46 protein-coding genes and 1 pseudogene (2 of these 47 only partly in view) are annotated in these 57671 nt (G+C 69.3%); 18 read left to right on the forward strand and 29 right to left on the reverse strand.

What is annotated here, in order from left to right; all coding sequences use genetic code 11:
- A protein-coding gene (locus AB0D18_RS08060; protein WP_362414179.1) for a multicopper oxidase domain-containing protein crosses the window boundary here: on the forward strand, nt 1-816 show its 3' portion. It extends 195 nt beyond the left edge of the window; 816 of the gene's 1011 nt are visible here — the last part of the coding sequence; its start codon lies beyond the left edge, outside the window; it ends in the stop codon at nt 814-816.
- Between the two features lie 63 nt (nt 817-879).
- On the opposite strand, the gene AB0D18_RS08065 is transcribed toward AB0D18_RS08060, so the two are convergent.
- Nucleotides 880-1668, reverse strand: a complete 789-nt coding sequence (locus AB0D18_RS08065; RefSeq protein WP_362414181.1) for a class I SAM-dependent methyltransferase — start codon at nt 1666-1668, stop codon at nt 880-882.
- Between the two features lie 92 nt (nt 1669-1760).
- Between AB0D18_RS08065 and AB0D18_RS08070 the strand changes: the two genes are divergently transcribed.
- Nucleotides 1761-2270, forward strand: a complete 510-nt coding sequence (locus AB0D18_RS08070; protein WP_362414183.1) for a helix-turn-helix domain-containing protein — start codon at nt 1761-1763, stop codon at nt 2268-2270.
- Nucleotides 2271-2403: 133 nt separating this feature from the next.
- Here the strand turns inward: AB0D18_RS08070 and AB0D18_RS08075 are convergent, their stop codons facing one another.
- From AB0D18_RS08075 to AB0D18_RS08090, 4 genes are all read right to left on the reverse strand, one after another.
- The gene (locus AB0D18_RS08075) at nt 2404-4503 is read right to left on the reverse strand and encodes a glycoside hydrolase family 3 N-terminal domain-containing protein (protein WP_362414689.1); all 2100 of its coding nucleotides are present in this window, start codon (nt 4501-4503) and stop codon (nt 2404-2406) included.
- A gap of 219 nt (nt 4504-4722) precedes the next feature.
- A complete protein-coding gene (locus AB0D18_RS08080) occupies nt 4723-5382 on the reverse strand; it encodes an ATP-dependent endonuclease (protein ID WP_362414691.1) in 660 nt (219 codons plus the stop codon).
- Nucleotides 5383-5468: 86 nt separating this feature from the next.
- On the reverse strand, nt 5469-6134 hold the full coding sequence (locus tag AB0D18_RS08085) for a response regulator transcription factor (protein WP_362414185.1): 666 nt from the start codon (nt 6132-6134) through the stop codon (nt 5469-5471).
- Entirely contained in the window at nt 6131-7426 is a 1296-nt protein-coding gene (locus AB0D18_RS08090; protein ID WP_362414187.1) for a sensor histidine kinase, read from the reverse strand. Before AB0D18_RS08090 ends, AB0D18_RS08085 begins: the two co-directional genes overlap by 4 nt.
- A 132-nt stretch (nt 7427-7558) precedes the next feature.
- Between AB0D18_RS08090 and AB0D18_RS08095 the strand changes: the two genes are divergently transcribed.
- Nucleotides 7559-8488 (forward strand): ATP-binding cassette domain-containing protein, encoded by a 930-nt coding sequence (locus tag AB0D18_RS08095; protein ID WP_362414189.1) that lies wholly within the window; start codon nt 7559-7561, stop codon nt 8486-8488.
- Nucleotides 8485-9351 (forward strand): ABC transporter permease, encoded by an 867-nt coding sequence (locus AB0D18_RS08100; protein ID WP_362414191.1) that lies wholly within the window; start codon nt 8485-8487, stop codon nt 9349-9351. The genes AB0D18_RS08095 and AB0D18_RS08100 overlap by 4 nt, the downstream gene beginning before the upstream one ends.
- Before the next feature lie 21 nt (nt 9352-9372).
- Here the strand turns inward: AB0D18_RS08100 and AB0D18_RS08105 are convergent.
- Nucleotides 9373-11176, reverse strand: a pseudogene (locus AB0D18_RS08105) (AMP-dependent synthetase/ligase).
- Between the two features lie 135 nt (nt 11177-11311).
- On the opposite strand from AB0D18_RS08105, the gene AB0D18_RS08110 reads away from it, so the two are divergent.
- Entirely contained in the window at nt 11312-13441 is a 2130-nt protein-coding gene (locus tag AB0D18_RS08110) for an MDR family MFS transporter (RefSeq protein WP_362414193.1), read from the forward strand.
- Nucleotides 13442-13501: 60 nt separating this feature from the next.
- Here the strand turns inward: AB0D18_RS08110 and AB0D18_RS08115 are convergent, their stop codons facing one another.
- Nucleotides 13502-13717, reverse strand: a complete 216-nt coding sequence (locus tag AB0D18_RS08115) for a DUF397 domain-containing protein (protein WP_362414195.1) — start codon at nt 13715-13717, stop codon at nt 13502-13504.
- Nucleotides 13699-14541 carry a helix-turn-helix transcriptional regulator gene (locus AB0D18_RS08120; protein WP_362414693.1) on the reverse strand — a complete coding sequence of 281 codons (843 nt, stop codon included), beginning with the start codon at nt 14539-14541 and terminating at the stop codon, nt 13699-13701. The genes AB0D18_RS08115 and AB0D18_RS08120 overlap by 19 nt, the downstream gene beginning before the upstream one ends.
- Before the next feature lie 189 nt (nt 14542-14730).
- On the opposite strand from AB0D18_RS08120, the gene AB0D18_RS08125 reads away from it, so the two are divergent.
- Both AB0D18_RS08125 and AB0D18_RS08130 read left to right on the forward strand, forming a co-directional pair.
- Nucleotides 14731-15198 (forward strand): ATP-binding protein, encoded by a 468-nt coding sequence (locus AB0D18_RS08125; RefSeq protein WP_362414196.1) that lies wholly within the window; start codon nt 14731-14733, stop codon nt 15196-15198.
- A 32-nt stretch (nt 15199-15230) separates the two neighbouring features.
- A complete protein-coding gene (locus AB0D18_RS08130) occupies nt 15231-15449 on the forward strand; it encodes a hypothetical protein (RefSeq protein WP_362414695.1) in 219 nt (72 codons plus the stop codon).
- A gap of 145 nt (nt 15450-15594) precedes the next feature.
- On the opposite strand, the gene AB0D18_RS08135 is transcribed toward AB0D18_RS08130, so the two are convergent.
- From AB0D18_RS08135 to AB0D18_RS08160, 6 genes are all read right to left on the reverse strand, one after another.
- The gene (locus tag AB0D18_RS08135) at nt 15595-16170 is read right to left on the reverse strand and encodes an RNA polymerase sigma factor (protein WP_362414198.1); all 576 of its coding nucleotides are present in this window, start codon (nt 16168-16170) and stop codon (nt 15595-15597) included.
- Nucleotides 16171-16423: 253 nt separating this feature from the next.
- Entirely contained in the window at nt 16424-17215 is a 792-nt protein-coding gene (locus AB0D18_RS08140) for a methyltransferase domain-containing protein (RefSeq protein ID WP_362414200.1), read from the reverse strand.
- A 13-nt stretch (nt 17216-17228) separates the two neighbouring features.
- A complete protein-coding gene (locus AB0D18_RS08145) occupies nt 17229-17717 on the reverse strand; it encodes a hypothetical protein (RefSeq protein WP_362414202.1) in 489 nt (162 codons plus the stop codon).
- 684 nt (nt 17718-18401) lie between these two features.
- Nucleotides 18402-18689 carry a hypothetical protein gene (locus tag AB0D18_RS08150; protein ID WP_362414204.1) on the reverse strand — a complete coding sequence of 96 codons (288 nt, stop codon included), beginning with the start codon at nt 18687-18689 and terminating at the stop codon, nt 18402-18404.
- Between the two features lie 511 nt (nt 18690-19200).
- On the reverse strand, nt 19201-19572 hold the full coding sequence (locus AB0D18_RS08155) for a hypothetical protein (protein WP_362414206.1): 372 nt from the start codon (nt 19570-19572) through the stop codon (nt 19201-19203).
- On the reverse strand, nt 19569-28163 hold the full coding sequence (locus AB0D18_RS08160) for a DNRLRE domain-containing protein (RefSeq protein ID WP_362414208.1): 8595 nt from the start codon (nt 28161-28163) through the stop codon (nt 19569-19571). Before AB0D18_RS08160 ends, AB0D18_RS08155 begins: the two co-directional genes overlap by 4 nt.
- 307 nt (nt 28164-28470) lie before the next feature.
- On the opposite strand from AB0D18_RS08160, the gene AB0D18_RS08165 reads away from it, so the two are divergent.
- Complete coding sequence (locus AB0D18_RS08165; protein WP_362414210.1) at nt 28471-28935, forward strand: hypothetical protein; 465 nt, start codon at nt 28471-28473, stop codon at nt 28933-28935.
- A gap of 9 nt (nt 28936-28944) precedes the next feature.
- On the opposite strand, the gene AB0D18_RS08170 is transcribed toward AB0D18_RS08165, so the two are convergent.
- Complete coding sequence (locus AB0D18_RS08170; protein WP_362414212.1) at nt 28945-30174, reverse strand: cytochrome P450; 1230 nt, start codon at nt 30172-30174, stop codon at nt 28945-28947.
- A gap of 168 nt (nt 30175-30342) precedes the next feature.
- Between AB0D18_RS08170 and AB0D18_RS08175 the strand changes: the two genes are divergently transcribed.
- Nucleotides 30343-31458, forward strand: coding sequence for a TetR/AcrR family transcriptional regulator (locus AB0D18_RS08175; RefSeq protein WP_362414214.1), 1116 nt, complete (start codon nt 30343-30345; stop codon nt 31456-31458).
- Between the two features lie 3 nt (nt 31459-31461).
- Here the strand turns inward: AB0D18_RS08175 and AB0D18_RS08180 are convergent, their stop codons facing one another.
- The 4 genes from AB0D18_RS08180 to AB0D18_RS08195 form a co-directional block, all read right to left on the reverse strand.
- Nucleotides 31462-32598, reverse strand: a complete 1137-nt coding sequence (locus AB0D18_RS08180) for an HTTM domain-containing protein (protein WP_362414216.1) — start codon at nt 32596-32598, stop codon at nt 31462-31464.
- The gene (locus AB0D18_RS08185) at nt 32595-33287 is read right to left on the reverse strand and encodes a DUF5819 family protein (RefSeq protein WP_362414218.1); all 693 of its coding nucleotides are present in this window, start codon (nt 33285-33287) and stop codon (nt 32595-32597) included. The genes AB0D18_RS08180 and AB0D18_RS08185 overlap by 4 nt, the downstream gene beginning before the upstream one ends.
- A 124-nt stretch (nt 33288-33411) precedes the next feature.
- Nucleotides 33412-34482, reverse strand: a complete 1071-nt coding sequence (locus AB0D18_RS08190; RefSeq protein WP_362414697.1) for a helix-turn-helix domain-containing protein — start codon at nt 34480-34482, stop codon at nt 33412-33414.
- Between the two features lie 111 nt (nt 34483-34593).
- Nucleotides 34594-37053, reverse strand: a complete 2460-nt coding sequence (locus AB0D18_RS08195) for a glycoside hydrolase family 95 protein (protein WP_362414220.1) — start codon at nt 37051-37053, stop codon at nt 34594-34596.
- 180 nt (nt 37054-37233) lie between these two features.
- On the opposite strand from AB0D18_RS08195, the gene AB0D18_RS08200 reads away from it, so the two are divergent.
- A complete protein-coding gene (locus AB0D18_RS08200) occupies nt 37234-37728 on the forward strand; it encodes an NUDIX domain-containing protein (RefSeq protein WP_362414222.1) in 495 nt (164 codons plus the stop codon).
- Between the two features lie 140 nt (nt 37729-37868).
- Nucleotides 37869-39695: an FAD-dependent oxidoreductase gene (locus AB0D18_RS08205; RefSeq protein ID WP_362414224.1), complete on the forward strand. Its 1827-nt coding sequence runs from the start codon at nt 37869-37871 to the stop codon at nt 39693-39695.
- 106 nt (nt 39696-39801) lie between these two features.
- Here the strand turns inward: AB0D18_RS08205 and AB0D18_RS08210 are convergent, their stop codons facing one another.
- The 4 genes from AB0D18_RS08210 to AB0D18_RS08225 are packed head-to-tail and all read right to left on the reverse strand — an operon-like array spanning nt 39802 to nt 45653.
- Nucleotides 39802-43110 carry a hypothetical protein gene (locus tag AB0D18_RS08210; protein ID WP_362414226.1) on the reverse strand — a complete coding sequence of 1103 codons (3309 nt, stop codon included), beginning with the start codon at nt 43108-43110 and terminating at the stop codon, nt 39802-39804.
- A gap of 25 nt (nt 43111-43135) precedes the next feature.
- Complete coding sequence (locus tag AB0D18_RS08215) at nt 43136-43903, reverse strand: amino acid ABC transporter ATP-binding protein (protein WP_362414228.1); 768 nt, start codon at nt 43901-43903, stop codon at nt 43136-43138.
- Complete coding sequence (locus AB0D18_RS08220) at nt 43900-44778, reverse strand: amino acid ABC transporter permease (RefSeq protein WP_362414230.1); 879 nt, start codon at nt 44776-44778, stop codon at nt 43900-43902. The genes AB0D18_RS08215 and AB0D18_RS08220 overlap by 4 nt, the downstream gene beginning before the upstream one ends.
- Complete coding sequence (locus tag AB0D18_RS08225; protein ID WP_362414232.1) at nt 44775-45653, reverse strand: ABC transporter substrate-binding protein; 879 nt, start codon at nt 45651-45653, stop codon at nt 44775-44777. Before AB0D18_RS08225 ends, AB0D18_RS08220 begins: the two co-directional genes overlap by 4 nt.
- A 173-nt stretch (nt 45654-45826) precedes the next feature.
- Here AB0D18_RS08225 and AB0D18_RS08230 point away from each other — a divergent pair, with 173 nt between their 5' ends.
- From AB0D18_RS08230 to AB0D18_RS08245, 4 genes are all read left to right on the forward strand, one after another.
- On the forward strand, nt 45827-47773 hold the full coding sequence (locus AB0D18_RS08230) for a M64 family metallopeptidase (protein ID WP_362414234.1): 1947 nt from the start codon (nt 45827-45829) through the stop codon (nt 47771-47773).
- 61 nt (nt 47774-47834) lie between these two features.
- Nucleotides 47835-49127 (forward strand): VWA domain-containing protein, encoded by a 1293-nt coding sequence (locus AB0D18_RS08235; RefSeq protein WP_362414236.1) that lies wholly within the window; start codon nt 47835-47837, stop codon nt 49125-49127.
- On the forward strand, nt 49127-49972 hold the full coding sequence (locus AB0D18_RS08240) for a hypothetical protein (protein ID WP_362414238.1): 846 nt from the start codon (nt 49127-49129) through the stop codon (nt 49970-49972). Before AB0D18_RS08235 ends, AB0D18_RS08240 begins: the two co-directional genes overlap by 1 nt.
- Before the next feature lie 200 nt (nt 49973-50172).
- Entirely contained in the window at nt 50173-51324 is a 1152-nt protein-coding gene (locus AB0D18_RS08245) for a hypothetical protein (protein ID WP_362414240.1), read from the forward strand.
- A 53-nt stretch (nt 51325-51377) separates the two neighbouring features.
- Here the strand turns inward: AB0D18_RS08245 and AB0D18_RS08250 are convergent, their stop codons facing one another.
- From AB0D18_RS08250 to AB0D18_RS08260, 3 genes are all read right to left on the reverse strand, one after another.
- Nucleotides 51378-52202: an SAM-dependent methyltransferase gene (locus AB0D18_RS08250; RefSeq protein WP_362414241.1), complete on the reverse strand. Its 825-nt coding sequence runs from the start codon at nt 52200-52202 to the stop codon at nt 51378-51380.
- Between the two features lie 67 nt (nt 52203-52269).
- A complete protein-coding gene (locus tag AB0D18_RS08255; protein ID WP_362414699.1) occupies nt 52270-52485 on the reverse strand; it encodes a DUF397 domain-containing protein in 216 nt (71 codons plus the stop codon).
- A gap of 94 nt (nt 52486-52579) precedes the next feature.
- A complete protein-coding gene (locus tag AB0D18_RS08260) occupies nt 52580-53440 on the reverse strand; it encodes a helix-turn-helix transcriptional regulator (RefSeq protein ID WP_362414243.1) in 861 nt (286 codons plus the stop codon).
- Between the two features lie 274 nt (nt 53441-53714).
- Here AB0D18_RS08260 and AB0D18_RS08265 point away from each other — a divergent pair, with 274 nt between their 5' ends.
- From AB0D18_RS08265 to AB0D18_RS08275, 3 genes are read left to right on the forward strand one after another with little or no spacing between them, the layout of a single operon-like run.
- Nucleotides 53715-54248 (forward strand): ATP-binding protein, encoded by a 534-nt coding sequence (locus AB0D18_RS08265; protein ID WP_362414245.1) that lies wholly within the window; start codon nt 53715-53717, stop codon nt 54246-54248.
- Nucleotides 54245-54658 carry a hypothetical protein gene (locus AB0D18_RS08270; protein WP_362414246.1) on the forward strand — a complete coding sequence of 138 codons (414 nt, stop codon included), beginning with the start codon at nt 54245-54247 and terminating at the stop codon, nt 54656-54658. The genes AB0D18_RS08265 and AB0D18_RS08270 overlap by 4 nt, the downstream gene beginning before the upstream one ends.
- Nucleotides 54659-54695: 37 nt before the next feature.
- A complete protein-coding gene (locus AB0D18_RS08275) occupies nt 54696-55091 on the forward strand; it encodes a hypothetical protein (protein WP_362414248.1) in 396 nt (131 codons plus the stop codon).
- 61 nt (nt 55092-55152) lie between these two features.
- Here AB0D18_RS08275 and AB0D18_RS08280 read toward each other — a convergent pair whose 3' ends face one another.
- The 3 genes from AB0D18_RS08280 to AB0D18_RS08290 all read right to left on the reverse strand — a co-directional run.
- A complete protein-coding gene (locus AB0D18_RS08280; RefSeq protein ID WP_362414701.1) occupies nt 55153-55671 on the reverse strand; it encodes a thioesterase family protein in 519 nt (172 codons plus the stop codon).
- A gap of 56 nt (nt 55672-55727) precedes the next feature.
- A complete protein-coding gene (locus AB0D18_RS08285) occupies nt 55728-56720 on the reverse strand; it encodes a 3-hydroxyacyl-CoA dehydrogenase NAD-binding domain-containing protein (RefSeq protein WP_362414250.1) in 993 nt (330 codons plus the stop codon).
- Between the two features lie 186 nt (nt 56721-56906).
- Nucleotides 56907-57671: the 3' portion of a 3-keto-5-aminohexanoate cleavage protein gene (locus AB0D18_RS08290; RefSeq protein WP_362414252.1), read on the reverse strand. It continues 135 nt past the right edge of the window; only the last 765 of its 900 coding nucleotides appear in the window; its start codon lies off the right edge, out of view; the stop codon is at nt 56907-56909.

The raw sequence follows: 57671 nt of genomic DNA on the forward strand, positions 1-57671 counted from the left end.
GTCCGCCATCTGAAGATGTACGCGGAGAGACTGCCCGGCGGTCAGATGGGCTACGGCTTCGAGAAGGGCAAGGCGTCGGTTCCCGGCCCGTTGATCGACATCAACGAGGGCGACACCCTGCACATCGAGTTCGAGAACACCATGGACGTGGCCGCCAGCCTCCATGTCCACGGCCTCGACTACGACATCGCCAGCGACGGTACGAGGATGAACCGCAGCCACGTCGAACCCGGCGGCACCCGCACCTACACCTGGCGCACCCACGTTCCCGGCAGCCGCAAGGACGGCACCTGGCGGGCGGGCAGCGCGGGCTACTGGCACTACCACGACCACGTGGTCGGTACGGAGCACGGAACGGGCGGCATCCGAGGCGGCCTCTATGGCGGGGTGATCGTGCGCCGCAAGGGCGACCTGCTGCCGGACAAGACCTTCACGATCGTCTTCAACGACATGACGATCAACAACCGGCCGGGACACCAGAGTCCCGACTTCGAGGCGACGGTGGGCGATCGGATCGAGATCGTGATGATCACGCACGGCGAGTACTACCACACGTTCCACCTCCACGGTCATCGCTGGGCGGACAACCGGACGGGGCTGCTGGAGGGCCCGACGGACCCGAGCCGCGTCGTCGACAACAAGATCACCGGCCCTGCGGACTCCTTCGGGCTTCAGATCGTGGCCGGGGAGGGTGTCGGCGCGGGGGCGTGGATGTATCACTGCCACGTCCAGAGCCATTCGGACATGGGGATGGCGGGGCTGCTGCTGATCGCCAAGCCGGACGGGACGATTCCGGGGTACGACCCGCACCACTGAGGGTGGGTGGGGCACGCCCGTCCGCCCGTCCGGAATTGGGGGGGGCGGGGCCGGTAGCGCAGCTCAGGCCCGGCGGCCCTCGTGTCCCCCGCCCCGTACCCCGTACCCCAGATACGTCACCACCGGGCTCCCGTCCGGCTCCAGCACCATGTCGACCAGGTCCGGCAGTTGCTCGTCGGTCAGCGTGCCGCGCCTGCGCCCGCGTGTCGCGCGCACCAGGCTGCGTACGTCGCGCGGCTTGAACGCCGAGACGTCCTTCGCGATCAGCCCCGCCCGGCCGAGGGCGTCCGCGAGCTCCGCCGGGCGGCGCAGCCGCTGTGCGGCGTAGCGGCCGCGGGGCATGATCCGGGTGCCGGGGAAGGTCTGGAAGGCGCCGAGGTAGATGAGGCGGGACACGAGCGTGCGGTCCACCGTGTCGTAGACGAAGGCCCCGCCGGGGCACAGCACGCGCGCCGCCTCCGCGAGGACCGCGGCGGGCCGGTCGGTGATTTCGAGGGTGTCGGCGCAGTACACGAGGTCGAAGGAGCCGTCCGGCAGGTCGAGTTCCTCCGCGGGCGCCGTCAGATACGTGACGCCCTGCCCGTCGTCCGCGTCCACGGCGAGAGCCGTCGCGGCGGGGGACGGATCGGCGGCGACGACCTCGAAACCGAGCCGGGCGAGGCCGCGGGCCAGCAGGCCGCGCCCACTGCCGACGACGAGCGCCCGGCTGCCGGCCGCCCCGAGATCCAGCTCCCCGAACGTACGGCGCAGGTACTCCATCCGTACGGACTGGAAGGTCAGGGCCCGGATGTGGCGGCCGTCGACGGCCATGGGCCCGGCGGAGTCGAGTACGAGGTGCGGGGTGCGGGTCATGGCAGACTCCCTCGGCGTCCCGGTCAGGTTCCTTGAAGGAACCTAGCATCGACGAGTTCCCTGAGGGAACCCGAGGGCGATACGGTGGAGCCGTGACCCGTACCCCCCTCTCCGCCGTCGCGTGCTCGATCGCCCGCGCGACCGACCTGTTCGGTGACGCCTGGACGGCCCTGATCATGCGCGACGTCCTCGTCGGCATCCGTCGCTTCGACGAACTGGCCAAGGACCTCGGTCTGTCCCGCAAGGTCCTCGCCGCGCGGCTGGCCCGGCTGGTCGACGAGGGCGTACTGACGCGCGAGAGGTACCAGGTCAGCCCGCCGCGCGAGGAGTACGTGGCCACGGAGAAGGGCCGGGAGCTCTACCCCGTCCTGCTGGCGCTGATGGCCTGGGGCGACAAGTGGTACGCGGCGCCTGCGGGGCCGCCCGCCCTGATCCGCCACGAAGCCTGCGGGCACGTCGCCACGCCGGTCGTGGTCTGTGATGCGTGCCGGGAGCCGGTCACGGTGGGCGATACGACCCAACTGCCGGGACCCGGCGGACGGGTGGGGCCGGGGACACGGGTGTTGGGGCCGATGATTGCTGCGCGGGGGGAAGGGGCCTGAGGCTGGGTGCGGGCGGCGGGCTGCCTGCGCCGCTTTCCCCCACCCCACCCCGCCCCTTCCCGAAACCGCTGCGCGGGCTGGTGGGGGTGCTGTTCGGGGCTGCGCCCCGTACCCGGACTTCGTCCGCGTGTCCTCAAACGCCGGACCGGCTGGAGTTGTCCACCACCACCCCGCACCTCCCCCGCGCCCCCGAGTCAGACCCCACATATACCTCGATCTCGCCCGGTTCCACCACGAACCGGCCGTCCAGCGCGTTCGTCCAGAAGCCGAGGTCTTCCGCGCCGAGCGTGAAGCGGACCGTCCGGGTCTCCCCCGCACCGAGCGTCACCCGCTCGAAGCCCCGCAGCCGTCGCACCGGCTGGACCAGAGTCGCCACCGGGTCGTGGACGTACAGCTGGACTACCTCGTCGCCCTCCCGGTCGCCCGTGTTCCGTACCGGTACCTCCACCTCGAAGGTCTCGCCGCGCCTGAGCTCCGCCGCCGTGATCCGGGGGACGCTCGCCTTCGGCTCGCCGATCTCAAAGGTCGTGTAGCTCAGCCCGTAGCCGAAGGGGAACTGCGGGGTCCGGTCCACGTCCAGGTAGCCGGTGATGTACGTGTTGTCGGGGGACTTGGGGTCGTAGGGCCGCCCCGTGTTCTCGTGGTTGTAGTGGACGGGGATCTGCCCGACGTTGCGCGGGAAGGACGCCGGGAGCTTGCCGCCCGGGTTGACCTTTCCGTAGAGGACGTCGGCGACCGCGTTGCCGCCCTCGATGCCGGGGTGCCATGCCTCCAGCACCGCCGGTGCGGACTTCAGCCAGTTGCCGATCGTCAGCGGGCGGCCATTGAGCAGGACCACGACGAACGGCTTGCCGGTGGCCGCGACCGCGGCGATCAGGTCCTCCTGGCCGCCGGGGAGGCCCAGGTCGCTTCGGGACGCCGCCTCGCCGCTCAGCTTCGCGCCCTCGCCGGCCACCACCACGATCAGGTCCGCACGCGCCGTGGCTCCCACGCCGTACGTCACCTTGGCGCCGCGGCCCGCGGCGTCCCGGATCCCGGCCAGCACGCTCACCGGCGGGAACTTCTCCCCGCCGGGGCCCGCCCAAGTCCCTTGCAGATCACGGGAGTCGGCGAAGGGGCCGACCACCGCCACCGACGTCCCGGCCTCGATCGGCAGCACCCCGCCCTCGTTCTTCAGCAGCACCATCGACCGTGCGGCGACCTCGCGGGCGGCCTTGCGCGCGGCGGCCGTCGGCACGTCCACGACGGCGGACTCGTCCGCGTACGGCTGCGCGAAGAGACCGAGGGCGTACTTGACGCGCAGGACACGGGCCACCGCGTCGTCGAGGCGGTCCTCCTTGATGCGACCGGCGGCGAGCAACTCCTCGCCGTGGTCGGCGAGATGGGTGCTGACCATCTCCATGTCGACACCGGCGTTCAGTGCGATGCGGCCGGCCTCGGCGCCGTCGGCGGCGAAGCCGTGCGGGAGGAGTTCGCCGACACCGTTCCAGTCGCTGACGACAAGTCCCTCGAACTCCCAGTCCTCCTTGAGGATTTCGGTGAGGGTGTGCCCGTTCGCGTGGGCGGGAATGCCGCTGAGGGTGTTGAAGGAGGCCATGACCGTGGCGCAGCCCGCGTCGAGGGCCGCCTTGAAGGGCGGGAGGTAGAGGTTGCGCAGACGGGATTCCGAGACGTCGACCGTGTTGTAGTCGCGGCCGCCCTCCGCACCCCCGTACGCCACGAAGTGCTTCGCGCACGCCGCGACGCGGTCCGGTGCGCTCAGGTCGTCGCCCTGGTATCCGCGCGTCTTGGCGGCCGCGAATTTCGCCGTCAGGTACGGATCCTCGCCGCAGCTCTCGGCGATGCGGCCCCAGCGGGGCTCGTGCGTGACGTCCATCATCGGGGCGAACGTCCAGTGGATGCCGTGGGAGCGGGCCTCCTTCGCCGACACCTCGCCGTCGACGCGCGCGACCTCGGGGTCGAAGCTGGCGGCCTGGGCGAGCGGGATCGGGAAGGTGGTCCAGAAGCCGTGGATGACGTCGAGGCCGAAGACCAGCGGGATGCCGAGACGGGACTCCTCTACGGCGATCCGCTGCAGCGCGTTGCTGTGCTTGGCGCCGATGATGTTGAGGACCGACCCCAACTTCCCTTTCCTGGCGGCCTCTTCGGCCGCGGCGGTCTGGCTGCCGCCGGGGCCCGTCGCACCGGTCCAGGCGAGCTGCTGGAGCTGGCCGAGCTTCTCCGCGACGGTCATACGGGCGATCAGCGCCCGGATCTCGCCCTCGTCACCCTCACCCACACCGGCAGTCGCGGCCGTCGCCCCGTCCGCTCCCGCCACGGCCGCCGCCGCTCCACCGCCGGTCATCGCCGTGAGGAAGGTCCGCCGTCCCACGCCACCGTCACCCATGTCTTCACCTTTTGGATCGTTGAGCCGCCCGGTCGCCGCCCGGCCGGCCGATTGCCATGGAGGCTCTCACAGGTGGGCGAGCAGATCGTCCAGCGGGCGCGGCACGCGCTCCAGGTCGAGGGCGTCGACCATGGCCCGCGCGTACTGCTCCTTGCGGCCGCCGGTGGTGCCCATGAAGCGGCGCAGCTGCTGGCGGACGGTTCTGGTGCGCTGGGCGGGCTGGTTGCGGAAGGTGCGCAGGGACCTCAAGTCGCCCTCGGTGTCGACGACTTGTTCCACTCCGGCGGGGCCGAGGGCGCGGATCAGTTCGTCTTCCAGGTCGGCGTCGCACACGTAGAAGCCGAGCTGTTCCAGTTCTTCGTGCGTACGGGGGCTGCCGAGGCCCGCGCGTTCCAGGGCGCGCCGGAAGAAGCCGACCTCGGCCGCGTCGCACAGTCCGGCGAGGGCGACATCGAGCCCCTGCGGGCCGAGCAGGGCGAGGAACCTGCCGATGCTGGTCGCCCCGCCGAGCGGAACGACGCACACGCCTTCCGCTTCGAGGTCGCGCCCCCGGCGCACGGCCAGGGCCTCCAGCGCGGCCCGGTCGCTGACGCCCTCGACGAGGACCACCGTGCGCAGGCCGGACCCTGTCGCCAGTTCGCGGGCGGCTTCGGCGGCCGCGGGGGCATCCGCGCCCCCGGCCGCCCAGGTGACGGCCGCCGCCCGGAAGCGGCCCGACTCGTGCAACTGCTGCTTCTCGTCCACCGGGCCAGTGTCGCAGCCACGTCAAAGGGATAACCGGCCGCAGCTCCGGCGGTGTCAGCCCGGCGGTGTCACCCCGGCGGGGCCACCAGCCCGGTGTCGTACGCGATGATGACGAGCTGCACCCGGTCGCGTGCGTCGAGTTTGGTGAACAGCCGTGCCACATGGGCCTTCACGGTGGCGACGCTGATGAAGAGCGCGGCGGCGATCTCACTGTTGGAGAGCCCGCGCCCGACGTGTACGAGCACCTCGCGCTCCCGGTCGGTGATCGCCCCGAGGGCCTTCAGCGCCGCGGGCGGCGGTCCGGGTACGGGGCGGGCGGCGAACTCGGCGAGCAGGCGGCGGGTGATGCCCGGTGCGATCAGGGCGTCCCCGGCGGCGACCACGCGGATCGCGGCGAGGATCTCCTCCAGCGCCATGTCCTTGACGACGAAGCCGCTCGCGCCCGCCCGCAGCGAGCCGTGGACGTACGCGTCGTCGTCGAAGGTGGTGAGCATCAGGACGCGCACCGAGGGGTGGGCGGCGGTGATCTGCCGGGTGGCTTCGATGCCGTCGGTGCCGGGCATCCGGATGTCCATGACGACGACGTCCGGGCGGTCGGTGGCCGTCCTGGCGACCGCCTCCGCACCGTTGGCGGCCTCGCCGACCACCACGAGGTCGGGGGTGTCGGTCATCAGAACGCGCAGCCCGGCCCGTACCAGCGGCTGGTCGTCGGCGAGAAGTACGCGCACGGTCATCGCGGCACCACTTCCTGCGCCACTGCGGTCGCGTCGGCCGGCAGCGGCAGCCTGGCCGTGACACGGAAGCCGCCGCCGGGGCGCGGTCCCGCGGTGAACTCGCCGTGCAGGAGCGCCGCCCTCTCCCGCATCCCGACCAGCCCGTAGCCGATCCCCTGCGGCCGGCTGCCGCCGCGCCCCTCGTCGACGATCTCGATGCCGATCTCCTCCTGCTGCTGCAGGAGGGTCACCCGGCAGCTCGGTGCACCGGAGTGCCGTACGACATTGGTGACCGCCTCCTGCACGATGCGGTACGCGGAAAGGTCCAGGTCGGCGGGGAGCAGTCGCCGCTCCCCCACCCACTCCACGTCGACCCGCACCCCTGCGGCGGTCGTCGTCGCTGCCAGCCGGTCGAGGTCGGCGAGTCCTGGCACGGGGTCGAGCGGGGCGCCTTCTGGTAGGTGTCCCGGTTCGGCCTGCCGGAGTGCGCCGAGCATGCGGCGCAGCCCGGAGAGGGTGTCGCGGCTGGTGGTCTCGATGGCGGTCAGCGCGTTGCGGGCCTCCTGCGGCTGGGTTTCGATGACCCGGCTGCCGACACCCGCCTGGATGGCGATGATGCCGATGCTGTGCGCGACCATGTCGTGCAACTCCCTTGCGATGCGCAGGCGTTCGGCGGTGACGGCCTGGGTGGACGCCTGGGCGCTGAGGGCTGCGGCGTGCTGACGGCGCTCGCGCACCGAGTACCCGGTCACCCATGCGACGGCGAGCACGAGAAAGAACAGGACGAGGGTGCTGGTGTAGTCGTTCGACCCCGAGGTGAAGTACGGGGCCACCGACGCCTGCACCGCGAGCACCGCGACCGCCGCACCGATCGACAGCCGCAGCGAACGCGTGGCCGCGATGATGCCCACCGCGAGGACCCCGGACAGTATGAGCGCGTACCCGGCCCACCCCGACTCCATCTGCACCGGCATCACGGGGTAGCCGCGCGGCAATTCCCCCCGCTGGGCGTGCACCGTCGTCCCGGCCGCGAACATCCCCACCAGGACCGACAGCAGCGCGGGCAGTGGCCGGCGGCGCAGCAGGCCCACCGGCAGCACGGACAGGAGGGCGGGGAGGAGGACCTGGAGAGCGGTGATGGAGTAGTTGCGGATCTCGAACACCGTGAAGTAGAGGGCCACGGGGAAGACGGCGGCCCCGGCCCAGGCCAGGGCATTCAGGACCTCCGGTGTCGGGCGGCGCACGAACGGTGCGGAGCGGAGCGCGGGCCGGAGGGGGCGGGGCGCGGGCGGGACGGCGACTTCCTCGTACATATGGCCGATCGTAAGGGGCGGCCGACGGCTGGTCATTGGCCCGTGGACGTACGCCCACGGGCTGCCCGCACCGCCGGAAGGTGGCCGCCGGTCCGATGCCGGGCCGGGGGCGGTCCCGGCACTGTGGAGCACATGATCGAAGTCAACGAACTGACGAAGAGTTACGGGAGGACCACCGCCGTGCGCGGTCTGTCCTTCACCGTGCACCCGGGACACGTCACCGGGTTCCTGGGCCCCAACGGCTCGGGGAAGTCCACCACGCTGCGGATGATCCTCGGCCTGAACGACCCGACCTCCGGTACGGCACTGGTCGACGGCCGCCCGTTCCGGGACCGGCCGCGCGGGCTGCGGCACGTCGGGGCGCTGCTCGACGCCCAGGACGTCTACAAGGGGTACACGGCGCGCGCCCATCTGTCCGTACTGGCCCGCAGCAACGGCATTCCCTTGCGGCGGGTGGCCGAGGTGCTGGAGGAGGTGGGTCTCGCACAGGCGGCGGAACGGCGGATCGGCGGGTTCTCGCTCGGCATGAAGCAGCGGCTCGGCATCGCCGGCGCACTGCTCGGTGACCCGCCCGTGCTGCTCTTCGACGAACCGGTCAACGGGCTCGACCCGGAAGGGGTGTTGTGGCTGCGCCACCTGTTGCGGCGGCTGGCGGGCGAGGGACGGACGGTGTTCGTGTCGAGCCACATGATGTCGGAGATGGAGAGCACCGCCGAACAGCTGATCGTCATCGGGAGGGGTGAACTGATCGCCGCCGAGAGCCTGGTGGAGTTCGCGGCGCGCGGCACGAGGCTGAGCGTGTCGGTGCGCACTCCGGACGCGGTGTCGCTCACTCCCGTACTGACCGGCGAGGGAGCAGCCGTGGAGGCAGGCACGGACGGACTGCTGACAGTGACCGGGCTGCCCGCGTCCCGGATCGGGGAGCTGGCCGCCCGGCACGGGGTCGTCATGCACGAACTGACCACCCGTACCTCTTCGTTGGAAGAGGCCTTCATGGAACTGACCGCCAGCAGCGTCGAGTACACGGCCACAGAGACCGGCACGACAGGAGCAACCCGATGACCGCCCCCCTGACCGCTTCCCCGCCGACCGCCACCGCCGGGACCGCGGTCCCCGATGCCCGTCCCCGCTTCCTCGACCTCCTCGCCGCCGAGTGGACCAAGCTGTGGTCACTGCGCTCGATGCGCTGGGCCTTCCCGGTGACCGCGCTGATCGTCATCGGGATCAGTGCGAACGGCGCCCTGGCCGACTACCGGAACTGGCCGAACTATTCGGAGGACATCCGCGAGCAGTTCGTCCCCACCTGGGCCATCCGGGACGCCTTCCCGATCACCTCCGCCACGGTCCTGATGATGATCATCGCCACGCTGGGCGCGCTGACCGTGACCAACGAGTACTCCAGCGGCATGATCCGTACGACACTCGCGGCCGTCCCCGCCCGTCGCTCGATGCTCGCCGCCAAGATGATGGTCCTCGCCGGGGTCACGACCGCCTTCGGGGTGCTGGTGGTGGCGGTGTCGTTCACGTTGTCACAGGCGATCCTGTCGGGGCGCGGGGTGAGTGTGGGCCTCGGCGATCCGGAGGTGCTGCGTTCGCTGGCCTCGTCGGCGGTGCTGGCGCCGGTGAGCGCTCTGATCGGTCTGGGCGTCGGGGTGCTGCTGCGGCACGGTGCCGCCACCGTGGCGGTGACGGCACTGGCCCTGATCCTGCTTCCGTCGTTCCTCACCGAGAACGAGCAGTGGACTGCCGCGCTCAAGTACGCCATGCCGCTCAACGCCTGGACGAATCTGTGCGCCATCGCACCGTCCTGGATGCAGCCCGCCCCTTACGTCCCCTCCCTGACCCACTCGTGGATCGTGCTGGCGGTGTGGCCAGTGGTCGCGGTGGCGCTCGCGCTCGGCCTCGTACACCGCCGGGATCTGTGACGGTTCGTCACCTCCCCACCGTCACCGGTACATCGCCTCTATCTCGCTCTCGTACGCCGTCTCCACGGCCCGCCGCTTCACCTTCAGCGACGGTGTCAGCATCCCGTTCTCTTCGGTGAACTCACCCTCCACCAGCCGGAATCGGCGAATCGACTCGGCCCGTGACACCGCCTCGTTGGCGTAGTCCACCGCCTTCTGTACGTCGGCGCGCAGTTCGGGGTCGTCGAGGAGTGTCACGAGCGGGATGTCGCGCGGCCGCTTCCGTACGGCAAGCCAGTGCTGGAGCGCGTCGGGCTCCAGGGTGACGAGGGCGGTCCTTCTTGCGGCCGGTGATGGTGAGGTAGCCGTCGTCGTCGAGGGCGCCGAGGTCGCCGGTGGCGAGCCAGCCGTCGCGCAGGACCTCGCCGCTCGCGACCGGGTTGTTCTCGTACGAGCCGAACACGATGGGCCCCTTGACCAGGACTTCTCCGTCGTCGGCGATACGTATCGAGGTGCCGGGCACGGGCTGGCCGACGGTGCCGGGGCGGGGCGCGAGCGGCGGCACGATGGTGGCTGCGGCGGTCGTCTCGGTGAGGCCGTAGCCCTCGTGGACGGTGATTCCTGCGGCGTAGAAGAAGAGGTTGAGGCGGCGGTCGAGCGGGGAGCCGCCGCTGATCGCGTACCGCAGCCGGCCGCCGAGCTCCTTGCGGATGCGCCGGTAGACCAGCAGTTCGTACAGCGCCCACCCGGCGTACAGCCCGAGTCCCGGCCCCTTCCCCCTGCCGAGGAACTTCGCGAGGGATGCCTCCCCGAACCGCACTGCGATCCGGTCGGCGCGCTCGAAGGACGCACCGCGTCCGATCTTCTCGGCGGTGGCCCGCCCGGTGTCGTGGATCTTCTCGAAGAGGTACGGCACTCCGACGATGAAGGTCGGCTTGAACTCCTGTAATTCCGGGCGTAGTTCGTTGGGTTTGATGCTGGGGCAGTGGCCGATCTCGATACGGGCCTGGAGGCAGGCGACCTGGATCGCCCGGCCGAGTATGTGGGCGAGCGGCAGGAAGAGCAGGGTGGAGGCCTTCTGCCCGGTGACGGCCTCGAAGACCGGGTGCAGCAGCCCGACCGTGTTGCCCGCCTCGGCGAGGAGGTTGGCGTGAGTGAGGGCGCAGCCCTTGGGGCGGCCGGTGGTGCCGGAGGTGTAGCAGAGGGTGGCGACGGTGTCGGGGGTGAGTGCCGAGCGGCGCTTGGTGACTTCCTCCTCGCTCACTTCCCTTCCCTGGTCGGCGAGTTGGGACATGGCGTCCGCGTCCAGGGTCCAGACGCGCGGGGGGATTTCCGGTTCGGGCGCCGCCCCGGCGACGAGCGACGCGTTCTCCAGGGTCTCCACGACCGCGAACCGGGCGCCGGAGTCGCGCAGGATCCACTCGATCTGTCCGGCCGACGAGGTCGCGTAAACGGGTACGCTCTGGCCGCCCGCCGCCCAGATCGCGAAGTCGAGGACGGCCCACTCGTAGCGGGTGCGGCTCATCACGGCGACCCGGCCGCCCGGTTCGAGCCCGGCGGCGATCAACCCCTTTGCCGTGGCGGTGACTTCGGCCGCGAAAGCGGCGGCGGTGACCGGCCGCCAGAGCCCGGTGCGCGGGTCCTTCCGGCGCAGCACGACCTGGTCGGGCACCTCGGCGGCGTTGAGGTGGGGGATGTCGGCGGTGCTTCCGGTGGCGGCGCCGGTGACGAGCGCGGACGCGCGCGCCTCGCGCACCACGCCGCCCTCGCGGGTCAGTTCCACGGTGACGCGGTCGGCGAGACCGCTGTGCTTGCGCGCCTTCTGCAGATCCTTGCGTACGCCCATCACGGCTCCTTGGATCCAGCTGAATTTCCGCCGACAACCTACCGCCGCGTAGGACCGTGGAGAAGTGCTCCGCACGGTCACTGGACCGGTCCCCTCCCGCGTGCACCAACGGCCCACCGGTGTGATCGTGCGAAGGTGACCACTGCCAGCGAGAACGCCAGCGCATCAGCACCTGCGGCGGAGACCGCCGCACAGCCCGTGCCGCCCGTCCTCGACGGCCGCAGGCGCAACATCGTCTTCGGCACGATCATGCTGGGCGTGCTGCTCGCGGCCCTCGACCAGACGATCGTCGGCACGGCCCTGCCGACGATCGTCTCGGATCTCGGCGGGGCGGCCCACATGTCGTGGGTGGTCACGGCCTATCTGCTGGCGGAGACGGTCGCGACGGTCCTGGTCGGCAAATTCGGCGACCTCTTCGGCCGGAAGATCGTCTTCCAGGTCTCGGCGATCGTCTTCATCACGGGCTCGTTCCTGTGCGGTCTGGCGACCGACATGACGCTGTTGATCGCCTGGCGCGGGGTGCAGGGCATCGGCGCCGGCGGTCTGATGGTCACGGCCATGGCGCTGATCGCGGACGTGATCCCGCTGCGCGAGCGCGGCAAGTACCAGGGTGCGATCGGCGCCGTCTTCGGCGTCTCGACGGTGATCGGCCCGCTGCTCGGCGGCCTCTTCACGGACCACATGTCGTGGCGCTGGGCGTTCTACGTCAACGTCCCGATCGCGATCCTGGTGGTGATCGCGGCAGCCCGTACGATCCCCTCCGTCAAGTCGGCGCACAAGCCGCGCATCGACTACCTCGGCATCGCCCTGGTGGCGCTCGGCTCCAGCGCCCTGGTCCTGGCGACGAGCTGGGGCGGCAACGAGTACGCGTGGGGCTCGGTGACCATCATCGGCCTGTTCGTCGGCGGCATCGTCGCCCTCGCGCTCTTCTGCGTGGTGGAGACGCGGGCGGCGGAGCCCATGCTCCCCATGAAGCTGTTCGCCAACCCGGTCTTCACGGTCTGCTCGATCCTCAGCTTCATCGTGGGCTTCGCGATGCTCGGCGCGATGACGTTCCTGCCGACGTACCTGCAGTACGTGGACGGGGACTCGGCCACGGTCTCGGGGGTCCGCACGCTCCCCATGGTCGTCGGACTGCTCATCGCGTCGATCTTCAGCGGCAACGTGGTCAGCAAGACGGGCACGTACCGTATCTTCCCGATCATCGGCTCTGCAGTGATGGGCCTCGGCCTCTATCTCCTCTCCCTGATGGGCCCGGCCAGCAACACCTGGCTCGAATCCCTGTACATGTTCGTCCTGGGCGTCGGCATCGGCCTCTGCATGCAGGTGCTGACGATCGCGGTACAGAACACGGTCGACTACGCGGACCTGGGCACGGCCACCTCCGGCGTCACCTTCTTCCGTACGCTCGGCAGCTCGTTCGGCGCGGCCGTCTTCGGCACGATCTACGCGAACTCGCTGAAGCCGAACCTGGAGGCGGGGGTGACCGCCGCGGTACGCCTGGCACCTCCCGGAACGGACCCGGCCTCGGTCGCCCAGGCCGCGCAGAACCCGCAGGCACTGCACAGACTCCCGGCGGCGCAGGTGGCACCGATCGTCGACGCGTACGCGGAATCCCTGTCCACGGTGTTCCTCTGGACGGTGCCGGTGGCGGTGCTGGGCTTCATCGTGTCGCTGTTCCTGAAGCAGGTGGAGCTGCGGGACACGGCCCGGGTGGGCTCCACCGACCTCGGCGACGGCTTCGCACAGCCTTCGCAGAGCGGGGCGGGCGGCTCGTCGCAGGCACTGGAGCTGGCGGTCGCACGGATCCTCCGGGCCAAGGGCGCGCTGACGGCCCGCCAGATCGTGAAGGATTCCAACACCCGGCTGGACATCGCGGGGGCGTGGGCGGTCATGCAGGTGCACCTGTTCACGCGCATGGTCGGGCACGCGACGCTCGGGCTGATCGCGGGACGGCAGAACGTACCGCCGGAGGTGCTGCTGCCGGTCTTCGACCGGATGGTCGACGAGGGCTATCTGACCCGCGACGGCAACTTCCTCTCCCACACGGCGGCGGGCGCGCGCGAGGCGGAGGTCATCGCCGGGGCGTGGTCGGACTGGCTCGGCGCACAACTGGAGAAGGACGCGGGCCGGCCCCGCAGCGCGGAACTGAGGGCGGCGGCGGACCGGATCGCGAAGAGGCTGCTGGCGGAGGACCTGGCGGCGAATCTGCCGGTGCCGGTCCAGGTGCAGGTGAGGAGTGGGGCAGGGGCTTCGGTCGGATAGGCGGCGCGTGCGGCACTGCCCCGGCCGGAAGCCGGGCCGGGGCACCTTCGTACGAAACGGTCAGCCGGTGACGCGCAACGCATCACCCTTCACACCGGCCACGAACGACGACCACGACGCAGCTCCGAAGACGAGCGCGGGCCCTTCGGGGGCCTTGCTGTCGCGTACGGGTACGAGGCCGGGGAAGCGGTCGGCGACCTCGACGCACTGGCCACCGTCGGTGTTGCTGTACGAGCTCTTACGCCAGACAGCGGTACTCAGGTCGATGGATCGCACGGTAGGTCCTCCAACATGTCCGAAATGAACTTCCGCGACTCTGTCGGGCTCAGGGCCAGGTCGCGCACCACATCATAGGCACGCTGCATGCGCTCAACCTGCCTGGATTCCGGCACCAGTTCACCTCGGAAGTTGCTTTCGGTGTACGCGAAGGGCTGGCCGTCCGCCATCCGTAGAAACATCACGTCCGTGCTCATCAGATGATGCAGCCCGGCGTCGAACGGCAGCACATGCAGCGCGATGTGGGGACGGTCGGCGGCCTCCACCAGATGCTCAAGCTGTTCCCGCCACACGCGCGGGTCACTCAACGGAATCCGCAGGACCGTCTCCGACAGGATGGTGCGGAACTGCGGCGCACCGTCGCCCTTCAACAACTCGGCCCGCCCCACACGAGCGGCGACCTGCTGGTTCAACTCCTCTCCCCGCAGCCCACCCGCCGCGAGGGCCTCGCGGGCGTACCCCTCGGTCTGGAGCAGTCCGGGTGGCGCACTCACCGCGTAGTGCCACAGGCTGACGGCCTCGGCCTCCAACGTCATGTACCGCCGGTACTGCTCCCGGAACTGCGTCGGATCCCCCACCGCGAGCTCCCACAGCGTCAGCAGCAGCCCAGGCGTCCCGTAGTGCTGGTCCAGCGCCTGGACGACCTCGGGCCCGCCGATTGTCTCCCCGCTCTCCATCTTCCCGAACAACGGCCAGTCCCAGCCCAGCACTTCACCCAGCTTGCGCAGACTGTCACCGCGCTCGGTACGCAACCGGTGCAACTCCTCGGCGAACCGCACCCGCGGTTCCTGGCTCCGACCGGTAATGACCCGCCTCGTCGGCATCGCATCGACCTCCATGGCTCACTTCACTCGTGGAAGGTGTGGAACTAGCTCCAGGGAGAGGGGAAGCTCATCCCAAAACGGGCATTCGGACTGCAACTCGGGGTCACTCTCGTAGTGCCCAGCAAATACGCAGAGTAGTCCAAGTGCCGTACGCCTCTCAGGTGTTGGCCGGACGGAGCGGAACGGAACATGACGGCGGAACGACGGCCATCGACGACGAGCGACGAGGACCCGGTGGTGCTGAGCTGGGGTTACGGGCCACGGGCGGTGGGGTTGGCACGGGAGGAACTGCGGAAGTCGCTGGCGGGGTGGGGCCTGACGGCGGCGGAGGACCCGGCGGTCCTGGTCCTCTCGGAACTGCTCACGAACGCACAGCGGTACGGACGGGTGCCGGGCCGGGAGATCCAGACGAGATTCATCCGCCTGGGCGGGGGCGCCGGGGGCGGCGTACGAGTAGAGGTACACGACGCGTCACCCCGCGTCCCCCACCGCCGGGAGGCGGCTCCGGACGAGTGCGAGGGCCGCGGCTTGTCCCTCGTGAACCTGGTTGCGGACCGCTGGGGAGTATCGGACCGGAACGGCCCCGGCAAGCTGGTGTGGGCAGAGTGCACACCAGAACAACAGACGCCGACCATGACGAAGGCGGCCAATCGATGACGACGGCGAACCCCAACTCACCTCGCACGACAATGCGTTGGGTGCACTGGATCGTGGAGCCGGACCGGCTGCCGGACGCGGAGCCGACGACGTACGCGATGCAGTGCGCGGTCTGCGAGCAGAGCTCGGACCCCCACGTGGACTTCCAGGAACCGAAGACGTGGGTCCTGCGCCACGCGGCCCGCAACCCCTGCCACCACACCTACCGCGAAATCATCGTCCGGCCGTGGCACGCCTGGATGACCGACTGACGAGGCTGTGCACAGCCACAAGCGGCAGAGGCCGACCAGGGGCAGACGGCAGCGCCTGGCCCTCGAAGGGGCGGCGAGGCCGGCGCTCCCCGCCCGGCAGCACCGCCCAGTTATCCACCCCGTATCCACCCACCTATCCGGCCCGCTATCCGGCCAGTTGACCGGCCAACCCCCGCAGCCCTCGCCGCGCGGCCATCCGTACAGCCCCCGCCTGCTTCCCGAGAACCCGCCCCGCCTCGGGACTCCCCAGCCCCACGAGCACCCCGAGCAGCACGGCCTCGCCCTGATCCGGCGGCAGCTCCCTGACCATCCTCATCACGCATGCGGTCGAGAGGGCCTCCAGCACCACGTCCGCCGCATCCCGGGCGACGGGTCCGGCGTCGACGTAGGACACCTCCCACGACACGGGCTGCAGCCGGCTCCGTACCCACCGCAGATGATCGACGGCCCGGTTGCGCGCAACGGCCCGCACCCACCCCCGAAAGGCGTCCCCGTCGCCACGGAACTCCCGCACATCCCGGCTCACCTGCAACCAGGCCTCAGAGGCGACGTCCTCAGCCTCCTCACCGACGAGCGTCCTCACAAACCGCAGCAGCCCCGGCTGCACCAGCCGGTACGCAGTGGCGAAGCAGCTCTCGTCCCCCTGCCGCGCCCCCTCGACGGCCCGCGTCAGCTCCGCACGCGCCGCTTCTGTGTCCAGGTATCCCCCACTGGCAGACACACGTTCCTCTTCACGTCGCTGACACGGTGCATCGTGCCCATGTGCGCTGTACCGGGACACGTCACACACCAGTCACAGCCCGACAGCGAACACACCCCTACCACAGGACACACCGGCACTGCATGACACCTCAGATTCCCGACAAGTAACGGAAAGGCCGCATAAAACGAAGCTAGATATGACAGCCGGACGTCGAACCCGTCCCACTGGCACTTGGTTGCTCACGACCGCCTCGGCCGACGCCGAGGCCGGGTCACCCCGGCTTTACCGCGAGCGTCGCGAAATAGTTCGACATGTATGGGGCGGATGCGTTGGACTGGTGCGGTGCTTCCGTGAAGCCGGTGAGGGCGAACCCCGCGGCGAGTTGCCCGCCGATCTGGTCGGTGAGGGTGTGGCTGTATTCAAGAGCGGCATCCGCACCGAACTTCTCGGCGCGTTCCTCGGCGGAGTAGTGCGTGACATCGCTGTAGGGCAGCTTGTGGACGACTACCAGCTCGCCGCGCTCATCGAGGGCCTCGTGGTCGAACAAGTACGCATCAGGGTTGAGGAAGCCCGCGAGCAGAGTTCCGCCCGGTCGCAGGACGCGGAAGCACTCGCGCCACACCGGTGCCAGTTCGGGTACGAAGAGGTTCGAGACCGGGTGGAACACCACATCGAATGCCGCGTCGCCGAAGGCGCCGAGGTCGCGCATGTCTCCCAGGACGGTGCGGAGTTCAAGTCCGTCGCGCGCCGCCACCATCTGGTCCTGGTCGAGCTGGCGGGGCGAGTTGTCGAACACGGTGACCCGCGCCCCTGCGGCGGCGAGGATCGGACCCTGCTGACCACCGCCGGAGGCCAGGCACAGCACGTCCTTGCCGGTCAGATCCTTCGGCAGCCAGGAGCGGTCGACCGGCTCATGCCCGATGAGAACAATCGACCAGTCGCCCGTGCGGGCGCGCTCGACATCCTCAGTACTCACCGGCCTCGACCACTCGTTGCCCTCCTGGACGTACTTGTCCCAGGCTGCCCGATTATGGGCACCGGGGTCGCCGACAAGGTCATCCACGTGTAACTCCCTGCTACAGCCAAGCGGACACCACCGTTACCGAAAGTTCGGCGCCGCCAGCCAACACGATCGCGGGTGCGGGCTCAACGAAATTAGCGGGGGACGAGGCGCCAACGGGCTCGCGCCGGGTGATTGCGCAGCGGGTACGTATGGACTGGTTGACGGGGTCGCGGAAGCCGTAGGCGTCGCGGGCGACGGTCTTGATGACCCGGTTGGCCCCTTCGGAGCCGACATCGGTGGTCCCGGTGGTAAGCAAGTCGGAGGTCACAGCCTCGCCAGGATTCTGACGAATTAACCGCATGTGATCAAGGAGTTCCAGGGAAATTCCTTCGTGAGTCGAGAAAATCCCCAAGTACCCGTTGAATTCACCTCTGCCGAACACCTCGCAGATTTCCTTGAAGTCACTCGGGAAGAGAGTTTCGAGATCCCTCTCGATTTCAGACCAAGAGATTTGAAATTCTCGCGAATCCCAATTGCTGCTTCGGCAAGCATTCCGAGCCACGACATAAAGATCCTTATCGGGACTTCGAGTTCAGGATCTTCGGATCCTGGACCCCTGGAACCCTCGGTCGACTCAAATAGGCAGCCAGTCCGGCCACCACGGGGGCGCATTGTCCGGAGCGCAGGCACTGACGCTGACTGGGTAATCGGTTGGAGCATTCCAGATCGCCATGAGAACCCAGTAGGCACACAGCGTGGCGAGTACAGCCACTGAGGAGGCGAGAAGAAGACTTCTCCCCCCGAGCACCCCGAACGCGAGGGACCAGATCAACGCGACTGCAACCCATATGGCGAAGAATATAGGGATCAAAGACCAGAAGTTTGCTGCTGCATTGATTCCAATTTCACACTCGCCCCATACTCTCGCAAGCATTGCAGTTCCACTAAAGGCGACGATAACCCCCATAAGGGGGCCCAGCAAGCAACCGGCGAGGCGGCGCGCAGCCGACAAGTCCTCAGACATTCCCTTCTTCTCCTTCTGGGCAGAGTACTGGGTGCCCTACCGCAGCAGGGCACCCGGCTCACTTTCTACCCTCTACCGACCGCCGGAATTGGACTCCGGTACTGTGCCGAGGGATACGAATATGCACTGAGTTGACGGCGGATGCCAAGAATACCTGTCTGGAATTCCTTAAACGTCATATCGGCGCCGCATTTGTCGTACATTTCGATTCCGGCTCTACCGTTATGACATCGCCAGGGTCAGTCTCTCCGACCGCACTGCAAAAGTCCGCCCCCGCGCCGCCATGCAAAGCCTTCCCAGTGAGAGTCGCTGGCCCCAGGGGCTGCCTTGGTAGGAGGCCGTGAGTTTGTCCGCGACTTCCTCGGTGAGGAATTCGCTGGACATGCCCAGGTAGTTGTACTCGGTGGCCTTTCCGGCCTCGGTCTTCGAGGTCGTCCGGTCCAGCGGGTCGAAGGCGTACGTCGTGGACTTCAAAGTCCCGGTCGCATCGGCCTTGTCGTGCTTGACCACGTGGTCGAGGCCGTCGTACGTGTTCTTCTCGATGACCTTTCCGCCCGGCCTTGACCGAGTCCTGGCGGCCGAACGGATCGTAGACGTAGTCCGCGACAGCCGTGCCGACTGTGGACTTCAGGAGCCGGTTGCGGTCGTAGCCGAACGTCGTCGTCTTGCCCTTGACCGTCTGCGAGATGACGTTCGCGTTGTCGTCGTGGACGTACGTCTCGACGCCCGCGCCGTTGGGCCCGGCAAGCTGGTGCAGGCGGAGTCCGAGAGGATCTGATCGAGGGTGGGTGATTCCGTTACAGCGAGCGGCGCAGCAAGGCGCTCGACTGGGAAGCCCAGCCGAGCGCCTGCCTAAACCGCTCAGGGCCTCGAAGCACAACAGGATAGAAGGGCTTCGCTATGCCGCCACTCCGAAAGGTCCTTTTGTGGCTCAGGTTCGAGGCTGAACTGACGGATTCACTTCTGGTGAACCTCAGAGTGGACTAATCCACTCCGGTGAGTTTCAGTGACTGGATTCATCCTACTCACTCACCAGACGATCGCCGATTTCGTCCACTGTGGCGCTCTCCAGTTCTCCGACTGTCCAACCCTTGGATTCCATACGACTGAGAAATTCGGCCGGCAGGTCTACGTGATATTTCCTCACGTAGTACGTCAGACTACTCGGCCACACCCACACACCATCTGTCTGGATTGCGAACTGGCAGATGCTCCCGATGTCCGCGTCCAGAAGGTCACCGACCCACTGACTGGCGGCAATGACGACTTCCCCCTGCTCCAGGTAGCGCGACGCGTCTTTCTCCCACGAAGATTCAGAAGTTGTTGCAACAGCAAGGACGTCCGCTGCAGATTCGTAGAACCCTGCGCGCCGAATGCTCGATTTTCCCGTCATCTTCCGCCTCCAGGTTGGAAACTCTTCCAGGCTCCGCCGAATTGGGACATATTTACTGCAGCACCCTCGCGGCCGATACTGAGTCTACCGTTGGGGCGCACGTACAGGTAGCCGGTGGGTGCCAAGACTTCCGTGCCGAGCCTATTGGAAAGATCTTGTGCGAAGGTTCCTGCGGACGAGCCAGTCTGGCAAGAGCAGAGCCTAATTGGCCCACCAGCGTAATTTGGATCGCTCTTTATCAGACCTGCGAGTACACGGTGGTTCATCACACCAGATCCGCTCTCCGCAGCATTGAAACCAGGGGCAACACCATACGGGGACCCGTGGATCCAGACGTCGTTGTACCCTTCGGCGGGCTTGACCTTTGGAATGTACTTTTTGAGGATATCGTCCTCAGCGAAGAAATTTTTGGGTTGCTTTGCAGCAGGTGCAGTTTTAACTGTCGGCGTCTTCGACGTCTTTACTGCGTCGCCTGCGCTTGCGATACGTTCGGCGGACTTGGGAGCTTTCGCGATATCGCCGAATGGAAGGAATCCGATGATTCCTGCGGCAATACCCCACCCATCACCTTCATTCCATGACCTCTGGAGGTCGTAGGCGTCGCATCCCAAGCCAACTATAGGGACCCAGCCGCACCCGGCGATGCTGATTTCCTTGGCCGCTGCTGCGTTCTCGGCTGTCTTCTCCGGGGTGTCTTCCGAGTCCGTGCAATAGGTGGCGAGGCCAGTGCCCTTGCACTTGAGTTGATGGCCGTCGAGTTCTATCCCTCCGATCGGGTTGCCACCAGCGAAGGCATACCGGTTTCCAGTCATGGGATCGCTGCCGAGGCGCATGTCGTCGAGGGCGCCGTTGTACATGTCCCGGCTGGTGAACCGGTTCAGACCCGGGTTGTAGTCCCGGAAGCCCATGTCGTACGTGCCCGAAGAAGCGTCCCATCGCTTCGAGTTGAATCGGTAGGGGTTGTACGCCTCTTTCGTCGGGTCCGCCGCCGAGGGCTTGTCGATGCCCGTGAAGTCGGACGCGTCGTCGGTGCCGTATGCGGTGTACCCGTACGTCGCCTTCGCGTTGCCGTCCTTGTCCGTCAGGTTTTCGACGTCCGTGTGGCTGTTGTAGCCGTAGTACGCCTCGTCGGTCTTGCCGTCGGCCGCGTGCTTGACCTGGGAGAGGCGTTCGCCCCACGGGCTGTACTGGTACGACGCCGTGAGCTTGGTCGCGACTTCCTCGGTGAGGACTTCGCTGGACATGCCCAGGTAGTTGAACTCCGTGGTCTTTCCGGCCTCGGTCTTCGAGGTCGTCCGGTCCAGCGGGTCGAAGGCGTACGTCGTGGACTTCAAAGTCCCGGTCGCATCGGCCTTGTCGTGTTTCACGACGTGGTCGAAGCCGTCGTACGTGTTCTTCTCGATGACCTTTCCGCCGGCCTTGACCGAGTCCTGGCGGCCGAAAGGATCGTAGACGTAGTCCGCGACAGCCGTTCCGACCGTCGACTTCAGGAGCCGGTTGCGGTCGTAGCCGAAGGTGGTCGTCTTGCCCTTGACCGTCTGCGAGATGACGTTCGCGTTGTCGTCGTGGACGTATGTCTCGACGCCCGCGCCGTTTCCGGTCTTGTCGGCCTTGGCGAGCCGGTCCGCCGGGTCGTAGGTGTAGTCGGTCGTGGAAGAGAGAGTCGCCGTCGGTGTGTCGGCGTTCATCTTCTTCGCGACGTCCTGCGCCTTGTTGCCGTTCGCGTCGTACGCGTACGCGTGGTCGGAGATCAGGGTCCCGTCGGGCTTCTTCTCCGTCTGGGTCTTGAGGGCTCCGTCGAGGTAGTACGTGTAGCCGACGACGTTCTTGTTGCCCTTGATCTCCTGCTTCTTCTGGCCCCGGTCGGTGTAGTCGTACGTGGAGACCTTCGCCGCCGCGTCGTCGGCCGACTTGCCGACCGTCACCGTCCTGACCAACTCACGCAGGTCGTAGGTGTACTTGGAGAACTGGTCCCGGTGGGTCTGCGTCTCCGGCTGGCCGTTCGCGTCGTAGGTGTAGGCGGTCTTCTTGACCTCCTGGCCGGCGAGGGCCTCGGTCACCGTCTGGACCTGGTTCTGGCCGTTGTAAGAGACCGTGTACGCGTCGATACGGCGGCCCGACGACGTGTCGTCGACCGAGGTCATGTTGCCGTTGACGTCGTAGGAGTACGCGAAGGACTTCTTTTCCACGTCCACGTCGGCCGAGTTGTCCCGGACCAGCTTCACGCTGTCCGCGGCCACCGTCCCCGCACCGGATTCACCGAGCTTCAGGCGGGCTTCCGTGCCCTCCTTGAAGTCGTAGTCACCGATCTTGACCCAGCTGCCGGCGTTCGCCCGCTGGTCGACCTTGACGGCCGACGATCCCTTGGCGTGGGTGAGGGAGTACGTCGCGGACGGGGAAGCCCCCGCCACCTTCGGGTACTTGACGTACGCCGCGTACCGGCCGTCCTTCGGGATGTTCAGCGTCCACTGGAAGGAATCCGTACCCGTGCCCGGCGCGTGCACGTGGTCACGGCCGAGAGTGCTCTTCCACTCCGGAGCGCCCGTCGCCGCCACGTTCTGCTTGTCCGTGTTGTTGACGAGCACCACCGACTGGCCGACGGGGATGCCGCCGTCCTGGAGGGTCTTGAGCTTGCCGTCCGGGTAGTGGTCCCACGTCATCGTGCGCTTGGAGGAGCCGCCCGCCGAGGTGAGCGTGCGCGTCTTCTGCCGGCCGAGGTCGTCGTAGTCGTACTCCGTGAGAATGTCCCACGGGTCCTTCGACGACTTGACCCAGCCGGTGTCGTAATAGGAGTAGATCGTGTCGTTGCGGGTGCTCTCGCCCGAGCTCGGCGGCATGGAGACCTTCGCCACCCGGCCGACCTCGTCGTACGACGTCTCCGTCCAGACCTTCTTGTTGTAGCGGGCGTCCGCAGGGTCGTACGGCTGGTACTGCCGGCTCGGCCGGTTCAGTGCGTCGTACGTCGTCTCGGACGTGAAGTCATCTGCGGAATCGGGGGTGTTGACGCCACGCGGCGAGAAGACTTTGACGGTGTTGCCGACCTGGTCGTAGCCGAACTTCGTCTCCCGCGTCACGCCCGCCGCGTGCGGCGCCTGGACGACCGCGAGCTTGCCGCGTTCGTCGTAGTGGCGCAGGACCTTGTTGTTCTCGGCGTCCGTCGCCGAGACCGTCAGCGAGTCCTTGTCGTATTCCTGGCGGCTCGTTTTGCCCGCCGCGTCCGTGACCGCCCGCACTCGGTGGTTCAGGTCGTACTCGGTCTTGGACGTGAAGTCGTCCGACGAAGCGGTCTTGTTCTTCTTCGGGTCGACGACCGTGACCGGGTTGCCGACACCGTCATAGACGTACGACACCTTGTCGCCCGCCGCGTTCGTCACGTCCGTGAGCTGGTAGATCTCGTCGTACGTGTTGGTGGTGACGTAGTCGTTCGCGTCCGCCGGCGTCGCCGTGCCCTTCGGCTCGGTCGTCGACTTCAGGTTGCCGACCTTGTCGTACGCGTACGTCGAGCGACGCTCGCCCGAGGTGGCCGTGTCCTGCGGGGCCGTGGCCGAGACGATCTGGTCGGCCTTGTCGTACACGGCCGTCGACACGGCGTCGTTGATCGCCGTGGACTTCTCGACGTTGTCGTTGGCGTCGTAGACCGGCGCTTTCGTCGTGAGCCTGGTGGTCGCGTCCTTCGGGACGGTCGAGACCATCGGACGCCCGTACGTGTCGTACGTCTGCGTGGTCTTCTTGCTCAGCGCGTCCACGACGGACAGCACCTGACCGCGCTCGTCGTACTCGGTGAGCGTGCTGCGACCGAGCGCGTCCGTAGTCTTGCGCGGGTAGCCGACGGGGGCGAAGTCCGCCGTGGTGGTCGGGTTGCCGTTGGCGTCCGTCGTCTTGACCAGCCGGCCGTACGAGTCGTAGTCGTACGTGGTGGTGTAGTCGCCGGCCTCGGTGGACGCGACGCCCTTCGGGTCGGTGACCGTCTTGAGGTTGCCGAATTCGTCGTAGTCGAACTGCCAGCTGCGGTGCTCCGCCGACGTCTTCTTCCGCAGGTCGGCCGCGTAGCCGTCCACCTGTGCCTTGTACTCGTACCGGACGGAGTCGGCCGGGAACTTCCCCGGGCCCGCGCATTCCTCCGCGCCCGGCACGCCCTCCTTGTTGTCCTCGGCACTGCGCTGCCAGATCGGGAAGCCGGTCTTCTGGTCGTAGCAGTAGGCCGTTTTGGCGCCGTTGTTCTCCTCGATGAGGGAGACGTTGTGGTCGTTGTCCCAACTCATCTTGGTGGTTTGGGACTTGGCGTTGGTGACCGAGGTCGCGCGGTCCAGGCCGTCAGTGACGTACGTCGAGGTGTGGTTCTCGGCGTCGGTGACCTTGGTGGTGCGTCCGCTGCCGGTCGGGGTGTACGCGAAGGTCGTCTCCGCTGAGAGACGGTCGGTGAGCTTCCTGGTCGACCAGCGGTACTCCGGGTCACGGTCGTACGCAACAGAGGTGGCATTGCCACGCGGGTCCGTCACCTTCGTCAGCTTGACGTTCTTGTTGCCCTGCGCCGTGTCGTAGCCGAACTTGAAGACCTTCGGCTGCGACGACCCATCGCCGTCCGTGAGGCGGCCGAGCGTGCCCTGCCTGGTGTAGTGGAAGGTGATCTTGCGGCCCGAGATGTCGGTCATCGACTTCACGTGGTCGTAGATCTTCGGGTCCCACAGGACGTAACCGGTCTCCTTTTCACCGGACGCGTTGATGTACTCGTACGTTTTGTCGCCCGGCAGCCAGTAGTCCAGTTTCAGGGACGTGCGGCCGGCCGGGTCCTTGATCTCCTTGAGGAACTTGACCCACCGGTTGCCGGAGTCGCGCACCTCGTACACGTACGTCTGGGTGTTGCCGTTCCTGTCGACGACCTGACGGAGGTAACCGTCGCAATCGATCAGGAATCGGGTCCCGTCGGGGCGGGTCATGGTCCAGGCGTCCGCGACCTCGTCCATGCCGTCGGTGCAGGTCACACCCTGCTTCGGCTTGAGGAGGTAGTGGTATCCGGCCGACGAGCGCCAGGTGCCGTCGCCCTGCTTGCGGAAGATGTGCTGGGTGCCGTCGCCGTCGGTGATGTAGACCTCGCCCGGCGCGCTGTCCGGGTGGAAGTCGAGCATCGTGCCCAGCCGCATCGGGCCCGCCGCCTGGGCGGACCAACCGTGGCCGAGCTGGGTGTCGGAGGTGTCCTGGGCGTTGTAGGACAGGCGGACGAAGGTGTTGAGGCCGCGGCCGGGGTTGTTGAAGGCGTTGTAGGACCACACGCCGTTGCCGGAACCCAGGTTGGACATGAACGTCGAGCCGGCGCCGGTGTTCTTGCCCGTGTAGGAGTGGTACTTCTCCATACCCAGACGGTCGGCGGTCGGGTCCTCGACCGCGACCGGCTGCTCCAAGCCGCCGATGCTGTCGGTCTTCGACAGCCAGGTGCTGGTCTTGGAGTTGAAGACGTCCCAGATCAGGACGTGGCCCTCGCGGCGGTTCCCTTCCACCGACGGGGACTTGACCGTGGCCTTGACGATCGTCTTTTCGCCGGGGAGGAGTTTGGGGACGTCGGTGCGGAGGTTGAGCGCCGGGGTGTCGGTCAGCTCCGAGCCGTCCGGCAGCGCCCAGCGGTAGGAGAGCTTGCGCTCACCGGCGGGCCACTCGGTGTCGCTGGTGTTGGTGAGCGTGACGTCGACCGGGTAGGTGTTGTCCTCGGACATACGGGTCGGGGTGTGCGGGGCGTAGTACGTGTTCCACGGCGTGGAGTCCACGTAGATGACGCGGAGTTGGGGGCGCAGGCGCTCCTCGGCCGCCTCGGCGGACAGGAACATGGTGCGTTCCTGGGCGGCAGTTGCCGCCTCGTTGTTGAGCTTGATCAGCGCGCCCTTGTTGTCGGACGGCTTCTCGATCCACTTCTGGGTCAGGGAAGTGGCGTCCCAGGTGTGGCGGCCGACCTCGCTGGTGATCCCGCCGACGGAGTCGGAGACCGCCGGACCGAAGTCACCGCCGGGCTTGGTCCACGCGGTGGCCGCGTCCGCCTTGTTCCAGGTGGCGGACGCCTCAGCGAAGTCGCGGCTCAGCGGGGCGAGTTCGTACGTCGCGCCCTTCGTGCCGGTCGTGGTCTCCGCTCCCCAGAGCTGGACCTGCGACTGGAGAACCGTCGCGGTGTCGGGGATCGAGTCGGTCGGGAACTTGAACGCGCTGCGGGTCGTTCCCTCAGTGCGGGAGTTGTTGCCGACACTCAGCCAGGCCTGATCCGCACCGTCGGCGGGCAGCTTGTCCAGGTTGGCGTCCGGCTTCAGCGACGACAGGGTGGTGTCGGATGCTGCGGGCAGAATCCGCAGGGTCCTCCCGGCCTTCGGCACGCCGACGTCCCGCACCGGTGAGCCGAGGACCTTGCCGCCCTTGGTCTTCACCGCGATCTGGTAGTAGTGCGTGCGCCCGATCTCGTGCACACTGGCCGCCGGGGTCGGGGCGGCGGAGACGTCCTGGTACGACGTGTCCGTCTTCGCGACGGGGGCGATCAGGGTATCCAGGCCCGCCGTGAAACCGGGCTTGTCGGAGCGGTGCACCTGGTACTCGACCAGGTCGTTCGCCGCATCACCGGTCGTGTTCGCGTACGCGGCCCAGGACAGCTCGGGCCCGTTGCCGTGTACGACGGTCGGCTCGCGCAGCTCCGTGCCGATCGCACCGTACGTGACCGTCAGACGGGGGTAGTTGGCACTCTCGCCGTCGTAGTCGCCGTCGGCGGACTCATAGCGCGGACCGCCGAGCGGGCCGGCGGCCGACTCGTCGACCGCCTTCACCACGAAGCCGTGGTTGGCGGCGCCGTCGACCCACTTCTGCACGGTGTCCTTCACCGGGAAGCGGTGCCAGGTGCTGTGCTGGCCCTTGGTCTTCACGACCTGCGCATCCGCGACGAGACGGACGGAACCGGCGAGCGTGCGCTCGTCCTCATCGCCACTGCCGGAGAGGACCACCTTGCCCGCAGTGCCGCGCGCGAAGTCCACCGGACCGCCCAGGGGCGACCAGTTCCCGGCCTTGGCCTCGCTCTGGTCGAGAGTGGTCTTCGTGCTGCCCTTGCTGCCGGTGACCGTGTACGGGGCCTCGGTCGCCGCGTCTTCGAGGGAGGCGCCGGCGGGGACGCGGACGTCCACCCGGTACTTGCCGGACTCCGGGACCTCCGGCTGCCAGGCGTACGTCTCGCCCTTGGCCGCGTTCTGGTTGTACGCGAAGTCCCCGCCAGAGGCCTGCTCCTTCGGCCACTCCCCTACGGCAGCCGTACTGCCCGCAGTGCCCGCATCGGCCTGCACCGACGTCCCCGACACCTCGCCCACCAGGGCATTCGTGTTCGTCCACGTCGCCGTCGACTCGTCCCACGCACCGGTCGCCCGGTGCGCGGCCAGCGGCACGTCGTACGCGTTGCTGCCGTGCACCTGGTCGAAGTACAGCCCAAGACGCGCCGAGTCGATCTTCGTCCCGGCCGGAATCTGGTCCAGCGGGAACTTCAGGAGGGAGCGGGCGACGCCCGCGCCGGTCCGGCCCACCGACATCTTCCAGGAGGTGCCGAAGTTCTCGTCCGGGGTGTCGGACAGGACCATCGTGTCCTGCGACTGGCCGGGGAGAGGCGCCACCGTGAGGGTCGGGTCGACGGTCACCGGGTACTGGCGGGCCGGGTCCGCGAGCCACTTGGCGTCCGGGGTGACGGTCAGCCGCCAGCCCTTGCCGTCACGCACCAGCTTCTGTGTGACCTTATTGCTGCTGACCTGCCCATACGCGGAGGACTCCGACTTCTTCGAGTCCGTCATGAACGGGGCCGGGATCACCAGCACCGGGTGCTTGGACGTCTCCCCGTAGAACGCGATCGACCCGTCCTTGCGGGACTTGGGCGTCAGCCCGTCCGTACGGAGCTTGAAGGCGAAGGAGAGTGGTGTGTCCGGCTTCTCCGCCAGGACGATGTTCTCCTTCACCTGCCCCGCACCGACCTGGTAGACAAGATCGGCACCCGACTTCGGGTCCTTGTACGTGACCGTGTCGTCCTTGACCGCCGGCGTCAGCCCGCCCGCCGCACCATCGAGTCCCAGGGTGACCGACCGGCCGCCCCCGACCTCGTACCGCAGCAGCTCATCAGCCTTGCTGCCGAAGTAACTCGCCGCCGTGTTCGTGGTGTTGGCGAGCCTTGGCCCGGACTTCCGTACCGCCGTGTCGATCGGCTTCCAGGCCGAGCCCTGCCGGTACGACGTCGGGAACGCGGACAGCTCCGCCTCCACCCGCCCGTCCGACATCTGCCAGAACCGGGCACTCGACGTTCGCTCGCCGGTCAGTTCCTTGACGCGCTTCGCCTTCGGAGCGTTCTTCCCCTCCGGGAGCCGCTCCCGGCTGGGTATCTCCAGCTTGCCGCCCGCAGGCGGCGCCTTCGCGTCGCTGCCCTTGTCGTCGTCGCCCCCTCCGAACCACCCGGAAACGGTATCGACGAAGCCCTTGCCGTCCCCGTCGTCACCCCCACCAGGAGCGGGTGCCGCGTAGGCGATCTGGGGAAGCGCAGTCCCCATGACGGCCGAGACGACGAGGGCGGCGATGAATCTTCGGTGCCGAGTCCTCACTTGCTCAACTGCCTTTCCCCAAGCCGCAGTTCACCAACCGGTGAATGCGCGCAGGGCTAAGCACTGCCACGGGAATCTCCCGGTCAGTGATGAAGCAGTGAGGTTTCTACGCACGCACATGACACACAGTCAAGGAGCTGCAAATGTCGGGCACTTGCGCCTAAAGCGCGGTTTCACACGAGATCCCGGCAGCCCGAAATGCCTCCCTTATCCCCACAGTGGCGCGCCCCGGGATCTCTGCTATAGAACCGTCCGGACAACACCACCTCGACCGCTCCTGCACAACCGCCGACGACGAAGGCAGCCCATGACCACGACGGAAACTCCAGCACCCACGGACTCCGGCCCCACGGACGGCGCTTCCGCCCGCCGCCGGCCCCGACTCCTCGCTGCCGGGGCCGCCCTCCTCCTCGCCGTCGCAGCCGCCTACGGCGTCTACGCCCTGACCAACACGGAGACCCCCGCCAAGCCCCCGGTCCCGACCGCCGCCGTGACGTACGAGATCACCGGCACCGGCACCGCCGACATCACCTACCTCGCCACCAGCGAACAGGGCACCGCCACGCACGAAAAGGCCGCAACCCTCCCCTGGAAGAAGACCGTTCAGGTCCCTCTCGGCAAATCCCCGGTCATCAAGGTCCAGCTCCCGCAGCAGGGCGGCACCGCCACCTGCGCCCTCGCCATCCGCGACCAGCACCAGCAACGTGCCACCGCCTCCGGCCCGTACGGCCGCACGACGTGCACGGCGCCTCTCCCTGCCGAGAGCCGTTAGGCCCGTTCCTCAGACCCGCACCCGCACCCGCAACCCGCCCAACCTCCACGTCCCCGGATCCATCGCCCGCGGCGACTCCCCCACCGCCTCCAGAGCAGGGAACCTGCGCAGCAGTCCCGTCAGCGCCACCTCCGTCTGGATGCGCGCCACCGACGCGCCCAGGCAGAAGTGCGAGCCGTGCGCGAAGCTCAGGTGCGGGGCCGGGGGCGTCGCACGCCCCACGTCCAGCCGGTCCGGCGACTCAAAGGCGCGCGGGTCCCGGTTCGCCGCCGCGATCACCGTCGTCACCGCCTCCCCCTTCGCCACCCGCACCCCGTGCAGCACCACGTCCTGTGCCGCGTACCTCGGGATGGACAGCAGTGTCGGGCCCGCCCAGCGGGTCAGTTCCTCGACCGCTCCCGGCATCAGCGACGGGTCCGCGCGCAGGGCGGCGAGCTGCTCGGGGTGGTTCAGCAGGGCGTCGAGCGCGTTGGCCACGAGGTGCGTCGGCGTCTGGCCCGCGAGAACGACGTGCCAGACCAGGGTCACCATCTCCACGTCGCTCAGCCGGTCACCGTCCTCGTCCTGCGCACGGATCAGGTCGCCGAGCAGGTCCGCGGCCGCACCCGGGGCCGCATCCGAGGCACCATTCAGGCCTGCAAGCTCGTGTCGCCTCCGTTCCACCGCCTCTTTCGCCCCCCGTACGATCCCCGGAATCGCCGCCGCGAACTCCGCACCCGCTCCGGCCGCCACCGTCGCCCCGTACTTCCGCCACTGCGGCCTGTCCTCCTCCGGGATGCCGACCCATTCGCAGATCACTTCCATCGGGAGGTGCTGGGCGAAGTGCGCGAGGAGGTCGACCGTGCCGTCCTCCGGCGAGACATGTGCGGCCAGTTCGTCGAGGAGACCGTCGACGATCGCCTCGATGCGCGGGCGGAAGGCAGCGGCCCGGCGCGCGCCGAACGCCGGGGAGACCAGCCTGCGCAGCCGCAGGTGTTCGGGGCCGTTCATCTCCGCCATGGTCCGCATGTACGGGACGCAGTCGTCCGGGACTTCGGGGCGCAGGAAGCTCTCGGTGCGGATCTCGAAGCGCGGGTCGCTCAGCAGGGCGCGGGCCTCCGCGTAGCGGGTCACCGCCCACATGCCGCCGAAACCGGGGGCCACGAGACGGGCCACCGGCGCCTGTTCGCGGGCGCGGCCGTAGACCGCGAAGGGGTCGCGCATCACTTCCGGGTCGGAGAGCTGGATCTCCGGCGGCACACACTCTTCCTTCGTACGGGGAGTACTGGGAGTACGGGGAGTGCTGGGAGTACTGGGCGTACTCGGGGCACTGGAAGTACTCGGCGTGCTGGGCATGGGCGTGCCCTCCCTCTCACTCGGATACTGTCACCACATGATGCCATCATCTGGATGCCCTGGGTATCTTGAATGACGGAATCACCCCACGACAGGAGCGACATGGGCCGGTTGACCAGGGCCGAAGTGCAGGAACTCAATCGCCGGAAGGTGCTTGAGGCGGCTCGCGAGGAGTTCGGCGAGCGCGGGTTCCGCGATGCGAAGATCGACCGGATCGCCGAGCGGGCAGGGCTCACCCGAGGGGCCGTCTACTCCAACTTCCCGGGCAAGCGGGCCCTGTACTTCGCCGTTCTGGCCGACATCGCCGGCCGTACGCCCGCCTCCGCACCCCCGGCGTCCGTCGACACCGTTCGCGAGGCGCTCGGCGCGCTCGCCCGCGCCCGGGTGGCCCGGTTTCCGCTCTCCGACGACGACGACCAGCACGACAACCCGGCGCGGGACCTGCCGTCGGTGGTGCTCGCGGACGCGCAGACCCGGCAGCCGTACGCGCAGTTGCTGAAGCTCGACGCGATCGTGCTCGGGCTGGCGCTGGAGGGGATGCGGCGCGGGCCTGGCGCCGGACAGCGGCTGGTGCCGGTCGCGGAGGCCGTGCTCACCCTGCTGCACGGGGCGGATCAACTGGCCGCCGCCGCACCGGGGTTCGCCGATCCGTTCCAGGTCGTCGCTGCCTGCGAACAGCTCGCGGAGCTCTCCCCGGACGGCGACTGGGCGCCGCCGCACCTCCCCTACGTACCGAAGGCGCGGCCCGGGGACGAGGCGTGGTCACCGCCGCCCGCGACGGACGCCCTGCGCGGCGGGGCCGTCGGGCTCGCGGACGACGGGGTGGTGGCGGTCCTCGGGCTGCACCGGCTGGAGGCCGTCGAGGAGGCGGTACGGGCGGCGGCTCCCGGCGGAGCTGTCACCGCCGTACTCGTGACGGGTGAGCCCGGTGAGCTGGGACCGCTGGCCCGGCTGACGGTGGCGGAGCTGGGGGCCGGGCTGCGACAGGCGTTCCCGGAGCGCGCGTGGCCCCACGTAAGGCTCGTGCACGACGAGTTGGGGGTGCTTGCCGCTGCCGCCGGGGTGTCGGCCGTGAGTGACGCGACCGAGGCCGCCGTACGTATCGAGGGCGGCCGGGTTGTCGCACGGGCCGAGGGCCGGGGTGCCTGCTACGCGGCGGCGACGGCCGCACCGGGCGGGCGGCATTGAGCGCTAGGCGTTCCGCAGGCGGTGCGTGGTGTCGTCTGCGGGTGCCTCGTGGTTGGTCGCGCAGTTCCCCGTGCCCCCTTGGGGCGCGGCCGAACGCGCCGGGTCCGGCAAGGGTGGTGCCGGCTGTCGCCACACCCGTACGAATCCCGCCGCCGCCCTCCAGAACGACGTCGGCAGGAACACCAGGTCCCCCACGATCGTGATCGCCGAGAACATCGGCAGCGCCATGAGGACGCCGATCCCCACGTGCGTACTCAGCATCACCACGAGGATCACGTACTTCAGCCGCCGGTTGAACACCAGCGCAGCGAACAGCACCTGTGAGAACACCGTCACGTACGCCATGACCGCCGTGAACGTCCCGTGGCTCGCGATCCACGCCGACAGCTCGGGGAACGTCGAGAAGTCGTCGCTCAGCATCGAGTAGTAGAGCGCGGACCCGTCCCGCCACGACGCCCCGCGGATCTTGTACATCGCCGCGGACGTGTAGATGACCATGACCTGGAGCGCGATGACGCCCATGCCCGCGTTGTGCAGCACGGTCACCGCGCGCCTGCGCAGCTCCTCCGTCTCCTCGCCCCACGGCACCGGCCTAGTTGTCCCGCCACGCCGCGCCCTGCGCCTCGCGTCCAGCGACCAGTGCCGGCCGGACGCGCAGAAGACCAGGTAGTTGGCGAAGAGGAGGCTCAGCAGGGCCCAGCCGCTGTTGGCCATCGATCCGCGGATGTAGAAGGCAACCAACACGAAGACGAAGAGCGGGGCCACCGCCCGGGTCCGCCAGCCCAGTGCGTACAGGACGCTGATCAGCAGGGCGACCGCGTACCAGCCGTAGAAGACGACCGGGCTGTCCGTGGACAGCAGTCCGTACCACCAGCCGAACGCGCCGTCCCAGCCGCGCGCCCGCATGGTCTCCGCGAACAGCTCCGGCGTGAGGGGCGACCCCGGGCCCCAGAGGCGGTCCGCGTGCGGGAGTTCACGGAGCAGGTGCAGTACGTACAGGCCGGCGAGGCCGATGCGCATGGCGGCGGCACTGTACGGGGCGAGGGGGCGCAGCGTGAGGTCGCGGAGGGCGCCGGTGACGCGCGACCCCAGCGTGCCGGCGCGCTCGCGGCCGAGCCCGAGTGCCTGACGGGCCGTCATCGGGTCACCTTCCAGAAGCCGACCTCTTCGTAGCGGGGCGGGTGGGTGGCGTCCGGGGCTTCGGGGGACGGGATGCGGGTGGAGCGGGTGCGGAGTTCGATCGCGTCGCCGGAGGGTCTGCCCATGTCGTCGAGGCGGGCGGTGACCACGTTCATGAGGTAGCGGGCGTTGCGGCTGCGCGCCTCGTCGGCGTTCGGGGCCTTGGCGTTGCTCTGGTACTGGGCCATCGCGCGGCGCAGCACGAGCTGGTCCTCGATGCTGGGCAGCAGGTCGCCGCGGTAGCGGGAGTTGTCGTACGCCGTGAGGTCGATCCACGGGCCGAACTTCCCGTCGACCCTGGTGCGGACCTCCAGGTGGAGGTTGTAGCGGGAGGGGTCGGGGGCGAAGATGTTCCAGTCCTGCGGGAACATCGGGCGCATCCACCAGTCGGTCTGCTTGGCGTACGTCTTGGCGAGCGGGAAGTCGCTCGCGACGTACAGCAGCAGCATCGTCGAGTGGGTGACGGCGAGGAGCGCGACCAGGGCCACCGCGAGGCGGGTCAGCCGGCGCCGGAGACCGGTGAGCGGGATGCCACGGGGGGCGAGAGGGTCCCGGGGGGTGAGAGGGTCTCGGGGGGTGGGAAGGTCCCGGGGGGCACGAGGATCCGGAGGGGCGAGAGGGTCCGGTGGGGATATGGCGGACTCGGCCACGGTGTTCTCCTCTTGCGCCACAGGGCACACATGAATCACGACGGCCACAGAGTATCGGTGCGTACTCAGGGGTCCGTCCGAACCACCCCACGCGCCCCGGCCAGCCGGCCACCCCGGCCACCACCTAGAGCGCAGTCGCCGGCCAGTCCAGCATCCGTGCCCCGATGACCGCCGTCTGCAGCGTGTACCGCCGCAGCGGGTCCGCCGGGTCTGCGCCGGTCAGCCGGTGGATGCGCTCCAGCCGGTACGTCAGCGCCCGCACGCTCAGGTTCAGTCGGCGGGCCGCCTCCGCCGACACGCACCCCGCGTCGAAGTACACCCTCAGGGTCTCCACCAGCGGCCCGGCCCCGCCGCGCGCCTGCGCGAGCGGGCCGAGCGCGCTGCGCACCAGGTCCACGAGGGCCTGCTGATCCCGGCCGAGCACCGGAAAGACCAGCAGGTCGGCGGCGTAGAGGACGGGCCCTTCGAGCCCCATCCGCTCGGCGAAACCGAGCGCGCCGAGGGCCTCCTCGTACGAGTGGACGACGCCGCCCGCACCGGGGTGCGGGCGGCCGACCGCGACCAGCACCTCGTCGGTGGCGGCGTGCACCTGCTTGGCGAAGTGGTGCAGGACGTCGGAGTGCTCGCCGGGGGCGATGCACACGAGCCGGCCGTCCTTGCTGGCGACCAGGATGCGCCGGTCGACGAAGCGGGCGGTGAGCGAGCTCTCCACCGCCCGGCTCACCGCGTCACCGTCCTCGAAGGCGTCCGGCCCCTCCGCCACGGCGACCGCGTGCGCCCGCGAGAAGCGCAGCCCGAAGCGTTCGGCGCGGGCCGCGAGCCGGCCCAGGTCGCTGCGGCCGTGCAGCAGGTCGTCGATGAACTCCCGTCTGGCGCCCTCTTCCTGACGGACCGCCATGCGCTGGGCCCGCTCGTACCCCTCGGCGACCGCGTCGACGGCCTGCCCGACGGCGGCGAGCACTTCTTCGGACGTACCCGTGGCGGTGTGCGGCCAGCTCTCCCGAGTGGCCGTCAGGTAGGTGCGTACGACGGCCCGCAGCCCGAGGCCCGATTCGGCGGCACGCTCGCCCAGGGCGCGCCGGGCGTCGAGTTCGTCGCGGGTGAGGCGGCGGCCGGTGTCGGCGACCTGGTGCAGGATCCGGGCGTAGCCCTCGACGTACTCCTCGTACCCGTCGGGTACGTCCGGCCCTGCCACGTCGGTCACTCCTCGCCTGCTGTCTGCTGTGCGCTGTTCCTGCTGTGCACTGTTCCTGCTTGTCATGCACAAGAATCGCAGACGGCTTCACGGGCGGATTCACGGGCAGATTCACGGGCGGATGCGGTACGTCTCTCCCGCCCGCGTCGGCACGGCCAGCACGCCGTCCTTCGCCGTGTACGTGGCCGAGCGGCCGCCCCTGCGGACCACCCGTACCCGCCCGGTGAGCGCGGGGTGACGCACCCTCGCCGTGCCGCCGCCGATCGAAGCGAGCCGGATCTCGGTGGGTCTGCCCTGCTGCCAGTCGGCGCCGACGGTGAAGCCGCCGCGTGCCCGCAGCCCGTCGTACGAACCCCGGGCCGCCCACGCGGTAGGCAGCGCGGGCAGCACGTCGACCGTCCCGTGGCGGCTCTGGAGCAGCATCTCGGCGATTCCGGAGGTGGCGCCGAAGTTGCCGTCGATCTGGAACGGCGGGTGGGTGTCCCAGAGGTTGGGCAGCGTGGAGGACTTGAGCTGTTCGCCGAGCATCTTGGCGGCGTGGTCGCCGTCGCCGAGCAGCGCCCAGAAGTTGATCTTCCAGGCCTTGCTCCAGCCGGTGCCGCCGTCGCCGCGCGCGGTGAGCGAGACCTTGGCGGCTTCGGCGAACTCCGATCCGGGCCGGATCTGCCGGCCGGGGTGCAGTGCGAAGAGGTGCGAGGCGTGCCGGTGGTCGTTCTCGGGGTCGTCGATGTCTGCCTTCCACTCCTGGAGCTGCCCCCACTTGCCGATCCGCAGGCCGGGGTCCAGTCTCCCGAGGGTCTCTTTGAGGCGTGCTCTCAACTCCCGGTCCATGCCCAGCACTTCACTCGCCTCGACAGTGTTGCGGAGGAGGTCGAAGACGATCTGCTGGGAGAGGGAGGCACCGGCGGTGAACTCGCCCTGTTCGGGCGAGTAGCTGGGTGAGACGACGAGCGTGCCGTCGCGCGGGTCGATGTGCAGGTTGGCCAGCCAGAAGCGGGCGGCCTCCTTCATGGCCGGGTAGGCGCGCTCGCGCAGGAAGGCCCGGTCGCGGCCGAAGAGGTAGCGCTCGTAGAGCTGCTGGACGAGCCAGCCGTTGGCCTCGGGCATCCAGAAAGAGGTGGCCCAGTCGTGGACGCCCGTGTAGCCGAAGGCGTTGGTGTTCTGGTGGACGACCCAGCCTACGGCGGCTCCGAACATCTCCCGGGCCGTTCTGCGGCCTGGTGCGCGCAGGGCGTCGACCAGGTCGTGGTACGGCTGTGCGGTCTCGGCGAGGTGGGTGATCTCGGCGGGCCAGTAGTTCATCTGGATGTTGATGTTGGTGTGGTAATCGGCGTTCCAGGGTGGGGTGGGGGAGTCGTTCCAGACGCCCTGGAGGTTGGCGGGGAGCAGGGATCCGGGGCGGGACGAGGCGATGAGCAGGTAGCGGCCGTAGCGGAAGTAGAGGGCTTCGAGGGCGCGGTCGGCCGGGGAGTGCGGATCGGCCCGGTAGGCGGACAGCAGCCGGTCGGTCGGGACGTCGGCGGGCATCCGCTGGCCGATGTCGAGCTGGACGCGGTCGTACAGAGCGCGGTGGTCGGCGATGTGGGCGGCGCGCAGTTTCCCGTACGGCTGGACGGCGGCCCGGGTGACGGCGGAGGTGACGGCGCGGTGCGGGTCGGCGCCCCGGTAGGCGGGGTGGCGGTCCGCGTAGTCCGTACCGGCGGAGAAGACGAAGGTGGCGCTGTCGGCGCCGGTGACGGTGATCCGGCCGCCGCTCTCGGTACGGGTGCCGCCGCGGGCGACGACCTGCACCTGGCCCTCGTACCGGAGCCCGTTGTCGGCGAGCGCACCGGTGAGGGTGATGCGGCCGTCCTTGGCGGTGGCGGTAGCGCCGGTTTGTGCGGAGTCGAGGCGCAGGGTGAAGGAGATCCGGCCGGGGCGGTCGGCGGCGAGACGTGCGGCGACGACGCGGGCGGGGTGGCTGGCGAAGTACTCGCGGGTCAGGGTGGCACCGCTCGCGTCGCGGTAACTCACGCCTGCGAGTGCGTTGTTGAGGTCGAGGTGGCGCCGGTACGCGGCCGGGGCGGCGGGCGCGCCGGGGAAGTCGAGGACGAGTGACCCGAAGTTCTGGTAGTTGCCGAAGCCGGGGACGATACCGGCGGGGGTGTGGTAGGCGGGGTTGCCGAGGCGCTCGGAGACCTCGTCGGGGTGCATGGACCCCTTCTCGTCGATGATTCTGCGGACCTCGTCGAGGGCGCCGGGGCGGGGTGCGGGCCAGTTGCCGTGGTCGTAACCCTCCTTGCTGCCGGGACCGCCGGTCCACAACGACTTCTCGTTGAGCTGGAGTTGATCGGTGGCGACGCCGCCGAAGACCTTGGCGCCGAGGTCGCCGCTGCCGATCGGGAGGGCTTCGCGCTCCCAGTCGGCGGCGGGCCTGTCGTACCAGAGGGTGTGCCCGTCGGCGGGGGCGACGGGGCCGTCCGGTGCCGCCCCGGACAGGACGGCCGCACCCGCCGGGGCGGCGACGGGGAGGGCCGCACCGGTAGCGGCAACCGTGGACAGGGCGAGCGCCTGGCGCCTGGACAGCGTCATGAAGATCCCTCCAGAGGTCGAGCGGAGAACCAACATAGGTCGGATCAATGCTGGGCGAAGAAAGGGGTGATGTCCATGCTTACCTCACGGAGGCCATGTATCGGTGCCTGCACGTTGCCATAGGTCGGACCTTGAGGCGAGGTCTCGCAGTGCGACGCCCGCCAGGTACGGTCGATGACCATGAGCTCCGTACGACGCACCGACCCGCCCCTCACCGACAGTCCCACCCGCACCTCCCCCACCCCGAACTGCCTCACCGGCGTCGGCATGATCGTCCTCGACGGGGCGGGCCGGGTCCTGCTCGGGCTCGGCCACAACGGCAACTGGGAGCTGCCCGGCGGAAAGGTCGACACGGGCGAGAGCTTCGAGGCGGCCGGAGTGCGTGAACTCGCCGAGGAGACCGGCCTCTTGGCGTCCGCCGATTCCGTGCGGGTGGTGGCCGTGGTGCTGGACGGCGGGTACGGCCTGAACCGCATTTCGGCGGCGGCGGTCACGGAGGCGGCGCAGGGGACCGCGAGGGTCACCGAACCGGACAAGATCGTACGGTGGGACTGGTTCGCCCCCGAGGAGATCCCGGCCGCGCTCTTCGTACCGTCGGCCGCGGTTCTGCGTTCGTGGCGGCCGGACCTGGCTCTGCCGGAGACCGACTCGTACAGCTACCTCACCCACGCCTGACCCACCACCCACCGACCCTTCTCAGCCACCTCAACCGGCCCTGCCCTTACACGCGTTGACAGATGTCTTCCGCGTCGGGCGGGGCCGCCTTATGCTCCTGCGACTCATGTGGCTGTTACCACTGGTAAGGGGCTGGGCAGATGGATCGTACGGTCAGCACATCGACCTCTCACACCTCTCGACGCACTTTCGTGGCCGGGGCGGCGGCGGTCGGCGGGGCGGCAGCGCTCGGCACGCTTCCGGCCGGGGCGGCGCAGGCAGCTCCGAAGACGGCTCCGCATACGGGCGCAAAGGCGGGTGCAGGGGCTGCTCAGTCCGTCGCCGTGCTCGGCGGCGGGGTCGCCGGCCTGACGGCCGCGCACGAACTGGCGGAACGCGGCTTTCGGGTCACCGTGTACGAGAGACGCGCACTGGGCGGCAAGGCCCGCAGCATGGACGTCCCGGGAAGCGCCAAGGGCAGCCGCAAGCCGCTCCCCGGCGAGCACGGCTTCCGCTTCATCCCGGGGATCTACCACAACCTCCCGGACACGATGCGCCGCATCCCCTTCCCCGGCAACGCGAACGGGGTGTGGGACAACCTCGTCGCCCCGCCCGAGATGATGTTCGCCCGCTCCCACGGCCGCGAGGACCTGCGGATGCCGATCCCCTGGCCGGGCCATCAGCCCACGGGCCTCGACCTCGACGACATCCGGCGCATGCTCACGGGCCTGCTGGAAACGGCACTCAACCTGCCGCTCCACGAGAGCGCGTACTTCGTGAACCGGGCGCTCGTCTTCCTGACCAGCTGCGACGAGCGCCGCGACAGCACATGGGAGAAGACCCCCTGGTGGGATTTCGTACGGGCCGCCCAGATGTCCAAGGAGTACCAGCGCATCCTCGCCATCGGCATCACCCGCAACATCGTCGCGACGAAGGCGGAAGAGGCGAGCACACGCACCGTCGGCACACTGGGCGAGGCCTTCGTCTTCAACGCACTCGGCCAGGGCGCGGACGGCCCCCCGGACCGCATCCTCAACCTGCCCACGAACGAGGCGTGGATCGACCCGTGGGTGGCCCATCTGAAGTCCCTGGGCGTGGACTTCAAGATCGGCTGGACGGTACGGGAGATGAAGACGGCGGGCGGCCGGATCAGCGCGACGGTCATCGAGGATCCGGCGGGCACACGGCAGTCGGTGGTGGCGGACCACTACGTATCCGCCATGCCGGTGGAGCACGCACGGCGGACGTGGAACGCTGAAATGCGGTCCCTGGATCCGCAGTTGGCCCGCGCCGACAAGCTGGAGACGGACTGGATGACGGGCATTCAGTTTTATCTGACGGAACGTCCGAAGTTTGTCGACGGGCATGTGAACCTGATCGACTCGCCGTGGTCACTGACGGGAATAGCCCAGGCCAGGCACTGGCCGGACCGTGACTTCCCAGCGGTGTACGGGGACGGTGTCGCGGTGGACTGTCTGTCGGTCGACATCTCGGAGTGGGACAAGCCCGGAATCCTCTACGGCAAGACGGCGAAGCAGTGCACAAGAGAGGAGGTGGCGAAGGAGGTGTGGGCGCAGCTGAAGGCGGGGCTGAACGACACGGGGAAGGTCGTGCTGAAGGACAGCACGCTGCACTCGTGGTTCCTGGACCCGGGGGTGGACGGCCTCGGCACCCCGAACCCGACGAACGAGGACGAGCTGCTGATCCACCCGTGCGGCACACTGCACAACCGGCCGTCGGCCAGGACCGCCATCCCCAACTTCTATCTGTCCGGAGACTTCGTCGCCGTCGACATCGACCTGGCGACGATGGAGGGCGCGAACGCTTCGGCACGGGCGGCGGTCAACGCCCTGCTGGACAGGGCGGGTTCGGATGCGGCGCGGTGCACGGTGCAGGGGATGCACAAGGTCCCGGCGATCGAGACGCTGAAGCGGCACGACCGGACGCGGTGGAGGTGGGGGCTGCGGAACGCGTTGGATCTGGGGTAACGCATACAGCGAGGGGCCCCGCTCGATGAACTTCGGCGCGGGGCCTCTTCGTACGTACGGTCCTCACGGCCAGGGCGCCACACACCGGACGTGGGCTTCATGCCTCTCAGCGGTCGTCGTAGCGGCGGCGCAGGTCGCGCAGCTGGTCCGCGACCTCTTCCGGCACCCGGTTCACGAATTCCGGCAGGAGCTGCCGAGCCAGTCGGGAGTGGCTCTCCTCGGCCCACACCGAGGGCAGCCACTGTGGCGCGTCCGTCGCCAGCGTTCCGAGAGCGAGGTCGAGCAAGCCGCGCAACAGCGCCCGCTGCCCCTCGGTGTCCCCGTCGTACGGGTACGAGTCCATGGTGTCCAGGCGACGGAGCACGATCCGCGCCCGCAGCACGAGGGACGCGGCGGTATCGCGATCCGTCCACAGCGCCTGCACCACGCGGTGCACCACTGTCACCGGCAATCGCTGGGCATCGCCCAGGAGTTGACCGGCGACTATCGCACTCAGTTTGGTCCACATCTCGGACGGCATACTGCGGGCCTGGAAGAGTAACTGTGCGCAGCGCTCGTACCGCACCGCAAGTTCCGGATCCAATGGTTCCAAGTGGCTCGAAAGCCAGAGGTCCATCAGGTCGTGCGCCCAGGAGGTGGCCTGGCCGCCGGCCTCCCCGTAGAAGGTGGTCATGGCGATGGCGAAGCGCTCGAAGAGTGGGTCGAGAGCATGCCGCACCACGAGGTCCTGACCGGCGTCGGCGATGTCCATCCGATGCCGGCTCTCCTCCGCGTACGCCCGCGACCAGGTCGTTTCCGTCGTCTGATACTCGTGGTCGGGCCCGTATCGGAACGACCAGTACGGGTCGACCGTCCACTCCCCGCCCGGCGGCTCCGGGGCCGAGGCCGGGAGTACGGTCAGCTCGCGCCGCCCGTCCACCCAGCTGCGATGCACCTGGAGCGCGGCGGCGAAGTCCGCCCACTCCTGCTCGGTCAGCGCGGAGCGGTACAGCTGGACCCGGTGCGGCCAGACGCCCGCCGGGTCAGTGGCGGCGGGAAAGAGTTCGCTCGTGGTGACGCCGCCCGTGAGCAGGACCGTCAGCATCATCAGGTTCGCCTCGTACTTGCCGTGGCGGGCGGCGGTCGCACGGGGGATGGGGCGGTAGTCCGCGAACTTGTGCTCGACCCTGTTCCGGGCGTCGTCCATGACGCTGATCAGCAACTCGCCGAGCCGTTCGCGCCGTTCCGGCGCGAGGTGGCCGATGCGGGCCTCGACGAAGCGCGTCATCTGGCGTGACGCCAACAGTGCGTACGACAGCAGTGCGTACATCAGCTCGTCGTCCACGTGGGTCCGGCCGATGGACAACGCTGGGCGGTGGTCGAGGAGTTGGTCGAGCAGTACCACGGAGAGCCTGGCGACGAGGTACTCACCGAAGGTGGCGTGCAGGAACTCGTACGTCGTCAACTGCCGTTCGTCCTGGACCGCCTGCGCCTTCTGTACGAAGAAGAACCGGCCGAGGGCGATCTCCGCCTGCTTGAGCGGGGTGTGGCGGAAGTCCGTCGCGGCAGCGGCGGCGGACCTGCCGAGCAGGGCGATGAGGTCCTCTTCGAGTTCTGCGGCGGTGATCCACTGGCGGCGGCGGTTGAGAATGCCGAAGGCGATGAGGGAGAGGCGTTCGAGTTCACGCTCGGACTTGTCGGCCAGCTGGTGGGCGGTGAGGCCGTCCCCCGACTTGCCTATCTCGCGGACCGCGAAGGATACGAGCAGCTCCTCGTAGAGGTCGGCCGCACCCAGGGACTCGCCGTTCTCCGCCTCCCGTTGGAGTGCGTTGGCGTTGGCGTCGTGCAGGGCGAGCATCAGCAGCAGAAGGGGCTGGGAGGCCAACTCTGCGTTCCTGCAGGCGACTTCCGCAGTCAGCGGGCGGAGTCCATGGGCGGTGAAGTGCGGTGCGTTGAGCTGGTTCCAGACCGCGAGCCAGCGTTGGATGTGCGACTCGCTGAAGGGTTCGAGGCGTACCGCGACGGTGCCTTCCGGGCAGCGGGCCCGGTCTGCGACGGCGGTGCGGCTGGTCACCATGGCGTAGACCGGACGGCCCAGTTCGGCCTCGCGCTGCTGGAACTTGGCAATCCGGAGCAGGTAGTCGGTCTGGCCCACTCCGGTGGCCTGGAGCAGTTCGTCGAATCCGTCGAAGAGGAGGACGGGCACCGCCCCGTCGGCCGACCGCACCAGTTCCGTCCAGGAGACCTGCTCGCCCGTGGTCGCTCGTACCGCATGCTCGATCTGCTCCTGCACCTCGTCCTCCGCGCGTACTTCGCGCAGCACGATCCGCACGGGAAGGAATCCGGTCTCGGCCAGCCGGGCCGCCAGTACCTTGGTCAGTACGGACTTGCCCGCGCCCGGCTGGCCGAGAACGAGGAGGGGCGTGGTGGCGGATTCCGGTGACGTGAGGGTGCCGGCGAGGAACTCGGTGAGGTCGGAGCGCACCGGCATGCCCTCCCACCAACCCTCCTGTGCGGGCCCACTGCCGTCACCGGGTACGGCAGAGACGCGGAAGTCCGGGTCCACGTACCCCTCCACGAGGGTGGGCAGCGTGAGGCCGCTGGGCGCCTCGCCCTCCGCGAGGATCGACTTGGTGAGGGCGGCCCGGTAGATGATGTCGAGGCCGGCGGCGGCGTGGCTGAGCGCAGGTGCGACGACCAGGCCGCGCAGGGCGGTCTCGACACCGGCGAGGGACTGGCGGATCTCGTTACGGGTGGCCCGGTGCTCGATCTGGTCGGACCAGAATCCGAACTCCGGCACTTCCAGAGCCAGTCGTGCATACAGCTCTTCGTAGCGGTTCAGGGCCGCCGAGCTGAGACCTGCCAGCGCCACTGCCGCTTGCTCGCGCTGCTCTTCGCTCAACCCGTCCCAGAGAGCGAGCCCTTGGACGAACTCCATCATGGGGAGCGCGATGCCGCCGTACCAGGTGACCAACCGCCGCACGAACAGCTCATACGGCTGTGCGGGCCCCACCTGCGGAATACCGGCGAAGAGCAGCCGGTGCACGATGTCCTCGGCCTCCCGGTCGCCTCCCGCGATGGCGATCAGTTCACCGGTGGTGAGTTCCAACTCCCGCACGCTGAAGGGGAGTTCCGCTTCACTGAGTACCTCGAAGTACGCCGTGATCACCAGCACCGCGTGCGCCGCCGCGATCTTCTCCGAACGCTCCGTGCGCTCGGCACCGCTCAGCCGGTCCCGCAGGCCTCCGGTCAGGTCCCTCCCCAGCCGCAGCAGCCTCCCCTGCGCCCCGAAGATCCCCAGCACCGCATCGCTCGCCCCGCCGGTGGCGGCCGACAACGCCCCGCCCAGCACCTGGTCCGCCGCCGCCAGTGCTTCGCTGTCGCCGCCCAGGATCGCCACCGCGTCCCGGTAACTCAGAAGTCGTCGCCCACGCATGCTCCAGATCTACCACGCGCGGGGATCAGAGCCGTCCCGCCTCCACAATCCGCTTCAGGAACTGCTGAGTTCGCGCCTCCTGCGGCGCCCCGAACACCTCCGCCGGTGTCCCCCTCTCCAGCACCACCCCCGCGTCCAGGAAGCACACCTGGTCGGCGACCTCCCGGGCGAACCCCATCTCATGGGTGGCGATGACCATCGTCATGCCCTCTTCCTTCAAGTCCCGTACGACGCCCAGGACTTCACCCACCAGCTCCGGGTCCAGCGCCGCCGTGATCTCGTCCAGCAGCAGCAGTCGGGGCCGGACCGCCAACGCCCGTACGATCGCCGCCCGTTGCTGCTGGCCGCCACTCAGGCGGTCCGGGTACTCCGTCGCCTTTCCGCCGAGTCCGAGTCGCTCCAGCAGCTCCCGGGCCCGCTCCTCCGACTCCTCGCGCGCGATGCCGTGCACTCGTCGAGGGGCGAGGGTGATGTTGTCCAGAACCGTCATGTGCGGAAAGAGGTTGTACGCCTGGAAGACCACCCCGATCCTCCGCCGCACCGCATCCGCGTCCGCACGCGGATCCGTGATGTCCTCGCCGTCGAGGAGGATCGCGCCGTCGTCGATCTCCTCCAGGAGGTTCACGCAGCGCAGCAGGGTCGACTTGCCTGAGCCGGACGCGCCGATCAGCGCGGTGACCGTGTGCGGGGCCACGTCCAGGTCGACATCGCGCAGGACGACGGTCTCCTTGCCCCGCGCGCCGTACGTCTTGCGGACCGACTCCAGCCGCAGCACGGGGTCGACGTCGCTCATACCGTTCCTCCCTGGGCCCGCTGCCGGTCCATCCGCGCGGTCACCCAGTCCGTGAATCTCGTCATCGGGATGGTCAGGGCCACGAAGACCAGGCCCGCCACGATGTAGGGCGTGTAGTTGAAGTCGCGGCTCGCAATGATCTGTGCCGCGTACACCGCGTCGACCGCGCCCGCGATCGACACCAGGCCGGTGTCCTTCTGGAGCGAGACCAGGTCGTTGAGCAGGGGCGGGACCACGCGCCGTACCGCCTGCGGCAGCACCACGTACCGCAGCGTCTTGCGGTTGGACAGGCCGAGCGACCGCGCCGCCGCCCGCTGCGAGGGATGTACGGACTCGATGCCCGCGCGGAAGACCTCCGCCACGTACGCCGAGTAGGTGAGAGTCAGAGCCGCGCCACCCAGCAGCACCGGGTCGGTCGTCACGCCCGTCAGGCGCAGGGCGGGGACGCCGAAGACCACGATCAGCAGGTTGATGATCAGCGGGAGGCCGCGGAAGAAGTCCGTGTAGGCGGTGGCGAGCGCCCTGATCGGAAAGAACGCCGGGCCGCGCAGCGTGCGCGCGACGGCCAGCATCATGCCCAGTACCAGGACGCACACCCCGCACACCGCCAGCAGGCGCAGGTTGAGCCAGAGGCCCTTCATGACCTCGGGGAGCGCCTTGCGGGCGAAGTCCGGGTCGAAGAAGGTCTCGCGGGTGCGTTCCCAGCCGGGCGAGTTGACTATGACGACGTACAGGACGGCGGCCGTGACCAGGGTGCTGATCGCGGCGATCGCCGTGGCGCGGCGCATGCGTCCGCGCTTGAAGCGTTCGCGTGCAAGCCTGCGGGCGGACGGGACGTATCCGTCCGTCTTCAACTCCAGTTCCTGGACCGTCACTTCAGCACCGGCGCAGCCACCGCGTCCGCCAGCCACTGCTTCTCCAGCCTGGCCAGCGTGCCGTCCTTGCTGAGCGCGTCGACCGCGCCCGTCACGCACCCGGTCAGCGCGCTGCCCTTGTCGAGTACGAGACCGAACTTCTCCGCCTTGCCGAGGGTGTCCTGGAACTGGCCGACGACAGCCGCCTCGGGCACTTCCGCACCCGTGATGTAGAAGGCGGTGGGGAGGTCGACGACGATGGCGTCGACCTGGCCGTTCTTCAGGGCCGCCTTCGCGAAGTCGTTCTTCTGGTAGACGGCCGGCTGCTGGGACGGCTTGATGAGGTCGTTGATGACGTCCAGGCTGGTCGTGCCGACCTGGGCGCCGAGCTTGAGGTCCTTCAGGTCGGCGGCCGACTTGGCCTTCGCCGCCTTGGAGCTCTTGAGGGCGACCACCGTCTGACGGACGTCGTAGTAGCCGGAGGAGAAGTCGACGGCCTTCTTGCGCTGCTCGCTGATGGAGATCTGGTTGAGGTCGAAGTCGAACTTCTTCTCGCCCGGCGCGAAGGCGTTGTTGAAGGGGACCGTCTGCCAGACCACGTCCGCCTTCCGGTAGCCGAGCTTCTCGGCGACCGCGTAGGCGACGGCGGACTCGTAGCCCTGGCCGTTGGAAGGCTTGTCGTCCTTGAACCAGGGTGCGTACGCGGGCTTGTCCGTGCCCACCGTCAGCTTGCCCGCCGTCTCGGTGGCCAGCTTGCCCGGCGCGCAGGAGGCACCGCCCGCGGACGACGAGGGCGCGGCCTTCGGATCCGGCTGCGGGGCACAGCCGGCCGCGAACGCGGCAGCGAAAACGACGACGGTGGCAGTGAGACTGCGGGCGAGAGTGGCAGAGCGCATGGCGCGAGAGTGGCAGTGAGCAGGGATTTTGTCCACGTCGAATTGGCGTTCGTCCGAATCCTGGAATGTGTTGCGAGACGGTGAATTCTTCGGCATGTGACTGATTTTTGTCCATCTCTTGCTCAACTCCAGCCTCTTTACGCTCAGTTGGTCCCGCCCGTACGCTCCCCGCCATGCGAATCGTCCGAAGCACGAAGAGACCCGCCCTCCTGGCCGCGGCAGGCGCGCTTCTCGCCGCCATGGCCGTTCCACAGCAGGCCACTGCGATGGACCGCGATCCCGTCACCGCCAACGTCACCGCAAACGCCAACGCCACCGCCAACGCCACCGTCGTCCCCGTCCAGACCACGGGGCCCACCGACAAGCGCTTCAACCTCGTCGTACTCGGCGACGGCTACACCGCCGCCGAGATACCCAAGTTCCGTGCCGACGTCGAGAAGCACATGAATGTGCTGTGGAGCATCGAGCCGTTCGCCTCCTACCGCTCGTACATCAATGTCTGGGCGGTCGAAATGCCGTCCCCCGAGTCCGGTGTCGACTGCGACCCCGGGCTGTCCGATGCCCGCCGCGACACCCCGCTCGACATGGCGTTCTGGGGTGGCTGCAACGCGAGCAGCGTGCAGCGGCTGCTGACCGTCGACACGAAGAAGGCGAGCGCCGCCGCCGATCTCGTCCCGGGCTCCAAGAGCGCCAACCGGCAGATCGTCGCCCTCGCCAACAGCCAGACCTACGGCGGCGCGGGCGGCGCCTGGGCCACCGCGTCCGGCGGTAACGCCCTGTCCTCGCTCATCACCCCGCACGAGATAGGCCACTCGCTCGGCAAGCTGGACGACGAGTACGACTACTACGGGCGGGGCGTCCCCGGCGGTACGTACACGGGCGGCGAGCCGGACTCCACGCACCACTCCCTCCTGAGCGAGGAGGAGATGCGCGCCAAGCAGCAGAAGTGGTGGCGCTGGCTCGGCGAGGACAGTCTGTCCGGCGGGCGCATCGGGCGTCACGAGGGCGGGATGTACTCCACCAAGGGCGTCTGGCGGCCGAGCAAGCACTCCATGATGAAGACCCTCGGGTACGACTTCGACCAGGTGGAGCGCGAGGTGATGACCCAGGCGATCTCGAACAAGGTCAACCTCGTGCAGGACCACACCCCGAACACCGCCCCACTCGGCACCGACCGCACCGCGTGGGTGGACACCCTGCACCCGGTGGGCGGGGCGCTCGACGTGACGTGGAAGCTGGACGGGAAGACCGTGCCGGGCACGTTCGGCTCGCGCAGCCTGGATCTGAAGCGGCTGCACGTCGGCAAGGGCGCGCGCACCCTCACGGCGACCGTCACCGACCCGACTCCGTTCGTACGGGACCCGAAGCTGCGGGCGTCGCAGGCCCTCACCCGTACCGTGACGTGGACCGTCGACCGGTCCGCACGTCCCACCCAACAGGCCGCTGGAAAGGCAGAGTTCACCGGTCACACCGGAACGGACAAGCCGGTCGGTGCGAAGTCCGTCGTGTACGCGGACACCTCGCACCCCGCCACCGGCCGCTCCCCCAAGGTGCGCTGGACCCTGGACGGACGGCCCGTCGCCAGTAGCCTCGGCAATGACCGCGACCTCGATCTGTCCAGGCTCCGGCTGCCGGCCGGGCGTACGCACACCCTCCAGGCCCGCATCGTCGCAGGCGGCTCCGGCGCGGCCCCGCTGACCTGGACCGTGGACACGGCGTCGGCCACCGGATCGTACGAACTCTCCGAGCCGGTGCGCACCGTGCAGCGGCCCGGGAAGCCGGTGGAGTACGTCTACGACGGTCCGTTCACGATGAAGCTCAGCGCGAAGGACGACCAGTCGGGGACGGTCGTCTCGCAGTTCCGGGTCAACGGGGACGGCTGGTACACCTATTACGGCTGGCCGACGGACGCCGATTCGCCGTGGCGGTTCACGCCGTCGGGGACCAACGTCGACGACCTGGTGTACGGGAAGCTGGGCACGCCGCGCGTGGTGCCGTGGGACGACGCGACGCCCGAGTACAAGACGCACACCATCGAGTACCGGACGATCGACGCGGCCGGGAACGTCGGGCCCGCGAAGAAGTTCCTCGTGACGCTGACGCCGCCTCAGCAGCCGTAGTACGGCCCCCGGCAGGCGCCTCGTTTTGTGCCGGGCTGACCATCTTCCATAAGATCCGGCGATGATCACAAGGAAACGACTGGCGGCCGGAGCGTGCGGCGCACTGCTCGCCGCTCTGGCCGCCGGGCTGCTGCCGGGCCCGGCGGCGGCCGACGACAGGCTGGACACGACCGAAGGAGTCCCGAAGGAGTCCCCCAAGGTCGAGCTGGTCCTCGACGTCAGCGGCTCGATGCGGGCCGCCGACATCGACGGGCAGTCCCGGATGGCGGCGGCGAAGCAGGCCTTCAACGAGGTGCTGGACGCCACCCCCGAGGAGGTCCGCCTGGGCATAAGGACACTGGGCGCCGACTACGCGGGCAGTGACAAGCAGCGCGGCTGCAAGGACACCCGGCAGCTCTACCCCGTCGGCAAGCTCGACCGCACCGAGGCCAAGGCCGCCGTCGCCACGCTCGCCCCCACCGGGTTCACCCCGGTCGGGCCCGCGCTGCTCGGTGCGGCGAAGGACCTGGAGGGTGGCGACGCGACCCGGCGGATCGTGCTCATCACGGACGGCGAGGACACCTGCGGGCCGCTGGACCCGTGCGTCGTGGCGCGCGAGATCGCCGCCAAGGGCACCCACCTGGTGATCGACACGCTGGGCCTGGTGCCGAACGCGAAGATCCGCCAGCAGCTCACCTGCATCGCGGAGGCGACCGGCGGCACGTACACCGCCGTGCAGCACAAGGAGCAACTCTCCAAGCGGGTCAAACAGTTGGTGGACCGGGCGGCCGACCCGGTCGTCAACCCCGTCGCCACGAAGGGCGGCGCGTCCTGCACCGACGCCCCGAAGCTGGGCGCCGGCCTCTACACCGACCGCGAGAAGTTCTCCGAGCACCGCTGGTACCAGGTGCAGGTAAAGCCCGGCCAGGAACTACGGGCCGCGGTGAGCATCGGCTCCGACCGTGCCGTCAACAACGACTACGGGGTGCTCGTACGGGCCTCCACGCTGAGCGGGCGCGAGATCGTACGCGGCTCGGAGGCCGGTGACGGGCGTACGGACGTGATCTCGTCCGGGCTGCGCTACCCGAAGGCCGACGTGGATACGGAGAAGGGGCAGGAGCCCCCGGCCGAGACGGTCTGTCTCCAGGTCAGCAATTCGTTCTCCGCCGCGCCGTCGGTGAAGACGGAGCCGGGCATGCCGGTCGAGCTCGCCATCGACCTGGTGGACTCGCCGAAGCGGGCGTCGGACGTGGCGTCCTTCGGGCTCGGGCACGGCTGGTGGCTGCTCGGTGTGATGGTCCTCGTCGGTCTCGTCGCGGGTCTGCTGTTCGGCTGGATCTCGCGCTGGCGCGTTGCGGTCTGGAGGACCAACTGATGCGTACGACACGTGTGTTGACCGGGGTGCTGACGAGCTCGCTGCTCGCCGCCGCCGCTCTTTTCGGTACGGCTGCGGGGGCGAGCGCGGACGAGACCCCGTCACCTTCACCTTCGCCCGGTGCCGGATCCGTTGCCCCGCCGACGGAGGCCGGTACCTCCTTCCGTACCGCCACGGCCGTCAAGTCTGGGCAGCTCGCCACGGCGGGCGCGTCCACCGGTGACTATCTGTACTGGGTGTTCCCGGCCGACGCCGGCCAGGACGCAACCGTACGGGCCAAGGTCGTACTGCCCGAGGCCGCGCAGCGGCACGGGGCGCAGACCTGGCGGCTGGACGTGTACGACGGGCTGCGCAGGCGGCAGGCGTGCACCTACGGTGCGTCGGCCGCGACCGCGCAGAAGGACGCCCCTTCGGTGGCGCTGACCTGCCATCTGCGTACGGTCAGGGCCTGGGCGGAGCAGTCGTCGAACGACCCGCTGCCCGGCTCGTACTACGTGAGGCTGACCGTGGCCGGGCTCTCGGACGACGACCTGGGGCTGCCGGTGAAGGCCGAGGTGCAGCCCGTGGTGGTCGACGCGGGCGGCGCCAAGGCGGTCGACGGCTCGCTGACGGCGCCCCTGGTGCCGGGGGCGACCACCGTCGACTCCTCGGCGAAGAACGGCAAGAGCGAGCCGAAGCAGGCTTCGGTGGCGGCGGCCCCCGAGGACGGCTGGGCTTCGGGGATCTGGTCGAGCCGGTGGCTGTGGACTGCGGGCGGGGCCGTTCTGGCCGCGCTGGCGGGTGTCGCGGGGTATGCGCTGACACGGGGCGCGGGCCGGCCCGCGCGGGTGCCTCAGAACTACTGACGGACACTCAAGGGATGGGCGGGGCAGGGGGTTTCCTTGTTTCCTGCCCCGCCCTTCCGTGTTCGGCCGGGTGACCTTCGGGTCCGCCCCGACCATGCCGAGTCTCGGAACCGCATTGCACGCGGGGCCTCTTGAGGACGGTCCTGGCCGCCTCTAGCCTTCCTCTGCGCGGGGATCGCGCCGGCAGAGGGAGAACCGACATGGCCGTGGAACTGTCCGACGACGAAATTCGCGCGGCTGTGAAGCGGACGCTCAGGAAGCCGGGGGTCTCTGTCGCGTCGGCCCGGATCGAGCCGATCCACCGGAGCAGGTGCACGGTCCGCCGGCTGAACGAGTCGCGGCAGCCGGTCCCGCGCGACGACAACGTGAAGCCCGAGTACCTGGCTGGACTCCAGGTGTACGAGGGCGACTTGACGGACGTACGGATCGCCCCTCCCCTGGACGTACGGGACACCAGGACCGTACGCCTGCTGAAGCACGGCACCCTGAAGGACGTCAGGTGCCCCCACTGTCGCGGGAGCGCCCACGACAAGTGCCCCGATTGCGAAGGAAACCGCAAGGTCGACTGCCGGCGGCGGAACCGGTGCACGGACTGCGGCGGAGGCATGAACGCCTGCACCGCGTGCAACAACGGAGAGCGGGGCCGCTGGACAGCGGACGACGAAACCTCAGGGCCGCCGAGGCCGACGCCCCTCAAACGCCCCCGGGTGAAGTGCGAGCTGTGCCGGGAGCCCCACGCCGCATGCGCGCTCTGCCGGGGGCGGGGCGACACCAAGTGCACGCTCTGCAACGGAACGGGGAAGGCCGACTGCACCCGCTGCGAGGCCCGGGGAAGGGTCGACTGTCCGCACTGCGAGCGCCCCGGCCGCAAGAGCACCGGCCGCAAGGTCAGCTGGACGGAGGGGCACATCGTCAGGGCCGCCCCCAACACCCCGCAGAAGCCGTTGGAACTCCCGGACACGCCTCTTCGCGATCGCGTCCGGCGGGAGATCAGCAACTTCGGGTACTGGTCCCCCACCCCTTTGGACGGCCCCGACGCGCCACTGCCGCGCCTGTTGGACGAGCGCCACCGCACCGAACTGGACCGGTTCCGCGCGCCGCGGAAACCCGCCGCAGGGAAGACCGGAAAGCGGCCCGGGACGGAGCTTCTGCGCGAAGTGAAGCTCGAACAACTCCCCCTGTACCGGGTGACGTTGCCCGCGCTGGACAAGCGAGAGTTCTACGTCTTCGCGGGGACCGACGGCGCGAGGGCCGTGTCCGTCGCCACACCGAAGGAGCTGCGCAGGCGCTGGGCGGTGGCTCTCGCGGCCGTACTGGTGGCGCTGCTGGTGCTGACGCTCGTCGTGCGGTAGCCGCCCGCCGGAGCGGAGTCCGGTGGGCGGCTACCGCCTCCTACCGGCGCCGGTCAGGCCTTGCGGGCCACGGCTCCCCAGCCCGGGATCGGCTCGTCGCCCCCGACCGGGACCGGCTCGCCGAGCTCCGGGTGCCATTCGGCGGCCAGCGAGACGCCCGGCTCGACCAGCTCGTACGGGTCGAAGAAGCGGCTGACTTCCTCGCGCGAGCGGGGCTGGAGGGTGAGGCCGCGTGCCTTGTACATGGCGGCGGCCTTGTCCGCGCCCTCCGGGTCGAAGTCGCGGGCGACGTGCGAGAGGACCAGGTAACTGCCGTCGGCCAGACGGTCCATGAGGCTGCGCACGATCTCGTACGCGCCGTCCTCGTCGCCGACGAAGTGCAGCAGGGCGACGAGGGACAGGGCGATCGGCTGGTCGAAGTCGAGGACCTTGCCCGCGTGTTCGAGGATGGACTCGGGGTTGCGGGCGTCGGCCTGGATGTACTCGGTGGCGCCCTCGGGGGTGCTCCGCAGCAGGGCCTCGGCGTGGGCCAGGACGATGGGGTCGTTGTCGCAGTAGACGATGCGCGCGTCGGGGGCGGTGGCCTGCGCGATCTGGTGGAGGTTGGGCTCGGTGGGGATGCCGGTGCCGATGTCGAGGAACTGGCGTACGCCGTTCTCGGCGAGCCAGCGGGTGGCGCGGTGCATGAACGCGCGGTTGACCCGAGCCATTTCGCCGCCCCGGGCGTCCAGCTTGAGGAGTTCCCTGGCCATGGCCTCGTCGACCGGGTAGTTGTCCTTGCCGCCGAGGAACCAGTCGTACATCCGGGCCGGGTGCGGCTTGCTGGTGTCGATCTCGACGGATGCGGAGCTGCCGGTGGTGCGGTCCTGCCCGGTCATGGGGGTCTCCAGTGGTCAAGTGGCTTGCAGAGGAGGGTATATGAGGCCCAGTCAGGTGGGCGCCCGGTCAGGTGAGCAGAAAGTCCGCCTGGCCGGTCTTGGCTCCCTGGATGAAGGCGGCGATCTCGCCGGGGGTGTAGATGAGGGCGGGGCCGTCGGGGTCGGCTGACTGGCGGACCGCGACCCGGCCGTCCGCGAGTTTCATGGTCTCGACGCAGTTGCCGCCGTTGCCGCCGCTCCACGGCTTGGACCAGCCCTCGGTGGGGAGGTCGCCCGCGGGCATGCCGTTGTAGATGCGACGGGCCCCCCGGCGCTCGGCGCGCCGGTCGGTGCGCCGGTCCGTACGGGGGGTGCGAGGCGTGTGGGACATGGAAGGTTCAGAGCTCCTTGCGGAAATCCGCGAGGATCTCCTTGGTGCGTGGTGCGGTGGCGGCGTGGGCCGCCATGCGGTCCATGACTTCGAGGTGGGTGGCCACCTCGGGGCGCGAGTCGAGGTAGACGGCGCCGGTCAGGTACTCGCTGTAGACCATGTCGGGAAGTTCCGGCACGGCGAAGCGGAAGAGGACGGAGGGGCCGTAGGTGCCCGGGTGCGGGCCGTCGGCGAACTCCGCGATCTGGAGGGTGACATTGGGCAGCTCGGCGGCGTCCAGCAGCCTGTCCAGCTGGGCGCGCATGACGTCCGGGCCGCCGGCCTGGCGGCGCAGCACCGTCTCGTCCATGATCGCCCACAGGGTCGGGGCGTCGGGCCCGGCGAGCAGTGACTGCCGCTGCATGCGCAGCGCGACGTGCCGCTCCACGTCCTCGGGGCGGGTCTGGCCGATGGCTCCGGTGCGCATGACCGCACGCGCGTAGTCCTCGGTCTGGAGCAGCCCCGGCACGAAGTGCGGGTCGTAGGACCTGACCAGGGAGGCGGCGCCCTCCAGGCTCACGTACATGCTGAACCAGTCGGGCAGGATCGCGTGGAACCGCTGCCACCAGCCCGGCCGGTTGGCCTCCTGGGTGAGCTCCAGGAACGCGTCGCACTCGGTGTCGGTGCTGCCGTACGCCTTCAGCAGCAGATGTACGTAGGGGATCTTGAGGGTGACCTCGGCGGTCTCCATCCGGCGGACGGTGGCCGGGGCGACGTGCAGCACCTTCGCCGCCTGGTCGCGGGTCAGTCCTGCGCGCTCGCGCAGGTCCTGCAGCCGCTTGCCGAGCACGACCTGACCGACGGTCGGGGCGGACCGCGGTTCACTCATGGGAGACCTCCCCGTAACGCACCGTCACTGGTGGGCAGTTGTGCTCTACATGTGCTGTTGCGATGCAGTGTGCCACGCGTTCTTGATCTACGAAATGGCACTCTGGAAATTTCAGAGTGCCTCTTGCCAAGTGACGTGGACAGAGGGAGAGTTGATACGTGAACTGGTTCACGCGGCTGCCGCGCACCACACCGGGGGAGGCGGTGCGCGGCAGCCGCTCCCCCATGGTGAGGATGCGGTCGTGGTACCTGGCTCCACGCTCTTTCCCCAGGTCATGGGCCCAATTCAGGGGGCCCGTGTCCGAAGGTTCGGTTTTGCCCTGCCCGCATGTCCTGAGTCGGTCGGGCACGCACGCCATCTGACCGCCGACCGGCTGACGGCCTGGGGGCTGGGCGAGGACGTCGGGGACACCGCGGCGCTGGTCGTCTCGGAGCTGGTCACCAACGCGGTGATCCACACGGGCAGCGACCGGGTGCGCTGCGAGCTGGCCGACGGGGACGGCAGACTGCGGATTTCCGTACGGGACGAGGGGATCGGCCCGCAGGGCCCGCGGCTGCGCCGGTCGGCGGAGACCGAGGGGGAGCACGGGCGCGGTCTGCTGCTGGTGGACGCGCTGTGCGACACGTGGGGCTCCCAGGAGAACGGCCCCGGCTCGGGCTCCGGGCGCACGGTGTGGGCGGTACTCCCCCATGCAGTACTCCCCCATTCAGAGCTCCCCCAGGCAGGGCTCCCCCATGCGGAACCCCCCTGCCCGGGGCCCGGTGCCTCGTCCTGTCCCAGCGACGTCCCGGGCAGCGTGCCGGGATGAGCCACCGTCTCGCCGCCCGGCTGACCCGGGTGCGCCGTGCCGGGGGCGGCGGCCCCGCCCGGCTGCCGCTGCCGCCCTCCCTCGACCACACTCCGCTCGGCTGCGACGCGGTCGGGCTGCCGGCCCGGCACGGGCAGCGACTGCTGGCCCACCTGCCGATGGCCGGCTGTGTGTTCGCCGACGCGGACCACTGGTGGTGGATCGTCCCGTCGGGTTCCGACCTCGGGCTGCCGTGGCCCGAGCCCGCGCAGTACGCCGTGGGCGCCTGTGTCGCGGCTCGGCGCCCGCGCCTCGTCCACACCCCGGACGGCCCGGCCCCGTACACCCCGCCCATCCCCCTCTACCTGATGGTGTGCCGGCTGGCGGGTACCGTGCCGGTGTGGACGGACGGGCTGACGGCACCTGCCTGACCTGCCCGTCTCAGCTGTGCGGAGGCATCATCGCGCCATGAACTTCCCCTCTCCCCCCGGCCCGGACCCTGACGCCGGTACCGGTCCCGGCACTGTTCCGCCGGGCTCCTGCCACAGGTACGCGCCCGGCCACCACGTGCACTGGGACCAGGCCCGCCAGTGCCACGAGGATCCCGGCGAACTGCACGAGGTCCTGGTGTCGGCGGACGACGTGCAGGACGACGGCTGGGTGACGCTGCACGAGGCCGGGGACCGGTTCGGCCATTCCTTCCGCGCCTGGCACCACCGCGCCGGCCAGCTGCGTGCGAAACTCCGCGGGCACCGGGGCCCCGCGCTCTGGCAGCCGCGCTGGAACCTGCTGTGGTTCCCCGCCCCGGAGAGCCCCGCGAACACCCTGCTCTACCTGGCCCCGGACGGGCCCAGCAACTGCTGAGCAGGATGCTCGCGGACGTACGGCTTCCCGTGTCTCCCCGCGAGGCCGTCGTCGGGGTCGCTCAGGAGAGGACGGCCGGGACCTCCGCGATGGAGCGGCCCGCCCAGGCCGGGGCGTCCTCGGCGAGGGAGACGAGCCGCTCGCGGATGCGCTCGGGGAACGGGGCGGCGCGGCCCGCCGTCCGGTCGACGTGGAGGGCGAGGAGTTCGCTGGTGGCGACCGGCTCGGCCTCGGTCGGCAGAGTCCCGGGCGTCTCGCCCGACACCTCGGTGTCCACGACGAACAGCTCGTGCGCGAAGCGGACCTTCTTGGCGCCGGCGCCCAGGACCCGGGTACGGACGGCGAGCCTGGCCCCCTCCGGGACGTCGCTCAGGTACCGGATGTGCGCCTCGACCGTGTAGAGGGAGCAGCCGGTGCTCTCGCGGTAGCCCGCGTGGAGTCCGGTCTCGATCATCATCGCGTCGGTGGCGTACCCGAAGACGAGGACGTAGAAGGCCTCGCTCATGTGGCCGTTGTAGTCGATCCACTCGGGCCGGACGGTGTGGTGGACCAGCGGCAGGCAGTCGACGACGCCGTCCAGCTCGGTGGTGTCCGTCGCATCGGCCGTATCCGTCGCATCGGCCGTGTCCGTCTCGCTCACTTGGCTTCTCCCCGGGTGCGCTGCTGCGGGAGGCGGCCCGTCGCACGCAGTACGTCGATGACGCCCTGGTCACGTTCGGCGACGAGGTCGGCGATGGTGCGGCCGTCCGCGGCGTCGTCGCAGCCCGCCACCACGGCGTCGTACAGCTGCTTGTCGAGCTCGGGCGCTTCCAGGCGGGTCCACGGGGACTTCAGGGACGGGCCGAAGTGGTCGAGCATGTGGGCCATGCCACCCTCGCCGCCCGCGAGCGCGAAAGTGAGCATGGGGCCCATGAACGCCCAGCGCAGGCCGGGGCCCTCGGTGATCGAGTCGTCGATCTCGCGAACGGTGGCCTCGCCGCCTGCGACCATGTGCAGGGCCTCGCGCCACAGCGCTTCCTGGAGGCGGTTGGCGATGAAGCCGGGGACCTCGCGGTCCATGGTGATGACGGACTTGCCCGCGACCTCGTAGAAGCGCGACGACCAGGCGACCGCGTCCGCGGTGGTGCGCTCGCCGCCGACGACCTCGACGAGCGGGATCAGGTACGGCGGGTTGAACGGGTGGCCGACGACGAGCCGGCCGGGGTCGGCGGCCTCGGTCTGCATGTCGGTCATCGGGTAGCCGGAGGTGGAGGACGCGATGACGACGCCCGCGGGGGCGGCGGCGTCCAGTCGGCGCAGCAGGTCACGCTTGAGGTCGAGCTTCTCGGGCGCGCTCTCCTGGACGAACTGGGCGTCGGCGACGGCCTCTTCGAGAGTCGCGGTCACGGTCAGCCGGTCCGGCGAGGCACCCTCGGCGAGACCGAGCTGTACGAGCGCGGGCCAGGCGGCGTCGACGAGGCGGCGCAGCTTCTGCTCGGCGCCCGGGGCCGGGTCCCAGGCGGTGACGTCGTAGCCGCGGGCCAGGTAGTGGGCGACCCAGCCGCCGCCGATGACACCGGCGCCGACGCAGGCGACGCGGCGCACGTCCTCGGGGGCACAGGGCGGGAGGGCGGATATGGGAGAGGTCATGGTGGGGGGAACTCCTGGTGTGGTGGGGGGTGATGGAGGGTGGGGGGCTCGCGGGGGGGGGGCGCCCTCCAGGGGCGCGGGGAACTGCGCGGCCAGCCACCGACGACCCGCACGACGCACAACTCGGCCCAAGGTTCGGGTACGAGGCTCGCGGTCCGGTCGGCGTGGGGCGTGGGTCCCGGCCGGTCAGGCCCTCGGCTTCAGGCCGAGCTTGGCGCGGGCCTCGTCCGGGGTGGCGACCCGGGAGCCCAGCGACTCGGTGATCGTGACGGCGCGCTCGACGAGCTGGGCGTTGCTGACCTTGTTGCCCTTGCCGAGGTAGAGGTTGTCCTCCAGGCCGACGCGGACGTGCCCGCCGAGCAGGATGGACTGGGCGGCCCACGGCATCTGCATCCGGCCGAGCGCGAAGCTGGCGAACTGGGCCTTCTCGGGCAGCATGTTGACCATGGCCTGGAGCACGCCGGGGTCGGCGGGGGCGCCCCACGGAATGCCCATGCACAGCTGGAAGACGGTCGGGTCGTCGAGCAGGCCCTCGGCGAGGAGCTGCTTGGCGAACCACAGCTGGCCGGTGTCGAAGATCTCCAACTCCGGCCGTACGCCCAGCTCCTGAATGCGCCTGGCGCCCGCCCGCAGCATGTCGGGGGTGGAGACGTAGAGGTTGCTGCCGTCGCCGAAGTTGAGGGAGCCGCAGTCGAGGGTGCAGATGTCGGGGAGCAGTTCCTCGACGTGCGGGAGGCGGTCGAGGCCGCCGACGAGGTCGGTGCCGGGCAGCGGGAAGTCCTTCAGGGGCTGGTCCGGGTCGATGACCAGGTCGCCGCCCATGCCGGCGGTGAGGTTGATGACGACGTCGGTGCCGGTCTCCTTGATCCGCTCGACGACCTCGCGGTAGAGGCGCGGGTCGCGGGACGGGTCGCCGGTCTCGGGGTCGCGTACGTGGATGTGCACGACGGC

The organism is Streptomyces sp. NPDC048442 (assembly GCF_040651475.1).
Taxonomy (GTDB): domain Bacteria; phylum Actinomycetota; class Actinomycetes; order Streptomycetales; family Streptomycetaceae; genus Streptomyces.

What these genes read in the sequence shown, in the direction of transcription:
- AB0D18_RS08065 (WP_362414181.1), bottom strand. Translation starts at nt 1,668, where the DNA reads ATGACCCGCACCCCGCACCTCGTACTCGACTCCGCCGGGCCCATGGCC.
- AB0D18_RS08075 (WP_362414689.1), bottom strand. Translation starts at nt 4,503, where the DNA reads ATGACCGTCGCGGAGAAGCTCGGCCAGCTCCAGCAGCTCGCCTGGACC.
- AB0D18_RS08085 (WP_362414185.1), bottom strand. Translation starts at nt 6,134, where the DNA reads ATGACCGTGCGCGTACTTCTCGCCGACGACCAGCCGCTGGTACGGGCC.
- AB0D18_RS08090 (WP_362414187.1), bottom strand. Translation starts at nt 7,426, where the DNA reads ATGTACGAGGAAGTCGCCGTCCCGCCCGCGCCCCGCCCCCTCCGGCCC.
- AB0D18_RS08095 (WP_362414189.1), top strand. Translation starts at nt 7,559, where the DNA reads ATGATCGAAGTCAACGAACTGACGAAGAGTTACGGGAGGACCACCGCC.
- AB0D18_RS08100 (WP_362414191.1), top strand. Translation starts at nt 8,485, where the DNA reads ATGACCGCCCCCCTGACCGCTTCCCCGCCGACCGCCACCGCCGGGACC.
- AB0D18_RS08120 (WP_362414693.1), bottom strand. Translation starts at nt 14,541, where the DNA reads ATGCCGACGAGGCGGGTCATTACCGGTCGGAGCCAGGAACCGCGGGTG.
- AB0D18_RS08125 (WP_362414196.1), top strand. Translation starts at nt 14,731, where the DNA reads ATGACGGCGGAACGACGGCCATCGACGACGAGCGACGAGGACCCGGTG.
- AB0D18_RS08130 (WP_362414695.1), top strand. Translation starts at nt 15,231, where the DNA reads ATGCGTTGGGTGCACTGGATCGTGGAGCCGGACCGGCTGCCGGACGCG.
- AB0D18_RS08155 (WP_362414206.1), bottom strand. Translation starts at nt 19,572, where the DNA reads ATGACGGGAAAATCGAGCATTCGGCGCGCAGGGTTCTACGAATCTGCA.
- AB0D18_RS08165 (WP_362414210.1), top strand. Translation starts at nt 28,471, where the DNA reads ATGACCACGACGGAAACTCCAGCACCCACGGACTCCGGCCCCACGGAC.
- AB0D18_RS08175 (WP_362414214.1), top strand. Translation starts at nt 30,343, where the DNA reads ATGACGGAATCACCCCACGACAGGAGCGACATGGGCCGGTTGACCAGG.
- AB0D18_RS08180 (WP_362414216.1), bottom strand. Translation starts at nt 32,598, where the DNA reads ATGACGGCCCGTCAGGCACTCGGGCTCGGCCGCGAGCGCGCCGGCACG.
- AB0D18_RS08195 (WP_362414220.1), bottom strand. Translation starts at nt 37,053, where the DNA reads ATGACGCTGTCCAGGCGCCAGGCGCTCGCCCTGTCCACGGTTGCCGCT.
- AB0D18_RS08200 (WP_362414222.1), top strand. Translation starts at nt 37,234, where the DNA reads ATGAGCTCCGTACGACGCACCGACCCGCCCCTCACCGACAGTCCCACC.
- AB0D18_RS08205 (WP_362414224.1), top strand. Translation starts at nt 37,869, where the DNA reads ATGGATCGTACGGTCAGCACATCGACCTCTCACACCTCTCGACGCACT.
- AB0D18_RS08210 (WP_362414226.1), bottom strand. Translation starts at nt 43,110, where the DNA reads ATGCGTGGGCGACGACTTCTGAGTTACCGGGACGCGGTGGCGATCCTG.
- AB0D18_RS08215 (WP_362414228.1), bottom strand. Translation starts at nt 43,903, where the DNA reads ATGAGCGACGTCGACCCCGTGCTGCGGCTGGAGTCGGTCCGCAAGACG.
- AB0D18_RS08225 (WP_362414232.1), bottom strand. Translation starts at nt 45,653, where the DNA reads ATGCGCTCTGCCACTCTCGCCCGCAGTCTCACTGCCACCGTCGTCGTT.
- AB0D18_RS08230 (WP_362414234.1), top strand. Translation starts at nt 45,827, where the DNA reads ATGCGAATCGTCCGAAGCACGAAGAGACCCGCCCTCCTGGCCGCGGCA.
- AB0D18_RS08235 (WP_362414236.1), top strand. Translation starts at nt 47,835, where the DNA reads ATGATCACAAGGAAACGACTGGCGGCCGGAGCGTGCGGCGCACTGCTC.
- AB0D18_RS08240 (WP_362414238.1), top strand. Translation starts at nt 49,127, where the DNA reads ATGCGTACGACACGTGTGTTGACCGGGGTGCTGACGAGCTCGCTGCTC.
- AB0D18_RS08245 (WP_362414240.1), top strand. Translation starts at nt 50,173, where the DNA reads ATGGCCGTGGAACTGTCCGACGACGAAATTCGCGCGGCTGTGAAGCGG.
- AB0D18_RS08250 (WP_362414241.1), bottom strand. Translation starts at nt 52,202, where the DNA reads ATGACCGGGCAGGACCGCACCACCGGCAGCTCCGCATCCGTCGAGATC.
- AB0D18_RS08255 (WP_362414699.1), bottom strand. Translation starts at nt 52,485, where the DNA reads ATGCCCGCGGGCGACCTCCCCACCGAGGGCTGGTCCAAGCCGTGGAGC.
- AB0D18_RS08260 (WP_362414243.1), bottom strand. Translation starts at nt 53,440, where the DNA reads ATGAGTGAACCGCGGTCCGCCCCGACCGTCGGTCAGGTCGTGCTCGGC.
- AB0D18_RS08265 (WP_362414245.1), top strand. Translation starts at nt 53,715, where the DNA reads ATGGGCCCAATTCAGGGGGCCCGTGTCCGAAGGTTCGGTTTTGCCCTG.
- AB0D18_RS08270 (WP_362414246.1), top strand. Translation starts at nt 54,245, where the DNA reads ATGAGCCACCGTCTCGCCGCCCGGCTGACCCGGGTGCGCCGTGCCGGG.
- AB0D18_RS08275 (WP_362414248.1), top strand. Translation starts at nt 54,696, where the DNA reads ATGAACTTCCCCTCTCCCCCCGGCCCGGACCCTGACGCCGGTACCGGT.
- AB0D18_RS08285 (WP_362414250.1), bottom strand. Translation starts at nt 56,720, where the DNA reads ATGACCTCTCCCATATCCGCCCTCCCGCCCTGTGCCCCCGAGGACGTG.